The sequence below is a fragment of the Micromonospora desertarenae genome, from assembly GCF_056150265.1.
In genome coordinates, this window is sequence record NZ_JAXCFQ010000002.1 from 114837 (window position 1) to 172507 (window position 57671).

The 57671-nt window shown below is 75.3% G+C and carries 51 protein-coding genes (1 of these 51 only partly in view); 28 read left to right on the top strand and 23 right to left on the bottom strand.

Going from position 1 to position 57671, the window contains the following annotated elements; genetic code table 11:
* The 6 genes from SM577_RS03490 to SM577_RS03515 all read right to left on the bottom strand — a co-directional run.
* Positions 1-340 carry the 5' end (the start) of an acyl-CoA dehydrogenase family protein gene (locus tag SM577_RS03490; RefSeq protein ID WP_474586278.1) on the bottom strand. The gene continues 857 nt to the left of window position 1, outside the view, so 340 of the gene's 1197 nt are visible here — the first part of the coding sequence; its start codon is at positions 338-340; its stop codon lies beyond the left edge, outside the window.
* Complete coding sequence (locus tag SM577_RS03495) at positions 337-2040, bottom strand: acyclic terpene utilization AtuA family protein (protein ID WP_474586279.1); 1704 nt, start codon at positions 2038-2040, stop codon at positions 337-339. Before SM577_RS03495 ends, SM577_RS03490 begins: the two co-directional genes overlap by 4 nt.
* A 76-nt stretch (positions 2041-2116) precedes the next feature.
* On the bottom strand, positions 2117-2938 hold the full coding sequence (locus SM577_RS03500) for a TIGR03084 family metal-binding protein (protein ID WP_474586280.1): 822 nt from the start codon (positions 2936-2938) through the stop codon (positions 2117-2119).
* A 24-nt stretch (positions 2939-2962) separates the two neighbouring features.
* A complete protein-coding gene (locus SM577_RS03505; protein WP_474586281.1) occupies positions 2963-3574 on the bottom strand; it encodes a TetR/AcrR family transcriptional regulator in 612 nt (203 codons plus the stop codon).
* Positions 3575-3767: 193 nt separating this feature from the next.
* Complete coding sequence (locus tag SM577_RS03510; RefSeq protein ID WP_302920603.1) at positions 3768-4511, bottom strand: metallophosphoesterase family protein; 744 nt, start codon at positions 4509-4511, stop codon at positions 3768-3770.
* Between the two features lie 135 nt (positions 4512-4646).
* Positions 4647-5324: a Crp/Fnr family transcriptional regulator gene (locus SM577_RS03515; protein WP_007466162.1), complete on the bottom strand. Its 678-nt coding sequence runs from the start codon at positions 5322-5324 to the stop codon at positions 4647-4649.
* A gap of 219 nt (positions 5325-5543) precedes the next feature.
* Between SM577_RS03515 and SM577_RS03520 the strand changes: the two genes are divergently transcribed.
* The 6 genes from SM577_RS03520 to SM577_RS03545 all read left to right on the top strand — a co-directional run bounded on the left by SM577_RS03520 (position 5544) and on the right by SM577_RS03545 (position 10880).
* Positions 5544-6203 carry an adenosylcobinamide amidohydrolase gene (locus SM577_RS03520; RefSeq protein WP_302920604.1) on the top strand — a complete coding sequence of 220 codons (660 nt, stop codon included), beginning with the start codon at positions 5544-5546 and terminating at the stop codon, positions 6201-6203.
* 56 nt (positions 6204-6259) lie between these two features.
* Entirely contained in the window at positions 6260-7417 is a 1158-nt protein-coding gene (locus tag SM577_RS03525; protein ID WP_302920605.1) for a CapA family protein, read from the top strand.
* Between the two features lie 61 nt (positions 7418-7478).
* Complete coding sequence (nth, locus tag SM577_RS03530; RefSeq protein ID WP_302920606.1) at positions 7479-8267, top strand: endonuclease III; 789 nt, start codon at positions 7479-7481, stop codon at positions 8265-8267.
* Between the two features lie 55 nt (positions 8268-8322).
* Positions 8323-8949, top strand: coding sequence for a TlpA family protein disulfide reductase (locus SM577_RS03535; RefSeq protein WP_302920607.1), 627 nt, complete (start codon positions 8323-8325; stop codon positions 8947-8949).
* Positions 8946-9638: an NUDIX hydrolase gene (locus SM577_RS03540; protein WP_302920608.1), complete on the top strand. Its 693-nt coding sequence runs from the start codon at positions 8946-8948 to the stop codon at positions 9636-9638. The genes SM577_RS03535 and SM577_RS03540 overlap by 4 nt, the downstream gene beginning before the upstream one ends.
* 63 nt (positions 9639-9701) lie before the next feature.
* Positions 9702-10880, top strand: a complete 1179-nt coding sequence (locus SM577_RS03545; RefSeq protein WP_302920609.1) for a MarP family serine protease — start codon at positions 9702-9704, stop codon at positions 10878-10880.
* 6 nt (positions 10881-10886) lie between these two features.
* On the opposite strand, the gene SM577_RS03550 is transcribed toward SM577_RS03545, so the two are convergent.
* The 3 genes from SM577_RS03550 to eccCa all read right to left on the bottom strand — a co-directional run bounded on the left by SM577_RS03550 (position 10887) and on the right by eccCa (position 17068).
* On the bottom strand, positions 10887-11630 hold the full coding sequence (locus SM577_RS03550; protein ID WP_474586282.1) for a phosphatase PAP2 family protein: 744 nt from the start codon (positions 11628-11630) through the stop codon (positions 10887-10889).
* A 72-nt stretch (positions 11631-11702) separates the two neighbouring features.
* On the bottom strand, positions 11703-13037 hold the full coding sequence (gene mycP / locus SM577_RS03555) for a type VII secretion-associated serine protease mycosin (protein ID WP_474586283.1): 1335 nt from the start codon (positions 13035-13037) through the stop codon (positions 11703-11705).
* Between the two features lie 95 nt (positions 13038-13132).
* Positions 13133-17068 (bottom strand): type VII secretion protein EccCa, encoded by a 3936-nt coding sequence (gene eccCa, locus SM577_RS03560; protein WP_474586284.1) that lies wholly within the window; start codon positions 17066-17068, stop codon positions 13133-13135.
* A gap of 101 nt (positions 17069-17169) precedes the next feature.
* On the opposite strand from eccCa, the gene eccD reads away from it, so the two are divergent.
* The gene (gene eccD / locus SM577_RS03565; RefSeq protein ID WP_474586285.1) at positions 17170-18570 is read left to right on the top strand and encodes a type VII secretion integral membrane protein EccD; all 1401 of its coding nucleotides are present in this window, start codon (positions 17170-17172) and stop codon (positions 18568-18570) included.
* A gap of 34 nt (positions 18571-18604) precedes the next feature.
* On the opposite strand, the gene SM577_RS03570 is transcribed toward eccD, so the two are convergent.
* Positions 18605-19111: an inorganic diphosphatase gene (locus tag SM577_RS03570; protein ID WP_302920614.1), complete on the bottom strand. Its 507-nt coding sequence runs from the start codon at positions 19109-19111 to the stop codon at positions 18605-18607.
* A gap of 562 nt (positions 19112-19673) precedes the next feature.
* Here SM577_RS03570 and dacB point away from each other — a divergent pair.
* The 4 genes from dacB (at position 19674) to SM577_RS03590 (ending at position 25299) form a co-directional block, all read left to right on the top strand.
* On the top strand, positions 19674-21167 hold the full coding sequence (gene dacB, locus SM577_RS03575; RefSeq protein ID WP_474586444.1) for a D-alanyl-D-alanine carboxypeptidase/D-alanyl-D-alanine endopeptidase: 1494 nt from the start codon (positions 19674-19676) through the stop codon (positions 21165-21167).
* 161 nt (positions 21168-21328) lie between these two features.
* On the top strand, positions 21329-22399 hold the full coding sequence (locus SM577_RS03580; RefSeq protein WP_474586286.1) for a zinc-dependent metalloprotease: 1071 nt from the start codon (positions 21329-21331) through the stop codon (positions 22397-22399).
* Positions 22400-22409: 10 nt separating this feature from the next.
* Positions 22410-23399, top strand: a complete 990-nt coding sequence (tilS, locus tag SM577_RS03585) for a tRNA lysidine(34) synthetase TilS (RefSeq protein ID WP_302920617.1) — start codon at positions 22410-22412, stop codon at positions 23397-23399.
* A gap of 256 nt (positions 23400-23655) precedes the next feature.
* Positions 23656-25299 (top strand): gamma-glutamyltransferase family protein, encoded by a 1644-nt coding sequence (locus SM577_RS03590; protein ID WP_474586287.1) that lies wholly within the window; start codon positions 23656-23658, stop codon positions 25297-25299.
* Positions 25300-25305: 6 nt separating this feature from the next.
* On the opposite strand, the gene SM577_RS03595 is transcribed toward SM577_RS03590, so the two are convergent.
* Complete coding sequence (locus SM577_RS03595) at positions 25306-26268, bottom strand: GlxA family transcriptional regulator (RefSeq protein WP_302920619.1); 963 nt, start codon at positions 26266-26268, stop codon at positions 25306-25308.
* Between the two features lie 150 nt (positions 26269-26418).
* On the opposite strand from SM577_RS03595, the gene SM577_RS03600 reads away from it, so the two are divergent.
* The 4 genes from SM577_RS03600 (at position 26419) to folE (ending at position 30375) form a co-directional block, all read left to right on the top strand.
* Complete coding sequence (locus SM577_RS03600; RefSeq protein ID WP_474586288.1) at positions 26419-26556, top strand: hypothetical protein; 138 nt, start codon at positions 26419-26421, stop codon at positions 26554-26556.
* Positions 26557-26656: 100 nt separating this feature from the next.
* Positions 26657-27232 carry a hypoxanthine phosphoribosyltransferase gene (hpt, locus tag SM577_RS03605; RefSeq protein ID WP_088996427.1) on the top strand — a complete coding sequence of 192 codons (576 nt, stop codon included), beginning with the start codon at positions 26657-26659 and terminating at the stop codon, positions 27230-27232.
* Between the two features lie 429 nt (positions 27233-27661).
* Positions 27662-29674: an ATP-dependent zinc metalloprotease FtsH gene (gene ftsH / locus SM577_RS03610; protein WP_302920621.1), complete on the top strand. Its 2013-nt coding sequence runs from the start codon at positions 27662-27664 to the stop codon at positions 29672-29674.
* Between the two features lie 35 nt (positions 29675-29709).
* Positions 29710-30375 (top strand): GTP cyclohydrolase I FolE, encoded by a 666-nt coding sequence (gene folE, locus SM577_RS03615; RefSeq protein ID WP_302921010.1) that lies wholly within the window; start codon positions 29710-29712, stop codon positions 30373-30375.
* A 138-nt stretch (positions 30376-30513) separates the two neighbouring features.
* Here the strand turns inward: folE and SM577_RS03620 are convergent, their stop codons facing one another.
* A complete protein-coding gene (locus SM577_RS03620) occupies positions 30514-31245 on the bottom strand; it encodes a hypothetical protein (protein ID WP_474586289.1) in 732 nt (243 codons plus the stop codon).
* 34 nt (positions 31246-31279) lie between these two features.
* Positions 31280-33814: an FtsK/SpoIIIE domain-containing protein gene (locus tag SM577_RS03625; RefSeq protein ID WP_474586290.1), complete on the bottom strand. Its 2535-nt coding sequence runs from the start codon at positions 33812-33814 to the stop codon at positions 31280-31282.
* A 197-nt stretch (positions 33815-34011) separates the two neighbouring features.
* Here SM577_RS03625 and SM577_RS03630 point away from each other — a divergent pair, with 197 nt between their 5' ends.
* Entirely contained in the window at positions 34012-34566 is a 555-nt protein-coding gene (locus SM577_RS03630) for a hypothetical protein (protein WP_474586445.1), read from the top strand.
* 4 nt (positions 34567-34570) lie between these two features.
* Here SM577_RS03630 and SM577_RS03635 read toward each other — a convergent pair whose 3' ends face one another.
* The 7 genes from SM577_RS03635 to SM577_RS03665 are packed head-to-tail and all read right to left on the bottom strand — an operon-like array spanning position 34571 to position 42837.
* The gene (locus tag SM577_RS03635; RefSeq protein ID WP_302920624.1) at positions 34571-35167 is read right to left on the bottom strand and encodes a hypothetical protein; all 597 of its coding nucleotides are present in this window, start codon (positions 35165-35167) and stop codon (positions 34571-34573) included.
* A gap of 13 nt (positions 35168-35180) precedes the next feature.
* Positions 35181-36350 carry a M23 family metallopeptidase gene (locus SM577_RS03640; protein ID WP_302920625.1) on the bottom strand — a complete coding sequence of 390 codons (1170 nt, stop codon included), beginning with the start codon at positions 36348-36350 and terminating at the stop codon, positions 35181-35183.
* Positions 36347-36904, bottom strand: a complete 558-nt coding sequence (locus tag SM577_RS03645) for a hypothetical protein (RefSeq protein ID WP_302920626.1) — start codon at positions 36902-36904, stop codon at positions 36347-36349. The genes SM577_RS03640 and SM577_RS03645 overlap by 4 nt, the downstream gene beginning before the upstream one ends.
* Positions 36901-38853 (bottom strand): MFS transporter, encoded by a 1953-nt coding sequence (locus SM577_RS03650; protein ID WP_474586291.1) that lies wholly within the window; start codon positions 38851-38853, stop codon positions 36901-36903. The genes SM577_RS03645 and SM577_RS03650 overlap by 4 nt, the downstream gene beginning before the upstream one ends.
* A gap of 1 nt (position 38854) precedes the next feature.
* Positions 38855-42112, bottom strand: a complete 3258-nt coding sequence (locus SM577_RS03655) for an ATP-binding protein (RefSeq protein ID WP_474586292.1) — start codon at positions 42110-42112, stop codon at positions 38855-38857.
* Between the two features lie 34 nt (positions 42113-42146).
* Positions 42147-42509, bottom strand: coding sequence for a hypothetical protein (locus tag SM577_RS03660; RefSeq protein WP_088996417.1), 363 nt, complete (start codon positions 42507-42509; stop codon positions 42147-42149).
* Between the two features lie 13 nt (positions 42510-42522).
* Positions 42523-42837, bottom strand: a complete 315-nt coding sequence (locus SM577_RS03665; protein ID WP_088996416.1) for a hypothetical protein — start codon at positions 42835-42837, stop codon at positions 42523-42525.
* Between the two features lie 356 nt (positions 42838-43193).
* Here SM577_RS03665 and folP point away from each other — a divergent pair, with 356 nt between their 5' ends.
* The 7 genes from folP to SM577_RS03700 all read left to right on the top strand — a co-directional run bounded on the left by folP (position 43194) and on the right by SM577_RS03700 (position 47915).
* Entirely contained in the window at positions 43194-44066 is an 873-nt protein-coding gene (gene folP / locus SM577_RS03670) for a dihydropteroate synthase (protein WP_474586293.1), read from the top strand.
* Positions 44063-44428 carry a dihydroneopterin aldolase gene (folB, locus tag SM577_RS03675; protein ID WP_474580825.1) on the top strand — a complete coding sequence of 122 codons (366 nt, stop codon included), beginning with the start codon at positions 44063-44065 and terminating at the stop codon, positions 44426-44428. The genes folP and folB overlap by 4 nt, the downstream gene beginning before the upstream one ends.
* Positions 44425-44952, top strand: coding sequence for a 2-amino-4-hydroxy-6-hydroxymethyldihydropteridine diphosphokinase (gene folK, locus SM577_RS03680; protein WP_474580826.1), 528 nt, complete (start codon positions 44425-44427; stop codon positions 44950-44952). The genes folB and folK overlap by 4 nt, the downstream gene beginning before the upstream one ends.
* A 156-nt stretch (positions 44953-45108) precedes the next feature.
* Positions 45109-45651, top strand: a complete 543-nt coding sequence (locus SM577_RS03685; protein ID WP_302920632.1) for a DUF3180 domain-containing protein — start codon at positions 45109-45111, stop codon at positions 45649-45651.
* Between the two features lie 116 nt (positions 45652-45767).
* Complete coding sequence (locus SM577_RS03690; protein ID WP_474586294.1) at positions 45768-46982, top strand: ABC transporter permease; 1215 nt, start codon at positions 45768-45770, stop codon at positions 46980-46982.
* A 66-nt stretch (positions 46983-47048) separates the two neighbouring features.
* On the top strand, positions 47049-47363 hold the full coding sequence (locus tag SM577_RS03695; protein WP_302920634.1) for a hypothetical protein: 315 nt from the start codon (positions 47049-47051) through the stop codon (positions 47361-47363).
* 57 nt (positions 47364-47420) lie between these two features.
* Positions 47421-47915: a hypothetical protein gene (locus SM577_RS03700; RefSeq protein WP_302920635.1), complete on the top strand. Its 495-nt coding sequence runs from the start codon at positions 47421-47423 to the stop codon at positions 47913-47915.
* 33 nt (positions 47916-47948) lie between these two features.
* Here the strand turns inward: SM577_RS03700 and SM577_RS03705 are convergent, their stop codons facing one another.
* Positions 47949-48941 (bottom strand): ABC transporter ATP-binding protein, encoded by a 993-nt coding sequence (locus SM577_RS03705; protein WP_474580829.1) that lies wholly within the window; start codon positions 48939-48941, stop codon positions 47949-47951.
* 2 nt (positions 48942-48943) lie between these two features.
* Between SM577_RS03705 and SM577_RS03710 the strand changes: the two genes are divergently transcribed.
* The 4 genes from SM577_RS03710 to SM577_RS03725 all read left to right on the top strand — a co-directional run bounded on the left by SM577_RS03710 (position 48944) and on the right by SM577_RS03725 (position 53485).
* The gene (locus SM577_RS03710; RefSeq protein WP_302920637.1) at positions 48944-49633 is read left to right on the top strand and encodes an ABC transporter permease; all 690 of its coding nucleotides are present in this window, start codon (positions 48944-48946) and stop codon (positions 49631-49633) included.
* Positions 49634-49670: 37 nt separating this feature from the next.
* Entirely contained in the window at positions 49671-50393 is a 723-nt protein-coding gene (locus SM577_RS03715; RefSeq protein WP_302920638.1) for an ABC transporter permease, read from the top strand.
* Positions 50394-50588: 195 nt separating this feature from the next.
* Entirely contained in the window at positions 50589-51593 is a 1005-nt protein-coding gene (locus SM577_RS03720; RefSeq protein WP_302920639.1) for a glycine betaine ABC transporter substrate-binding protein, read from the top strand.
* 218 nt (positions 51594-51811) lie between these two features.
* Complete coding sequence (locus tag SM577_RS03725; protein ID WP_474586295.1) at positions 51812-53485, top strand: hypothetical protein; 1674 nt, start codon at positions 51812-51814, stop codon at positions 53483-53485.
* Between the two features lie 99 nt (positions 53486-53584).
* On the opposite strand, the gene SM577_RS03730 is transcribed toward SM577_RS03725, so the two are convergent.
* Together SM577_RS03730 and SM577_RS03735 are read right to left on the bottom strand one after the other, a co-directional pair.
* The gene (locus tag SM577_RS03730) at positions 53585-54772 is read right to left on the bottom strand and encodes an NADH-quinone oxidoreductase subunit D (RefSeq protein ID WP_302920641.1); all 1188 of its coding nucleotides are present in this window, start codon (positions 54770-54772) and stop codon (positions 53585-53587) included.
* Positions 54769-55698 (bottom strand): SAM-dependent methyltransferase, encoded by a 930-nt coding sequence (locus SM577_RS03735; protein ID WP_474586446.1) that lies wholly within the window; start codon positions 55696-55698, stop codon positions 54769-54771. Before SM577_RS03735 ends, SM577_RS03730 begins: the two co-directional genes overlap by 4 nt.
* A gap of 593 nt (positions 55699-56291) precedes the next feature.
* On the opposite strand from SM577_RS03735, the gene SM577_RS03740 reads away from it, so the two are divergent.
* Positions 56292-57563, top strand: coding sequence for a phytase (locus SM577_RS03740; RefSeq protein ID WP_302920642.1), 1272 nt, complete (start codon positions 56292-56294; stop codon positions 57561-57563).
* The last annotated feature ends 108 nt before the right edge of the window (positions 57564-57671 follow it).

Sequence of the window (57671 nt, forward strand, 5' to 3'; positions counted from 1 at the left end):
GGCCGCGGAGCAGACCGCCGCTCCGGCCGCCGGCCGCGGCGACCATGTGCGGCAGGGCGATGCCGTGCGTGAAGAGCGCCGCGACCAGCCCGGACGACCCGCCGGCGCGGATGATCTCCTCGGTGACCACTATCGAGTCGAGCAGGTCACCGCCGCTGCCGCCGACCGACTCGGGGAAGCCGATGCCGAGCAGGCCGATCTTGGCGGCCGTCTCGTGCAGCGACCGGGGCACCTCACCGGCCCGCTCCCAGTCGGCCAGGTGCGGCAGCACCTCCCGGGTGACGAACGACCGGGTCAGCTCGCGCAGCTGCCGTCGCTCCGGCGTGTCGACGATGGTCACGAGTCCTCCCCGGTGTTGGTGGCCGGCCTTGCCGCGAGGTCGGCGGGCAGGTCGACGATCCGGGACCGGAGCAGCTCGCCGAGCGCCTTGGCCTGCGGGTCGAACCGGGTGGACGCGGCCACCCCCTGACCGAGCAGGCCGCGGATCACGAAGTTCACCGCGCGCAGGTTCGGCAGCTCGTACCGCTCGACGGCCAGCGCCGCGGTCTCCGGAAGCAGCTCGGCCAGGCGCGCGACGGTGAGCCAGCCGCGCAGCCAGTCGTACGCCCGGTCGGAGCGGGCCCAGACGCCGAGGTTGGCGTCGCCGCCCTTGTCGCCGGAGCGCGCGCCGACCAGCTCGCCGAGCGGCCCGCGCCGGGTGGGCCCGCCGGCGACCGGCGGCGGCTCGGCCGGTGCGGGTTCCGGGGCCTCGGCGGCCGTGCGGGTCGGCGGCGGGATCGGCACCCGCTCGCCGGACGGGAGCACCGCGACGTGCGCCACCGCGTCCTGCGGCACGGTGTCGGCGGTGAACACCCCGTAGGGCGTCGCGTCGCCGGGCAGCGTGGTGAGCGTGCAGCCCGGGTAGGAGGCCAGCGCCAGCTCCACCGCGGCCGCCGAGAAGGCCCGCCCGGCCCGCGCCTTGTCGCCGTCGCGCAGGTGTACGTGCAGCAGCGCGCTGGCCGCCTCGGTGTCGGCGGCGTCCGGGTGGTCGGTGCGGGCCAGCGTGAACTCCAGCCCCTCCGTGCCGACCGCCTCCGCCAGCTGGCCCCGGACCAGGGCCGCCTTCGCCGGGATGTCCAGCCCGCACAGCACGAACGTCATGGAGTTACGGAAGCCGCCGAGGTTGTTGACGCCGACCTTGAGGGTGTCCGGCGGCGGTGTACCGCGCACCCCGCTGACCCGGACCCGGTCCGGGCCGTCGGCGCGCAGGGTCACCGTGTCCAGCCGGGTCACCACGTCCGGCCCCGGGTAGGCGGGCGCACCCACCTCGTAGAGCAGCTGGGCGGTGACCGTCTCGACGGTGACCCCGCCGCCGGTGCCCGGATGCTTGGTGAGCACGCAGGAGCCGTCCGGGTGCAGCTCGGCGATCGGGAAGCCGGGGCGGTGGCCGCCGTCCGGCAGTTCGGTGAAGAAGCTGAAGTTGCCGCCGGTCACCTGGGCGCCGCACTCCACCAGGTGGCCGGCGACCGTCGCCCCGGCCAGCGCGTCGAGGTCGTCGCGGCCCCAGCCGAACCGGGCGATCGCCGGGCCCACCACCAGGGACGCGTCGGTGACCCGGCCGGTGACCACCACGTCGGCGCCGCCGTCCAGGCAGGCCGCGATGCCGAACGCGCCGAGGTAGGCGTTCGCGGTGAGCGCGTCCGCGCGGTCCAGCGCGTCGCCCTCGACGTAGCCCACTCGGACCGGCAGGCCGAGCCGCTCGGCGAGCCCGCCGATCGCGGCGGCCAGCCCGGCCGGGTTCAGGCCACCGGCGTTGGTCACGATCCGTACGCCCCGGTCCAGCGCGGTGCCGAGACAGCCCTCCAGTTGGCGCAGGAAGGTCTTGGCGTAGCCCAGCGCCGAGTCGCGCAGCCGGTCCCGGCCGAGGATCAGCATGGTCAGCTCGGCCAGGTAGTCGCCGGTCAGCACGTCCAGGTCGCCGCCGTCGAGCATCTCCCGCCAGGCGCTGAACCGGTCCCCGTAGAAACCGGAGGCGTTGCCCACCCGCAGCACCTCGCTCATGCCGGCACTCCGCTTCGCTCCGTGCCGTCATGAGGCTCTCTCGCCCCGAACCCGATGATTCGCTCGCTTCGCTCGCTCATGCCGGCACTCCGCTCCCGACGCTGGCGTCCGGGGTCGGGCCGTCGGCCGGTGGGCGGCCCGCGCCCGGTGGGCCGGCGAACGCCTGCGCCACGTCGAGCCACTCGTCGGCGACCGGGCCGGTGGCCGTCAGGGCCAGGTCGGCGCGGTGCCGGCGCTGGGTGACCAGCAGGCAGAAGTCGAGCGCCGGGCCGGTCACCCGGTCGGTGGCGTCGGCCGGGCCGTAGGTCCAGGTCGTCCCGTCGGGCGCGGCCAGCTCGACCCGTACCGGCGCCGTCGGCACCGGCCGGCCGTGGGCGGCGAAGCTGTGCCCGAGGGTACGGAACCCGAGGTACGCGACGTGCCGGAGCCGTTCGCTGGCGGGACGGGTGACGCCGAGCGCGTCGGCCACGTCCGCGCCGTGCGCCCAGGTCTCCATGATCCGGGCGGTGGCCATCGAGGCCGGCGACATCCGGGTGCCGTACCAGGGCAGCTTCCCACCCGGCGGGGCGGCGGCCAGGGCGTCGGCGAGCGCGGAGCGGCCGGCCCGCCAGCGGGCCAGCAGCTCGGCCGGCGGGGCGAGGAACTCCTCGGCGCCGTCGTCGACCAACCGAGCCGGATCGGGGGCCGCGGTGACCGAGGCGAAGAAGGCGGTGGCGTCGGTGGCGGCGAGCAGTGCCACGTGGTCGGTCCAGGCGAGGTGGGCGATCTGGTGCCCGATCGTCCAGCCCGGTGCCGGGGTCGGTCGGGCCCAGTCGGCCGGCGCCAGGGGACTCACCAGGGCGTCCAGCTGCTCGGACTCGGTGGCCAGATCCGCGAGCAGGTCTGCGAGGTCGACCATGGTGCCTCCGGTCGGGACGGGCGGTCAGGGCGTGGGCGTGAGCACGGTGGCGAGCTGGCGCTTCCAGGTGGCGAGCAGGGCGGTGCGGCGGTTCGAGTCGTCGTTGAGCAGGTTGGCCACCCCGAGGCCGCGGAGCAGGTCGAGGGTGGCCTGGACGGCCTCGCGGACGCCCGGGCGGCGTTCGTCGACGCCGAGCAGGGCGACGGTGAGCCGGTGCATCTCCCGGCCGACCCGGGCCTCCAGCGGCACCAGGGCCTCGCGCAGCTCCCGGTCGGTGCGGGCGGCGACCCAGAGTTCCAGGGCGGCGACGAAGAGCGGGCCGGTGAAGGCGGCGCCGAGCAGGTCGATCACCCGGTCGAGCCGCTGCGGACCGGCCGGCAGGGCCTCCGCCTCGGTGCGCAGCTCGACCGCCCGGCGCTCGGCGAGGTGGTCGACGGCGGCGATGACCAGGGCGGCCTTGGTGGGGTAGTGGTGCAGCTGCGCGCCCCGGGAGACGCCGGCCCGGGCCGCGACCAGCGTGGTGGTGGTGCCGGCCCAGCCGTGCTCGACCAGGCACTCGACGGTCGCCTCCAGCAGCCGGGTGCGGGTGGCGCGGCTGCGTTCCTGTTGAGGGACGCGGATCGATGCGGCGGGCACGGGGACAGCGTGCCGGCCTCGAAACAAACAGTCAAGCCTGACTTTTTCTGGTGGGAGCCGGTCCGCGGCCCGCCTGCTGGGGCGGAGACCGTGGCGCTGATGTCACAAACGATTCATCACTACCGCCGATGCCGTCCGGCGGCGGTGGAGACGGAACGGGGTGCCGGCCGGGCCGGGCTGGGACCGGTCGGGGTCAGCGGCCGTCACGCGGGGCGAAGACGGCCAGCGCGTCCGCGTCGCTGTGCCGGGAGCGCAGGTACTCGTCGGCCCACTCGGCGGCGTCCGGGAAGGTCGACTCGGCGGCCACCCGGGCGCAGGCGGCGTCCACGTCGAAGGCGGTCCGGCGCAGCTGCACGCCGGGACCGAGCAGCGCCCAGTCCGCCCCCGGGCCCCCGTACGGCATGCCGATGCTGCCCGCGTTGACCACCAGGCGCCGGTCGACCAGCCGGGTGAACGGCATGTGGGTGTGCCCGCAGACCACCGTGCGCACCTCGGCCGGTACGTCGGCGAACACCTCGGCCCAACGTGCCATCCGGGTGTCGACCAGCACGACCTCCTCGTCGTCGCGCGGCGTGGCGTGGCAGAAGAGCACCGGCCCGAGACCGGCGACCTCCAGCGTGACCGTCAGCGGCAGCGCGGCCAGCCGGGCCAGCTGGTCGTCCCGGAGTTGCTCGGCGGCCCAGTTCGAGACGTCGATCGGGGACTTCCGGCCGGCGCGCGCCTCGACCAGTTCCCGGTCGGCGTTGCCGCGTACCCAGCAGACCCGGTCGCCCAGCCCGGCGAGCAGGTCGAGCACCTCGACCGGCTGCGGGCCGGCGGCGATGTCGCCGGTGAGCACGATCAGGTCGGCGGCGGCGACGTCCGGCTCGGCCAGCACGGCCTCCAGCGCGGGCAGCGCCCCGTGGATGTCGGAGAGTACGGCGACCCGGTTCAGCATCGGTCCAGCGTGCGGGACCGGCGTCGCCAGGTCCAGGAATTCTGCGCCGGGCAGACGAGGTGCCGAACCGGCCCGGACCGACGACGCGGTCCGGGCCGGGTTTGTCACGGCGGCCGGGGGCGGGCCCCGGTCGGGTCAGACGCGGGCGCGGCGGGCCAGGCGCTCCGGGTCGAGGATGATGATGCTCTTGCCGTCCAGCCGCAGCCAGCCCCGGGAGGCGAAGTCGGCCAGCGCCTTGTTGACCGTCTCCCGGGAGGCGCCGACCAGCTGGGCGATCTCCTCCTGGGTGAGGTCGTGGGTCACCCGCAGCACGCCGCCGTCGCGGGTGCCGAACCGGCCGGCCATCTGGAGCAGGTTCTTCGCCACCCGGCCGGGCACGTCCGTGAAGATCAGGTCGGCCAGCGAGTCGTTGGTCCGGCGGAGCCGGCGGGCCAGCACGCGGAGCAGCTGCTCGGCGATCTCGGGCCGGTTGTTCAGCCACGGCCGCAGCGCCTGCTTACGCAGCCGCACCAGCCGGGTGTCGGTCACCGCGGTGGCGGTCGCCGTACGCGGACCGGGATCGAAGAGCGACAGCTCGCCGACCATGTCCGACGGGCCCATCACCGCGATCAGGTTCTGCCGACCGTCCGCCGCCCGGCGGCCGACCTTGATCTTGCCAGACAGCAGGATGTAGAGACTGTCGCCGGGCTCGCCCTCGTTGAAGACGATCTCGCCCTTGCGGACCTCGATCGTCTCCATCTCCTTGGCGAGCGCCTCGGCAGCCTCCGGGTCGACCCCCTGGAAGATCCCGCTGCGGGCCAGTACCTCGTCCATCGCGCACCTCCGGTTGCGCGTGCCGTCTGCTCGGCCGGGTCCGCCGTCCGCTGATCCCTCGCGCGCCGCCAAGTCTAGGCACAACAGCGCGCGAATCAGAGGTGCACCCCTGGAATCTTGATCCCCGGGCGTAACCCACCCGACCCGTGCGACCAGTAGGATCACGCGATTTTCCGGACCGGGGCGGGCCGGATACGGACCGGGTCGTAGGGTCACGGCGTGCTGAGCGACCCCCTGCTGACCACCCGCCACGAGAGCGGGCGGGACGTGCCGCTGCTGGTCTGGCGGGCCGACCGCCCGCTGCGCGCGGTCAGCTCCGCGCCGCTGGGCGGCGGCATCGGGGAGCGGCGGTGGGTGGTCAACGCGACAGTCCCGATGTCGTACGACCGGGACGACCCGGCCGACCACCTGGCCGGCCTGGCCGCCCAGCTCGGCCTGGACGGGCCGGGGGTGGGCCTGCTGACCGGCGTCGACGTGGCGGAGGTGGTGGCCCGGACCGACACCGGCGTGCGGGCCTGGGCGACGGTCGGGCTCGGCACCCCGGTCTGGGCCGCCGCGCCCGCGATGGCCCCCGGCCAGCGGGTCGGCACTGTCAACATCGTCCTGTACGTGCCGGCGCGGCTCGGCGACGCCGCGCTGGTCAACGCGGTGGCCACGGCCACCGAGGCGAAGGCGCAGGCGATCGGCGAGCTGGGGATGCCGGGCACCGGCACCCCGACCGACGCGGTCACCGTGCTCTGCCCGGCCGACGGCCCGGTCGCCGAGTACGGCGGCCCGCGCTCGGTCTGGGGCGCCCCGCTGGCCCGGGCGGTGCACGCCGCCGTGCTGGCCGGTGGGGCCGGCCCGGTGGTCCCCTGGTCGGATCGGCTGGCGGGCTGAATTCCTGGCCGATCGGCCCTCGTCGGCCCGTTTGCCGGCCGGTAGGGTCGCGGGCGATGTACGCTGCCGCCCCCGCCCCGTCCCGCCCGCGCCGCCGCCCGGCGTTGGCGCTCGTCGTGCTGCTCGGCGCCCTGCTCGCGGCCGGGTGCGGCGGCGAATCGGGGGACGGCCCGGTCTGGCAGCCCGGCGCGGGCGGCGGCGGCACCGGCGCCCCGGTCGGCTCGGCCCCCGCGACGCCGGCCGAGAAGTCCATCTCGCTCTCCGCCACCGGCGACATCATCATGGGCAACGCGCCGAACCGGCTGCCGGCCAACGGCGGCAAGGGCTTCTTCGACTCGGTCGAGAAGGCGCTCGAGGCCGACCTGGTGATGGGCAACCTGGAGGAGCCGCTCACCGTCGACACCGGCACCGGCAAGTGCGGCGCGAACTCCACCCGCTGCTTCCAGTTCCGGGCCCCGCCGGAGTACGCCGCACACCTGCGCGACGCCGGCTTCGACCTGCTCAACCAGGCCAACAACCACGGCTACGACTACGGCCCGAAGGGCTACGAGAACACCCAGAAGGCGCTGGAGCGCTACGACCTCGCGCACACCGGCGCGCCCGACCAGATCACCGTGGTCGAGGTGGCGGGGGTCAAGGTCGCCGTCGCCGGCTTCTCGTCGTACGTCTGGTCCAACAGCCTGGTCGACATCGCCGCGGCGAAGCGGGTGGTCACCAGGGCTGCCGGGATGGCCGACCTGGTGGTGGTGCAGGTGCACATGGGCGCCGAGGGGTCGGACAAGACCCGGGTGCGGCCCGGCACCGAGCTGTTCCTCGGCGAGAACCGGGGCGATCCGGTCAGGTTCTCCAAGGCGATGATCGACGCGGGCGCCGACCTGATCGTCGGGCACGGCCCGCACGTGCTGCGCGGCATGGAGTTCTACAAGGGCCGGCTGATCGCGTACAGCCTCGGCAACTTCGCCGGTGGCGGCAACTCGCTGAGCAACGCCGGCCGGCTCGGCTGGGGCGGGGTGCTCAAGGTGTCGCTGAAGCCGGACGGCAGCTGGGCCGGCGGCTCGTTCGTCTCGACGTACATGAACTCGGCCGGCAAGCCGACCATGGACCGTGACGACCGGGGCCTCGGCCTGGTGCGGCAGCTGACCCGCAGCGACTTCCCGAAGACCGGCGCCCGGTTCGACGACTCCGGCAAGATCAGCCCGCCGACCGAGGGCTGACCCGCCGGCCGGGCGCGTGGGCCCCGGCGGTTCGTCGGACGGGCGACGTAGGCTGGCCGGCGTGACCACCAGCTCTCCCGGTGCCACCGAGACCGACCTCGGGCGCAAGCGGCGCGCCCGGAAGATCGGCCGGGTGCTGACCGAGACCCATCCCGACGCGCACTGTGAGCTCGACCACTCCAACCCGCTGGAGCTGGCCGTGGCGACCATCCTCTCCGCCCAGTGCACCGACAAGAAGGTCAACGAGGTCACCCCGAAGCTCTTCGCCCGCTACCCGACCGCCGCCGACTACGCGGGTGCCCAGCGGGCCGAGCTGGAGGAGCTGATCCGCCCCACCGGCTTCTACCGGAACAAGACCGACTCGTTGATCAAGCTCGGCCAGGCGCTGGTGGAGCGCTACGACGGCCGGGTCCCCGGCAAGCTGGCCGACCTGGTGACGCTGCCCGGCATCGGCCGCAAGACCGCGAACGTCATCCTCGGCAACGCCTTCGACGTCCCCGGCATCACCGTCGACACCCACTTCCACCGGCTGGTGGGGCGCTGGCGGCTCACCGGGGAGACCGACCCGGTCAAGGTGGAGCACGCCATCGGGGCGCTCATCGAGCGGCGCGACTGGACGATGTTCTCGCACCGGGTGATCTTCCACGGCCGGCGGGTGTGCCACGCCCGCAAGCCGGCCTGCGGCGCCTGCACCCTGGCGAAGCTCTGCCCCTCCTACGGCACCGGCCCGACCGAGCCGGCCGCCGCCGCCAAGCTGCTCAAGGGCCCCCGGGCGCGCGACCTCGCGGTGGCCGCCGGGGTCGACCCGGAGCTGGTGCCGGTCCAGGCGGTCGTGGCGGAGGCACCGTGAGCGCGTGGAGCGAGCCGGTCCCGCGGACCGCGCGGTCCCGAAGCGTGGTGCGCCGATGAAGCGGCGCGCCGCCGCCCTGCTCGTCCCGCTGCTGCTGGCGGTCGCGGGCTGCACCGGCACCGCAGGGCAGGAGGAGGCACCGACCCGGCAGGGGGCGGCGGCCAGCCGGCCGTCGCCGTTCCAGGACTGCGCCGCGCTGACCACCGCCCCGGGCGGCACCCCCGCGCCGACCGCGTCGCCGGCCGGCTCCGGCGGGGGCGACCCGCTGCCCGAGGTGACCTTGAACTGCTTCACCGGTGGGGCGCCGGTCGCCCTGCGGGACGTCCGCGGCCCGGCCGTGGTCAACGTCTGGGCCTCCTGGTGCGCGCCCTGCCGCACCGAGCTGCCCGCGTTCCAGCGGCTCAGCGAGCGGGCCGACGGCCAGCTCCGGGTGCTCGGGGTGAACAGCCGCGACAGCCGCGCCGGCGCGCAGTCCATCGGCGAGGACTTCGGCGTACGCTTCCCCGTCCTGGTCGACCAGGGCGAGGCGCTGCAACGGGCGCTGGGCCGCAACGCCATCCCGCTCACCCTCTTCGTCGACGGGCAGGGCCGGGTGCGGCACGTCGACGCCTCCGGCGCGCTCGATGACGCCCGCCTCGCCGCCCTGGTCCGGCAGCACCTGGGCCTGGCGGTGCCGGCGTGACCCGGCGACCACCGGGCTGGATGGAGCCCCTGCTGCACCGGCTCGGCACCGCCCGCACCGAGGACTTCACCCGGCTGGCCACCCCGGACGACGGCGGCCGGGAGAGCGCGGTGCTGGTGCTGCTCGGCGAGGAGCCCGGCGCCGGCCCGGACGTGCTGATCCTGCAGCGGGCCGCCACCCTGCGCAACCACGCCGGTCAGCCGGCCTTTCCGGGCGGCGCGGCCGACCCGGAGGACGCCGACGCCCCGGCGACCGCGCTGCGCGAGGCGAACGAGGAGGTCGGCCTCGACCCGGCCAGCGTCACCGTGCTGGCCGAGCTGCCCCGGCTCTGGATCCCGGTCAGCGACTTCGTGGTGACCCCGGTGCTCGGCTGGTGGCACGCGCCGCACCCGGTGCATCCCCGGGAGCCCGCCGAGGTGGCGCACGTGGCCCGGCTGCCGATCGCCGAGCTGGTCGACCCGGAGAACCGGATGCGGGTACGGCACCCGAGCGGCTGGATCGGGCCGGCGTTCTCCGCCCGCGGCATGCTGGTCTGGGGCTTCACCGCCGGGGTGCTGGACGCCCTGCTGACGATGGGTGGCTGGGCGCGGCCGTGGCCACGGAGCCGGGTGGTCGACCTGCCGCCCACCGCCGCCACCCCGGCGCCGTCGGCCGGTACGGACGAGGTGGACGAGAGCGCCCTGCGCTGATCGGGCGGTCACCTTCGGCAAGCGATGGTCATCCCGCGAGCACTCTGCCCGTACGCTTGACCCGTGTCCGCCGTGGATCTCGTCCTGCTGCTGCTCATGCTCGTGTTCGCGATCAGCGGATACCGCCAGGGGTTCGTCATCGGGCTGCTGTCGTTCTCCGGCTTCTTCCTGGGCGCCCTGCTCGGCCTCCAGATCGGCCCGTTGCTGGCCCAGCAGTTCGTGGACAGCGGCACCCGGGTGCTGGTCTCCCTGGTGGCGGTCTTCGGGCTGGCCGTGATCGGTCAGGCGCTCGCCGGCTGGCTCGGTTCCCACCTGCGCAAGACGATCACCAGCGACGTGGGCAAGCAGGTCGACGACATCGGCGGGGCGTTCGTCTCGATCTTCGCGGTGCTGCTGGTCGCCTGGCTGGTAGCGGTCCCGCTCGGGTCGTCCTCGCTGCCCTGGCTGGCCGCCTCGGTGAAGAACAGCGCGCTGCTCACCGTGGTCGACCGGGTGCTGCCGGACCAGGCGCAGCAGCTCTCCACCGCGCTGCGCGACACGGTGGACACCAACGGCTTCCCGGACGTCTTCGAGGGGTTGGGGCGTACCCAGGCCCGGCAGGTCTCACCGCCCGATCCGGCGCTCGCCGGCTCGCAGGTGGTGGTCAACGGCCAGCGCTCGGTGGTCAAGGTGCTCGGCTCCGCGCCGAGCTGCTCCCGCCGGATCGAGGGCTCCGGGTTCGTCTACGCCGACGACCGGGTGATGACCAACGCGCACGTGGTGGCCGGCACCCGCTCGGTGGCGGTGGAGCTGAACGGCGACCGGTACGACGGTGAGGTGGTCGTCTACGACCCCGACCGCGACCTGGCCGTGCTCTACGTGCCGGGGCTGCCCGGCCCGTCGATGCGGTTCGCCGCCGGCAACGCGGGCAGCGGCGCGGACGCCATCGTGCTCGGCTTCCCGCTCGACGGGCCGTACAACGCGCAGTCCGCCCGGGTACGCGACGTCGACCGGATCACCGGGCCGGACATCTATTCCTCCGGCGACGTGACCCGGGAGATCTACACCATCCGGGCGCTGGTCCGCAGCGGCAACTCGGGCGGGCCGCTGGTCTCCGCCAACGGGCTGGTACTCGGGGTGATCTTCGCGGCGGCCGCCGACGACCCGAACACCGGCTTCGCGGTGACCGCCGCCGAGGCCCGTCCGGTCGCGCTGGCCGGCGCCGAGCGCACCCGCGGCGTGGCCACCGGCAAGTGCACCTGAGCTGCCTCAGGGGTGCGGGGCGGCGGGTGGGGTCTGGTGCTGCCAGACGGTGAAGGCGGCGGACGTCGCGGCCACCACGGCCGTGCCGAGCAGCCAACCGGCCAGCACGTCGGTGCTCCAGTGCACGCCGAGCGCCACCCGGCTGAACCCGGTCACCCCGGCCAGCAGCACGGCGGCCGCCCACACCGCCCACCGGGCGACCCGCTCCCGCGCGTACGGCAGGAAGACCACCAGCAGGATCCCGGCGGCCAGCGCGGCGTTCAGCGCGTGCCCGGACGGGAAGGCGAGCCCGGCGGCCTGCGCCACCGGCTCGGGCAGGTCCGGCCGGGCCCGCCCGAAGAGCAGCTTGAGCAGCGGGCCGAGCAGCCCGCCCAGCAGCATGGTGGCGGCCACCCAGATCGCGAGCTGCCGGGCGCCGCGGCGGACCAGCCAGATCACCAGCACCAGCGCGCCGAACCGGAGCGACATCGGCGCGAACACGTCGGTCCACAGGCTCATCAGCCGGACCCAGGCCGGATGGTCCACGGCGAAGCCGTGCAACGCGCCGGCCACCGTGGTGTCCAGCTCGCGCAGCGGCGGCCAGCCGGCCAGGACCAGGAGCGCGAGCAGGGCGAACGGCACCAGCACCAGGAACGCCGCGGCGACGGCGAGGGTGAGCCGGAGGCCGCGCGAGTCGTCCGGGTGCAGCCGGCGGCGTCGCCACGACGGCCGGGTCGGCGTCGGGAGGGTGCGCTGGCCGGGTGAGTTCATGGTCTCCGTTCTACCCAGCGCGGGGCGTGGTCAGGCGTTCCGTCCCGGACCGGTGCGGCCGGAGCGGGCCGGTCAGCGGCTGCCCCACTGCCGGAACCGGCGCACCATCAGCGCCGCGCCGGTGAGCAGGGCGACGAAGAGCGCGGCCCCGGTCCAGAGCCGCTCGGGCGTGGAGTCGTGCTCGGAGCCGGCCGGCCGGGCCGTCCACTGGCTCTGCTGGCGGGGCGCGGTCCAGCCGCCCAGCGGATCCGTCCCGGCGCCGGCCGCCTCGGCCTCGGCCGAACCGGGTGCCGGGCCGAACCCGACGACGCCCGGCGAGGTCTGGTCGTCCAGCGGGTTGCGGCCCGTCGGGGCCACCTCGGCGTCCACCGCCGCGACCGGGTCGACCAGGCCGTACCCGAAACGGTCGTCCCGGCCGGTGGGGCCGATGTCGCGGGCGGTGGCCAGCAGCCGGTTGACCACGTCGCCGGCGGGCATCTGCGGGTAGCGGGCCCGGACCAGCGCGGCGGTGGCGGCCACCAGCGGCGCGGCGAAACTGGTGCCCTGCACCCGCCAGTAGCCGTCGCCGGGGCGGGCGCCGACCAGCCCGGTGGCCGGGGCGGTGAGCACGGTGGCGCGGCCGGTGATCGCGCCGGACCAGAGGTTCTCGCTGTCCCGCTCCAGGCCGGACACCGCTATCACGCCCGGCTCCCGCGCCGGGTACCAGACCTTCGAGTCGGTGGAGGTGGCCACGTTGCCGGTGCAGGCGACCACCACCACGTCGCGGGCGAAGGCGTAGTCGAGCGCGGCGGCCAGGGCCGGACTGTCGCCGCTGCCGCCGAGCGACAGGTTGATGACCCGGGCGCCGTTGTCCACCGCCCAGCGCACGCCCTTGGCGACGATCAGCGCGTCGTCGTAGCGGTTCTCGTCGTCGAGCACGCGGACCGGGAGGATCTTGGCGTCCGGGGCGAGGCCGACCACGCCGCGGCTGTCGTCCCGGCGCCCGGCGATCAACCCGGCCACCGTGGTGCCGTGCCCGACCGGATCCGGGTCGCCGCCGAGCGGGGCGACCAGGTCGAGGCCGGGCAGCACCTGGCCGGCCAGGTCGGGGTGGCTGGCGTCCACACCGGAGTCGATGACCGCGACGGTGACCCCGCGCCCGGTCGAGCTGCGCCAGGCGGTCTCCGCCCGCAGCTCGTCGAGCTGCCACTGCTCGTCGCGGACCTGGTCGGGGCGGGTCTGGCTGTCCGGCACGGGGGCGGCCAGCGGGAACGCCGCCGACGCGACGGCGGCCGAGGCGACCGGCCGGGCGGTGGCCGCGGCGTGGGCGGGCGGCACCGGAGCGGCGAGCGGCACGGCCGCGGCCGCGACAGCGAGCAGCGTCCGACCGGCGACCCGTCGCGCCGTCGGCGGACCGCTCTGCCGCACCCTGGTCACATTCTCAGCCGTTCCTCGGTTCGGAAAGACGACGATCGGAGATTACCGGTTCCACCCCCTCTTCCGGAGCCATCCGGCCGGACCGGTCACGGTGGCGGCAGGTGAGCCAGCTGCACGAGGCGTACGCCCTCGCGCCGGGTCACCAGCCGACCGCGCCCGGGTGGCAACGGTCCAGGTCGGACCGGACCGACCAGCGCCCCCTCGTCCGGGCTGCCGGCCATCACCAGCCCGGCGGTGGAGAGTTCCCGCAGCCGTTGCGCGATCGGCTCGTACTGGGCCCGGCCGGCGCCGCCCGAGCGGCGGGCGAGCACCAGGTGCAGCCCGACGTCCCGGGCGTGCGGCAGGTGCTCCTCCAGCGCCCGCAGCGGGTTGGCCGGCCCGCTGGCGACCAGGTCGTAGTCGTCCACCAACACGAACAGCTCCGGGCCCGACCACCAGGACCGCTCCCGCAACTGGGCCGGGGTGATCTCCGGGCCGGGCAGCCGGGCCTGCAGGTAGCCGGCGGCCGACTCGACCAGCTCGGCGGTGTGCGCGGCGGCGGTGCCGTAGCCGATCAGGTGCGGTGTCTCGATCGCGCCGAGCAGGCTGCGCCGGTAGTCGACCAGGATCACCCGCGCCTGCTCCGGGGTGAACCGGGTGATGATCGAGGTGGCCAGCGCGCGCAGGAACGACGACTTGCCGCACTCGGCGTCGCCGAAGACCACGAAGTGCGGCTCGGTGGCGAAGTCCAGCACCACCGGGCGCAGGTCCGCCTCGGCCACCCCGATCGGGAAGCGCAGCCCGGTCGTCGCGGCCAGGTCCAGTTCGGCGTACGGGAGCACCGGCGGGAGCAGCCGCACCGCGGGCGCGGCCGGGCCGGGCCAGCCGGCGGCCACCCGCTTGACCAGGTCGGCGGTGTCCGTACCGGCGGTGAGCTGCGGCAGCGCGGTGAGGAAGTGCAGGCTCTCCGCGGTGACGCCCCGGCCGGGGCTCTGCTCCGGCACGTTCGCCGCGGCCCGCCGGGCCAGCAGCGAGTCGGCCGGGTCACCGAGGCGCAGCTCCAGCCGGGAACCGAAGAGGTCCCGGATGGCCGGCCGGAAGTCCAGCCAGCGCAGCGCGGTCGCCACCACGTGCACCCCGTACGACAGCCCGCGGGTGGCCAGGTCGGTGACCAGCGGCTCCAGGTCGTCGTACTCGCCGCGCACGGTGGCCCAGCCGTCGACCACCAGGAAGACGTCGCCGAACGGGTCGGCGGTCGGCTGGCCGGTGCCGGCCGCCGCGGCCCGGCGATGCCGCCAGGCGGCCATCGACTCCACGCCCAGCTCCGCGAAGCGGCGTTCGCGCTCCGCCAGCAGGGTGGCGATCTCGCCGACCGTACGCCGGACGGCCGTCGGGTCGGTGCGCCCGGCGACGCCGCCGACGTGCGGCAGGTCGCGGAGCGTGCCCAGCCCGCCGCCGCCGAAGTCGAGGCAGTAGACCTGCACCTCGGCCGGGGTGTGGGTGAGCGCCAGCGCGCAGATCAGCGTGCGCAGCGCCGTCGACTTGCCGCTCTGCGGCGCACCGACCACCGCCACGTGCCCGGCGGCCCCGTCCAGCGCCAGCCAGAGCAGGTCGCGCCGCTGCTCGAACGGCTTGTCGACCACCGCGACCGGCACCTGGAGCGCGCCCTGGAGCTCCGGGTTGCCGACGCCGAGCCCGCGCGCCGGATCGACGGTGGCCGGGCCGAGCAGCTCGTCCAGCGCCGGTGGGCGGCCCAGCGGCGGGAGCCAGACCTGGTGCGCCGGCGGGCCCTGCCCGGCCAGCCGGCCGACCAGCAGGTCGAGCAGGCTCTCCGCGCCGTCCTCCGCGGCGGCGGGCGGGGTGGCCGGCCCGGTCGGCTCGGGCGCCGGCAGGTAGTGGGTGGAGAAGGCGAGCAGGCGCGGGGCACCGGAGCCGCCGGCGCCGGCGGCGACCGCCCGGCGCACCGCCCCGGAGACGTACGCGGCCTTGAACCGGACCAGCGGTTCGGTGCCGAAGCGCAGGTAGCCGTGGCCGGGCGAGCGGGGCAGCTCGTGCGCGTCCGGCACCCCGAGCACCGTCCGGGACTCCAGCGCGGAGAAGGTCCGCAACCCGATCCGGTACGACAGGTGGGTGTCGAGTCCGCGTAGCCGCCCCTCCTCCAACCGCTGGCTCGCCAGCAGCAGGTGCACGCCGAGCGACCGGCCCAGCCGGCCGATCTGCACGAACAGGTCGATGAAGTCCGGCTTGGCCGAGAGCAGCTCGGAGAACTCGTCACAGATCAGCAGCAGCGAGGGCAGCGGGGCGAGCGGGGTGCCGGCGGCCCGGGCCCGTTCGTAGTCGCGCAGGCTGGCGAAGTTGCCGGCCCGGCGGAGCAGCTCCTGGCGGCGGACCAGCTCGCCGTTGATGGCGTCGACCATCCGGTCGACCAGCGGCAGCGCGTCGGCCAGGTTGGTGATCACCGCGGCGGTGTGCGGCAACCGGTCGAAGGAGGCGAAGGTCGCCCCGCCCTTGAAGTCGACCAGGACGAAGTTGAGCTGCTCCGAGCTGTGCGTGGCGGCCAGCCCGAGCACCAGGGTGCGCAGCAGCTCGGACTTGCCCGAGCCGGTGGCCCCGATCAGCAGGCCGTGCGGGCCCATCCCGTCCTGGGCGGACTCCTTGAGGTCGAGTTCGATCGCGCCGCCGTCGGTGCCCACCCCGATCGGCACCCGCAGCCGTTCGCGCGCCGACCGGGGCGCCCAGCCCTGCTCGGCGGTGAAGCTCTCCGGGTCGCCGAGCCCGAGCAGCTCGGGCAGCCCGGGCTCGGCGCCGGGCGGGGCGTCCGGGCCGCGCGGGGTGCCGGCCAGCCGCAGCGGCGCCAGCCGGCGGGCGACCGCCTCGGCGTCGGCCGGCTCCAGCCGGTCGGCGGTGCCCACCTCGACGTGCCCGTCCGCCGAGTGCGAGTGCAGCCGGCCGTCGCGCAGTTCGAGCAGCAGCGCGAACCGGTCCAGCAGTCGGGGCGGCGCGGTGTCCAGGTCGATGACGGTCACCGCGTCGATGCCGCCGTCGCCGGTCAGGTCGGTGGCCCCGGTGAGGTCGCCGCCGTCGAGCAGCACCACCACGTGCGGCCCGTCGGTGGCCGGCCCGGCCGGGCTGAACCGGGACCGGCTGGCCAGTACGTCGTCGAGCAGCCGTTCCAACTCGGCGGCGGCGCTGGTGACCAGCCGCACCGGGCCGAGCGCGTCGGTGCGGGCGGGGTGGTGGGCGTGCGGCAGCCACTTCACCCACTCCCAGGCGGCCCGCCGCTCGGGCCCGGCGCAGACCGCGACGAGCAGCTCGTCGGGGGCGTGGAAGACGGCGAGCTGGGTGAGCATCGCGCGGGCCAGCGCCCGGCCGTCGGCGGTCGGGACGGCCTTGACGTACACCCGGGCGAAGCTGCGCAGCGACAGTGCCACCGGCAGGTCGGGCACCACCGAGTACGCGTCCAGGAAGCGGCGCAGCGCCCCGGCGGTCATCGGCTCCAGCTCCTCCAGCGGCCGGGTGACCGGCGGCACCAGCGGGGTGGCCAGGGTCTGCGGCCCGACCGCGACCCGGACCACCGCGAAGTCCGGGTCGGCGGGCCGGCGTTCCCAGACCCGGTGGCTCTCCACTGTCGACCAGAGCCGGCCCGGGTCCGGGTGCCGGTAGTAGAGCCCGGCGCGCTGCTGGCCGGCGGTCTGCCGGACCCGGCGCCGCAGCGTGGTCAGGTGCCGCAGGTACTCCCGGCGGGCGGCCATCATCTCCGACTTCTTCGGGGTGCCGGCGGCGCTGCCCCAGGAGGTCACCAGCATGGCCAGCGAGGAGAGGCCGAACATGCCGCCGACCACGTACGAGTAGGCCCCACCGCCGCGGCCGAACATCATCGCCATGGCCACCGTGCCGCCGAGCATCGGCAGCACCATCAGCAGCTGCTGCCAGCGCCCGCCGGTGACCGGAGGGATCTCCGGCGGCGCCTCCACCGGCAGCTCGCCGACCGGGATCTCCGGCGCCGGGCGGCGGGGTGGCCGCTTGATGACGACAGTGGACACCCGACCTCCTGACTGCGCACGGTGACCCGAGCCTGGCTCATGGTAGGTAAAGTCCTGTCGTCCGCGCAGCCACCAACCCCGCTCGATATGGAGATCGGTCGATGACAATCGGGTTGGCCCGGGTCACCATCAGCGCCCCGCAACGGCGGGTGGACGTCGCGCTGCCCGAGCAGGTTCCCCTGGCCGAGCTGCTGCCCGAGGTGCTGCGGCACGCCGGCGAGGGGCTGGCCGACGACGGGGAACGGCACGGCGGCTGGGTGCTGCGGCGTACCGACGGGGCGGTGCTGGCGACCGCGCAGGCGCTGCTGCCGCAGGGCGTCCGGGACGGCGAGGTGCTGCACCTGGTGCCGGCCCGGGCCGAGTGGCCCGAGCTGGAGTACGACGACGTGGTGGAGGCGATCGCGGACGGCGCCCGGCGGCGGGGCGGGGCCTGGTCGCCCGGTGCCACCCGGGCCACCGTGCTGGCCGGCGCGGCGGTGCCGCTGGCGGTGGGGCTGCTCGCCGTGCTCGCCGGCGGTCCGGCGCGCGGGGCCGGCTGGCCCGCCGCGGCCGTGGTGGCGCTGCTGCTCACCCTGGCCGGCACCGTGGCGTCCCGGGCGCACGGGGACGGCCCGGTCGGGGCCACCCTGGGCGGCTACGCGCTGCCGTACGCGGCGGCGGCCGGCGCCCTCGCGGTCAGCACCGGCGACCCGGTCGGCCCGCTCGCCCCGGTGCGCTGGCTGGGCGCGCCGGAACTGCTGGCCGGCTCGGTGGCGCTGCTGCTGGTGTCGGTGCTCGGGCTGGTCGGCGTCGCCACCCGGCTGCGGGTCTTCGTGGCCGGCGCGGCGGTCGGGGTGGCCGGCGCGCTGGCCGCGCTCGGCGGGCTGCTGCTCGACCCGGCCGGCACCGCCGCCGTGCTGCTCTGCGTCCTGGTCTTCGCCGTCGGGGCGGTGCCGCTGCTGGCCATCCGGCTGGGCAAGGTGCCGCTGCCGCCGATCACCCTGCCCACCGACGCCCCCGGCGGCGCCGAGCGGGTCCGGGACCTGCCCGACCGGGGCCGGGTCTACGCGGCGGTGGCCCGCACCGAGGAGATGCTGACCGGGATGCTGCTCGGGCACGCGGTGCTGGCGGCGGCCGCCGCGCTGGTGCTCGGGGTGGCCGGCGGGACCGCCGGGCGGGTGCTCGTCGCGGTCGCCGGGGCCGTGCTGCTGCTGCGCTCCCGGCTCTTCGTGGCGCTGCGGCACCGGGTGCCGACGGTGGTCGCCGGGCTCGCCGGGTACGCCGTGCTGGGCGCCGTGCTCGCCGCGCGGTCCGGGCCGGCGGGCCGGCTGGTGCTGGTCGCCGGCGGCCTGGCCCTGGCCCTGCTCGCCGTGGCCGCGGGCAGCACGTACGCGCGCCGGCCGGTCTCGCCGTACCTCGGCCGGATCGCCGACCTGACCGACACCGCGCTGGTGGTCTCGGTGGTGCCGGTCGCCTGCGCGGTGCTCGGCCTGTACGAACGGGCCCGGGGGCTGCTCGGCTGAGCGGCCCCCGGGCCCGGTTCGACGTCGTGGTGGGTCAGTGCCCGGTCTCGCCGCGCTCCTCGGCCTCCTTGGCGCGCTGGTACGACGCCCGGATCTCGGCCTCGGCCTCGGTCCGCCCGACCCAGGTGGCGCCTTCGACCGACTTGCCCGGTTCGAGGTCCTTGTACACCTCGAAGAAGTGCTGGATCTCCAGCCGGTCGAACTCGCCCAGGTGGTGGATGTCGCGCAGGTGCTCCTGGCGCGGGTCCTCGTAGGGGACGCAGAGGACCTTGTCGTCGCCGCCCTTCTCGTCCGTCATCCGGAACATGCCGATGGTGCGGCAGCGGATCAGGCAGCCGGGGAAAGTCGGCTCGGGGACCAGCACCAGCGCGTCCAGCGGGTCGCCGTCCTCGCCGAGGGTGCCCTCGATGAAGCCGTAGTCCGCCGGGTACTGCGTGGAGGTGAAGAGGGTACGGTCCAGCCGGATCCGGCCGGTCGCGTGGTCGACCTCGTACTTGTTGCGGTGACCCTTCGGGATCTCAACCGTCACGTCGAAATCCATCTGCACGCTCCCTCGTTTGCCCACGCTGGCTAACGGAAACCACCCGGCGCCGGCCGGGTGCGGGCGAATGCCCACCCACCGGCTCCGGCCACCGCATAGTGTTCGGACCGAAGTAGTGTCACCCAGACCGGATTTCGTGGGGGAGGAGGGGGTCGTGGGGAGGGAAGATTCACACTACCGCCCGGAGTCAGGTGCTGGACGTGGTACGGGCGGATCTGCTCCGGGCCCCGCCACCGGGCGGTTCCGGGTGCCCGACGCGCACCCGCCGCAGGCACCCGCCGGCCCCGCCGGTCACCCCGCGGAGCGGCCCGCGCCGCCGCCCTGGCGTCCCGGCGCCGGCGCGCCGCCCGCCGGCGCCGCGCCGGTGCCCCCGCACCCGGGCGTTTCCGGTACGGCCGGGGGCCGCCCGCTGAACGGCGGCGCCTTCGGTACGGCCGGCGCCCCGCCGCCGCACGCCGCCGGCTCGGCCAGCGTGCCGCCGCACGCCTCCGGCTCGGCGCGCGTGTCACCGGCCCCGGATCTCTTCGGCCCGGCGAGTGGGCCGCCGGCCGCCGCCGTACCCGTGTCGCCGCCGCCCGCCGGTGCGCCGCTGTCCGCCGCGGTGCCTTCCGCGCCGGCCCGGCGCCGGCGGCTGCTGCCGTTGCTGCTCGCCACGGTGCTGCTGATCGCGCTGGCCGCCGGGGTGGTCGTGGTCCGTCCCGGCCCGGTGGCGGAGTGGCTCGGCGACGACAAGGCCGGCGGTCCGGCGAGCGCCCAGCCGGCCGACCCGGCCCCGGTGCCGGTGCTGGCCGCGGCGGACGCGAACGCCCCGCTGCCCACCCCGGAGGGGGTCTCCGCCGCGCTCGACCCGCTGGTCGGCGCCGCCGCGCTCGGTGACCGGGTCAACGTCTCGGTGGCCGACGTGGCCACCGGCCAGCCGCTCTTCGGTGCCAACGAGGACGACGGCACCGTGCCCGCCTCGGTGACCAAGCTGGTCACCGCGGTGACCGTGCTCGCCGCGCGCGGTCCCGGCCACCGCATCCCCACCCGCGCGGTGGCCGGCGCGAGCCCCGGCGAGGTGGTGATCGTCGGCGGCGGCGACCCGACCCTGGCGGTGGACAAGAAGGGCTTCTACCCGGGCGCGGCCCGGCTGGACGACCTGGCTGCCCAGGTGAAGGCGGCGCTCGGCGGCACCGCGCCGACCCGGGTCACCGTCGACTCCTCGCTCTACTCCGGCCCGGTCCACGAGCCCGGCTGGGACGACGACATCCCCACCGGCGGCTACGGCGGCGCGATCACCGCGTTGATGACCGACGGCGCGCGCCGGGACGTGCCCCAGGCCAAGCGGGACCACGACGCCGGCGACCACGGCGCCGAGCGGGTGTCCCAGCCCGATCTGGCCGCCGGCCGCGCCTTCGCCCGGCTGCTCGGCGTGCCCGCCGACGCGGTCGGTCGCGGCAAGGCGCCGGCCGCGGGGGCCGACGCCACCGCCGGCGCGCCCGGCAGCGAGCTGGGCAAGGTGGAGTCGCTGCCGATGGTCCGGCTGGTCGACATCATGATCAGCGACAGCGACAACATCGTCGCCGAGGCGCTGGCCCGCCAGGTCGCGCTGGCCCGGAACCAGCCCGCCTCGTTCACCGGCGCCGCCGCCGCGATGGACGCCGTGGCGGGCGAGCTGGGCCTGCCCGCCGACGAACTCTCCCTCGCCGACGGCAGCGGGCTGTCCCGCACCAACCGGATCAGCCCCTCGCTGCTCACCGACCTGATCACGCTCGCCGGCAACGGCAGCCGTCCCGAGCTGGCCGCGGTCTTCGGCGGCCTGCCGGTCGCCGGCTGGTCCGGCACGCTGGGCGAGCGCTACGCGGCCGACGGGACGCGGTCCGGGGCGGGCGTGGTCCGGGCCAAGACCGGCACGCTGACCAAGGTGCACGCCATCGCCGGGCTGGTCACCACCGCCGACGGGCGGCTGCTCACCTTCGCCGTGCTCACCGACGCGGTGCCGCCGGACGGGATGGAGTCCGCCCGGGTGGCGCTGGACCGGATCGGCGCCGCGCTGGCCGGCTGCGGCTGCCGCTGACCCCGCCGGCCCGGCGGGCTGGACCGCGTCCCGAGGCCGGGCTGCGCCGACGTCACGAGGGTGCCCTCGGGCCCGCCAGGCGGGCGCCCCGCCGGCGCGACCGGCGTCGATCGCCGTCGCGAGCCCGGGCCGGGGTGTTCCGGCGCGGGTACGGTGGGTGCATGGCGCAGTTCGTGGACTGGGATCTGGCCGCCGCGACCGCGGGGGCCCTGGGCAAGTCGGGCCCTCGGGTGTCGTACGCGGAGGCCACCGACGTGGTCGCCGACCTGCGGGGGCTCACCGAGGAGGCGGCCGGGCACGTCGCCGACTACACCGGCCTGCGCCCACAGGTGTCCCACCCGCCGGTGCGGGTGGTCGACCGGCGGGACTGGGCGGCGACCAATATCGCCGGGCTGCGCGAGGTGATCAGCCCCCTGGTCAGCCGGCTCTCCGGCGACAAGCAACCCGGCCCGCTGACCGAGGCGATCGGCTCCCGGCTGACCGGCGTGCAGGCCGGCACCGTGCTGGCCTACCTCTCGGGCCGGGTGCTCGGTCAGTACGAGGTCTTCTCCGCCGACCCGGGGCAGCTGCTGCTGGTCGCGCCGAACATCGTCGAGGTGGAGCGCAAGCTCGGCGCCGACCCGCGCGACTTCCGGCTCTGGGTCTGCCTGCACGAGGTGACCCACCGCACCCAGTTCACCGCCGTGCCGTGGATGCGCGGCTACTTCCTGGGCGAGGTGCAGGCGTTCGTCGACGCCTCGTCCGGCGGCGGCGAGCACCTGCTGGAGCGGCTGCGCCGGGGCGTGGCCACGCTCTCGGAGGCGATCCGCGACCCGGAGAGCCGCACCAGCGTGCTGGACCTCGTCCAGACGCCCGCCCAGCGGGCCGTGCTGGACCGGCTCACCGCGCTGATGACCCTGCTCGAAGGGCACGCCGAGTTCGTGATGGACGGGGTGGGGCCGCAGGTGATCCCGAGCGTCGAGCGGATCCGGGCGGCGTTCAACCGGCGCCGCGAGTCCGGCAACCCGCTGGAGAAGGCGATCCGCCGGCTGCTCGGCGTCGACGTGAAGATGCGCCAGTACGCCGAGGGTCGCAAGTTCGTGCACGGCGTGGTGGAGCGGGTCGGGATGGCCGGCTTCAACAAGGTCTTCGACTCGCCGCTCACCCTGCCCCGGCTGGAGGAGCTCGGCGACCCGGACGCCTGGGTGGCCCGGGTGCACGGGCCGGTGGGCCCGGTGCCGGTCGTCGGCTGACCGTCGGGCCGTGGCCGCGCTCGCCCCGCCGGTCGCCGCGCTCCGGGTCGCGGTGCGTCGCGCGCTGGTCGGCCTGCCGCCCGGGCCGGTGCTGGTCGCCTGCTCCGGCGGTGCCGACTCGCTCGCGCTGGCCGCGGCCACCGTCTTCGTGGCGCCCCGGCTGGGCCGGCCGGCCGGTCTGGTGACCGTCGACCACGGCCTGCAGGACGGCTCCGCGCAGCGGGCCGCGGGGGTGGCGGCCTGGGCGCGGGACGTCGGATTCGCCCCGGTGGAGGCGGTCCGGGTCGAGGTGGCCGGCCGTCCCGGCGGGCCGGAGGCGGCCGCCCGGGAGGCCCGCTACCAGGCGTTGGCCGAGGTGGCCCGGCGGCACCGGGCGGCGGCGGTGCTGACCGGGCACACCCGGGACGACCAGGCCGAGACGGTGCTGCTAGCGCTCGCCCGGGGCGCCGGGCCGCGCGGGCTGGCCGGGATGCCGGCCCGCCGGGACCTGGCCGGGGTGCCGCTGCTGCGCCCGCTGCTGGAGGTGAGCCGGGAGCAGACCCGCAAGGCGTGCGCGGTGCTCGGGTTGACCCCGTGGGAGGACCCGCACAACGCCGACCCCTCGTACGCCCGGGCCCGGGTCCGCGCCGACGTGCTGCCGGCGCTGGTGCGGGCGCTCGGGCCGGGGGTGCTGGAGAACCTGGCCCGGACCGCCCGGCTGGTGGCGGCGGACAATGCCGCGCTCGACGACCTGGCCGCCACCGCGCTCGACGCGGTCCGCCACCCCGACGGCGGGCTGTCGGTCGCGGCGCTGGCCGACCTGGCGCCCGCGGTGCGCGGCCGGGTGCTGCACGCCTGGGCCCGCGAACTGGGCGCCCCGCCGGCCGCGCTGTCGCACCGGCACGTGACCGCCCTCGACACGCTGGTCACCGGCTGGCGCGGGCAGGGCGCCGCGCACCTGCCCGGCGGCCTGCGGGTGATCCGCCGCGACGGCCGGCTGGCCCGGATCGGCGGAGCCTGAGGACGGCTGCGCCACGGTGACCGCCGCGAGGCGAGCGCCGCGCCGGCTCGGTGTGCGGTCCGGGGCCCGGTCCGCCGGACCGGCGGCGACCGAGGGCGCCGGCCCGCCGACCCCACGGCCACCGGCGGCGGCGTCGGATCGACGATCAGCGAGGGCGCGGGCACTGCCGCATCGACGACCACCGCGGGCGCGGGACGCCCCCGCATCGACGATCACCGGGTGCGCGGGCCGCGCCGGGAGGCGGTAGACATGGCGCATGGCGTACCCCCGATATCCCCTCTACGCCCCGCACGGCGCGGTGGCGACCAGCCACCCGCTGGCCGCGGCGGCCGGCCTGGCCGTGCTGCGGCGCGGGGGCACCGCGGTCGACGCGGCGCTGGCCACCGCGATCACCCTGACCGTGGTGCAGCCCCCGTCCAACGACATCGGCGGTGACCTGTTCGCCCTGGTCTGGGACGGGGAGCGGCTGCACGGGCTGAACGCCTCCGGCCGGTCGCCCGCGGCGCTGACCCTGGCGGCGGTGCGGGCCGCGACCGGCGGCCGGGGCGCGGCGCCGGTGGCCGCGCTCGGCGGCGCCCAGCAGGCCGGACCGGCCCTGCCCGCCCGGGGCTGGCTGCCGGTGACCGTCCCCGGCGTGCCGGCCGGCTGGCGGGACCTGCACGACCGGTTCGGCCGGCTGCCCTTCGCCGACCTCTTCACCGACGCCGTCGGGTACGCCGAGCACGGCCACCCGGTCTCCGCCGGGGTGGCCGCGGCCTGGGCCCGCGGGGTGGCCGCGCACGCCGAGCTGACCGGGCCCGAGTACGCCGAGTTCGACCGGGTGTTCGCGCCCGGTGGCCGGGCGCCGCGGCCGGGGGAGCGGTGGCGCAACCCGGACGCGGCGCGGACCCTGCGCCGGATCGCCGAGACCGGAGCCGAGGACTTCTACCGGGGCGCGACGGCCGACGCGCTGGCCCGGCACGCTGCCCGGACCGGTGGCCTGCTCACCGGCGACGACCTGGCCGGGCACACCTCCAGCTGGGTGGACCCGGTGCCGGTGCGCTACCGGGGTCACCAGGTGTGGGAGTTGCCGCCGAACGGGCAGGGCCTGGCCGCGCTGCTCGCGCTCGGCCTGCTGGACGGGCTGGACTTGGCCGGCGTGCCGCTGGCGGAACGCGTGCACCGGCAGATCGAGGCGGTGAAGCTCGGTTTCGCCGACGCGCACGCGCACGTCGCCGACCCGGACCGGGTGCCGGTACCGACCGAGGCGCTGCTCTCGCCCGGCTACCTGGCCGCCCGCCGAGCCCTGATCACCGACCGCGCCGGCGACCCGGTGGCCGGCGAACCGGAGCGCGGCGGCACCGTCTACCTCTGCACGGCCGACGCCAACGGGATGATGGTGAGCCTCATCCAGTCGACCTACCTGGCGTTCGGCTCGCACGTGGTGCTGCCCGGGCACGGCTTCGCGTTGCAGAACCGGGGCCTCGGCTTCCGCCTGGACCCGGCGCACCCGAACGTGGTGGGCCCGGGCAAGCGGCCGTACCACACGATCATCCCGGGCTTCCTGACCCGCGACGGCGAGCCGGTCGGGCCGTTCGGCGTGATGGGCGGGCACATGCAGCCGCAGGGGCACGTCCAGCTCGTCTCGGCCACCCTCGACGCCGGGCTCGACCCGCAGGCGGCGCTGGACGCGCCGCGCTGGTACTGGCACGCCGGCCGGTCGCTGCTGGTCGAGCCGGAGCTGGTCGGCACGGCGCAGGGGCGGGCGGTGGTGGACGAGCTGCGGGCCCGCGGCCACGAGATCACCGTCGCGGCGGAGCCGGCCGTCTTCGGGTACGGGCAGGCGATCTGGCGGACCGCCGACGGCGGCTACGTGGCCGGGTCGGAGTCCCGGGTCGACGGCGGGATGGGCGGCTTCTGACCGCGCTCAGCCGGCGTGGGCGCGATCCCGGAAGGTGGTCCGGTAGCTGTGCGGGGTGGCGCCCACCCGGCGGGCGAAGTGGTGCCGGAGGGTGGCGGAGTCGCCGAACCCGGACCGGTCGGCGACGTCCTCCACGCTCAGCCGGGTCTCCTCCAGCAGGCGACGGGCCAGCAGCACCCGCTGGTTGGTCAGCCAGTCGTGCGGGGTGGTGCCGGTCTCGGCGCGGAACCGGCGGGCGAAGGTACGTGGGGCCATGCCGGCCCGGGCGGCGATCTCGTCGACCGTCACCGGCCGGTCCAGGTGCCCCATCAGCCACTCCAGCACCGGCTCCAGGGTGGGTGCCTCGGGCGCCTTGGGGATCGGGGCCTCGACGTACTGCGACTGGCCGCCGTCGCGGTGCGGCGGGACGACCATCCGGCGGGCCAGCCGGGTGGCCATGGCCGAGCCGTGCTCCTGGCGTACCAGGTGCAGGCAGGCGTCGATGCCGGCCGCGGTGCCGGCGCTGGTGAGCAGCGGGCCGTCCTGCACGTAGAGCGAGTTGCAGTGGACCCGGGCGGCCGGGTGGCGGCGCTGCAGCTCGTCGACGTACTTCCAGTGGGTGGTGCAGTCGCGGCCGTCGAGCAGGCCGGCCTCGCCGAGCAGGAACGCCCCCGAGCAGACGCTGAGCAGGTAGGCGCCCCGGTCGGCGGCCCGGCGCAGCGCGTCGAGCACCGCCGGCGGCACGTTCGTGCCGTGCCGGTGGGCGGGTACGGCGACCAGGTCGGCCTCGTCGACCGGGCCCAGGTCGGCGTGCGGCACCAGCTGGAACCCGGAGGCGGTGGAGATCGTCGCGCCGTCCGGGCTGCACACCTGGAAGCGGTAATCGGGGAAGCCGTCGGCGGTGCGGTCGGTGCCGAAGACCTCGGCCAGGACGCCCAACTCGAACGCGGCGACCCCGTCGAGGGCGAGGACGGCGACGGTACGCAGCATGTGACGAGGGTAACCCCGGAGGTGGCAGAAAATCGAGCCTGGGTGGCATTCCTGCCACTGTCCGGCCCGGACGGACGGGCGGAGACTGGGTGCAGTCCGGTGCGCACCGGCGGCGAAACCGACAGCAACCGTGTGAAAGCGAGCGCCGCCATGGAGTTCCTGTTCTTCCTCCTCTTCCTCGTCCTCCTCGCCGTGGCCTCGGCGACCGGCCTGACCGCCGACACCCGGGACTCGGCCGACTGGAAGCCCACCGACGGGGGCCGCCGCTGGCGGTCCGGTACCTGCTGAGGTGATTGGTCAACTTTGCGGGAAAAATCCTGGGCGGGACCGCGCCAAAAGGGGCGGCCCCGCCGACGGGGGCCGTCCGGCGTACGGCAGGCTAGGGGTCATGGCTGACGGCTCCTGGTACGACGCCGACATCGACCACGTGATCATCTCCGAGGCGCAGATCCGCGAGAAGACCGCGGAACTGGCCAAGCAGGTTTCGGCGGACTACGCCCACGTCGAGGACGGACTCCTGCTCGTCTGCGTGCTCAAGGGCGCGGTCATGTTCATGGCCGACTTCGCCCGGGCGCTGGGCCGGCAGGGGCCCCCCGCCGAACTCGACTTCATGGCCATCTCCTCCTACGGCCAGGGCACCACCTCCTCCGGGGTGGTCCGCATCCTCAAGGACCTGGACCGGGACATCGCCGGCCGGCACGTGGTCGTGGTAGAGGACATCGTCGACTCCGGGCTCACCCTCTCCTGGCTGCTGCGCTACCTGGAGTCGCGCTCCGCGGCCAGCGTCGAGGTGGTCGCCCTGTTCCGTAAGCCGGACGCGGTCAAGGTGCCGGTCCCGGTGAAGTACGTCGGCTTCGACATCCCGACCGAGTTCGTCGTCGGCTACGGCCTCGACTTCGCCGAGCGCTACCGCGAGCTGCCCTACGTCGGCGTGCTCAAGCCGGAGGTCTACGCCCGCTCCTGAGCGCGGCTCGTATCGGCGCGCGTCGAGCGGACGTTCAGCGGACTCCCAGCCGATGCGACTACCGTGGATGCCGGTGGCGCGGAGGCAGCTCCGCTCCCGGCCCCTCGACCGCGTGACCGGGCGATCGGGGTGGCCGGGTCGGACTCCCCGCCACGCCGGCCATCGTCCGGGCCCCGGTGGGCGTGGGACACGGGCTGGCGAGCCGCGCCGTGGGCGCTTCGTCGATCTCGATGAGGCGCGACTGCGGGGCTCGCAAGCTCACTTCTCGCGCGCACGGTGTACCGTCGAATGACCGCGGCGCGGCAGATTAGCGCCTCGGGGTCGCGGCCGGCCCGCACGGCGGCCCGGCGCCGCCCCAGGCGGCGACACCATTCAGACGGTCAGGACGTCGATCAGGAGGATGCGGGCGTCTCGGCGCTCGACAACAGCATGGAACGTACGCGTTTCTTCCGCCGACCGGTGGTCTGGATCATCCTGGTCATCCTCGGCGCCGTTGTGCTCAGCCAACTCTTCACGGCTGGTCCCAGCTACCACCGGGTGGACACCTCGGTGGCGCTCGACCAGCTCCACACCGCCAAGATCGACAAGGCGGTCTTCCAGGACAAGGAGCAGACGCTCCAGCTCGAACTGGCCGAGAAGGCCAAGTTCGGCGACACCACCACCGACCGGATCGAGGCCCAGTTCCCGTACGAGGTCGGCGACCAGGTCTGGAACGAGGTTCTGGACGCCAAGGCGAACAACCGGATCACCGGCCCGGCCGACACCAAGGTCTCGTCGGACAGCATCTGGGTCAGCCTGCTGGTCAACCTCCTGCCCATCGCGCTGCTCGTGCTCCTGCTGCTGTTCTTCATGTCGCAGATGCAGGGCGGCGGCTCCCGGGTGCTCAACTTCGGCAAGTCCAAGGCCAAGATGATCACCAAGGACACGCCGAAGACCACCTTCGCCGACGTGGCGGGCGCCGAGGAGGCCGTCGAGGAGCTGCACGAGATCAAGGACTTCCTGCAGAACCCGGCCAAGTACCAGGCACTCGGCGCGAAGATCCCGAAGGGCGTGCTGCTCTTCGGCCCGCCCGGCACCGGTAAGACGCTGCTGGCCCGCGCCGTGGCCGGCGAGGCGGGGGTGCCGTTCTACTCGATCTCCGGTTCCGACTTCGTGGAGATGTTCGTCGGTGTCGGCGCCAGCCGGGTCCGCGACCTCTTCGAGCAGGCCAAGGCGAACGCCCCGGCGATCGTCTTCGTCGACGAGATCGACGCCGTCGGCCGGCACCGCGGCGCCGGCATGGGCGGCGGCCACGACGAGCGCGAGCAGACCCTCAACCAGCTCCTCGTCGAGATGGACGGCTTCGACACCAAGGGCGGCGTCATCCTGATCGCCGCCACCAACCGGCCGGACATCCTCGATCCGGCGCTGCTGCGCCCGGGCCGGTTCGACCGGCAGATCCCGGTAGACGCCCCCGACATGGAGGGCCGCAAGGCCATCCTGCGGGTGCACGCCAAGGGCAAGCCGTTCACCCCGGACGTCGACCTGGACTCGGTGGCGCGGCGGACCCCGGGCTTCAGCGGCGCCGACCTGGCCAACGTGATCAACGAGGCCGCGCTGCTCACCGCCCGCAAGGACCAGCGGGCGATCACCAACGACTCCCTGGAGGAGTCGATCGACCGGGTGATCGCCGGTCCGCAGCGGCGGACCCGGGTGATGAGCGACCAGGAGAAGAAGATCACCGCGTACCACGAGGGTGGGCACGCGCTGGTCGCCTGGGCGCTGCCGCACGCCGCGCCGGTGCACAAGGTGACGATCCTGTCCCGCGGTCGCTCGCTGGGCCACACCCTGGTGCTGCCCACCGAGGACAAGTACACCCAGACCCGCGCGGAGATGGTCGACACGCTGGCCTACGCGCTCGGCGGCCGGGCCGCCGAGGAGCTGGTCTTCCACGAGCCGACCACCGGCGCCGGCAACGACATCGAGAAGGCCACCCAGCTGGCCCGCGCGATGATCACCCAGTACGGCATGAGCTCCAAGCTCGGTGCGATCAAGTACGGCACCAGCGGCGACGAGCCGTTCCTCGGCCGCAACATGGGCCACGAGCGGGACTACTCCGACGCCGTCGCCGCCGAGATCGACGCCGAGATGCGGGCGCTGATCGAACTCGCCCACGACGAGGCGTGGGAGATCCTGGTGGAGTACCGGGACGTGCTGGACAACATCGTCCTGGAGCTGATGGAGAAGGAGACCCTCTCCACCGCCGACATGGCCCGGATCTGCGCCCGGGTGGCCAAGCGGCCGCCGATGGCGCCGTACAACGGCTTCGGCAAGCGCCAGCCCTCCACCGAGCCGCCGGTGCTCACCCCGGCGGAGAAGGAGGCGCTCAAGGTGCAGGCCCAAGCCGACGGCGCCGAGGCGACGGTCGGCGGCACCTCGAACAACTCGGACGGTACGCACTGAGCACCGACCCTGCGGCCAGCCCCCACGACCGGGGGCTGGCCGCGTCCGCAACCGAGCCCGACGGGGACGACGCCCTCGACTACGTCGCCGCCCGGCTGATCAGTGGCAAGCTCACCGGCCGGCCGGTCGAGGACACCATGGACCTCGGCCGGATCGAGAAGGCGGTCCGGGAGATCCTGATCGCGGTCGGGGAGGACCCGGACCGCGACGGTCTCCAGCAGACCCCGGCCCGGGTCGCCCGCGCGTACGCGGAACTCTTCGCCGGCCTCCGGGTCGACCCGGCCCAGGTGCTCAGCACCACCTTCGAGGCCAACCACGAGGAGCTGGTGCTGGTCCGGGACATCGACGTGATGAGCCTCTGCGAGCACCACCTGCTGCCGTTCAGGGGCAGCGCGCACATCGGCTACATCCCCGGGCCGGACGGCCGGATCACCGGCCTGTCCAAGCTGGCCCGGCTGGTCGAGGTCTTCGCCCGCCGGCCCCAGGTGCAGGAGCGGCTCACCTCGCAGATCGCCGACCTGCTGATGAGCAAGCTGGAACCGCGCGGCGTGGTGGTGGTGCTCGAGTGCGAGCACATGTGCATGGCGATGCGCGGCATCCAGAAGTCCGGCGCCCAGACCATCACCTCGGCGGTGCGCGGCACCCTGCAGAACGACGCGAAGTCCCGCGCCGAGGCGATGGCCCTGATCATCCCCCGCTGACCCGAGCCGACCCGGCCGGCCGACCCCGCGTCCCGCGGGCGGCCGGCCGAGTGCTGTCCGGTGGCCTCGCGACCGCCAATCGGCGGCTGGACCGCCGATTGGCGGCTGGGCCGCCGGCCGGCGCGGCGGGCCAGCCGGTCAGCCGGCGAGGATCGCGAGCAGCAGCCCGGCGGTGACCAGCACCGCCGGGACCAGGCAGACCAGTGCGCCCAGCCGGGTCGTCCGGTCCGCCCGCGCGCCCGGCCGGGCCGGGAAGAGTCGCGCGGTGCCGATCCAGCCGGCCGCGAACGCCACGGCCGGCATCGGCAGCCCGCAGATCAACGCCGCGACGCTCGCCGCGCCGGGCCCGGTCGCCAGGTAGACCGCCACCTGGATCACCGGCACCAGCAGCGCCAGCGGCGCGTACACCAGCAGGTTGCGCAGCGGCGCCGGCCAGCCCGCCGGGCTGACCCGGCCCCGTGCGGCCAGCGCCAGGTCCGCGGCCTCCGCGCGGTCGTGCGCGGCCCGCAGCCCGGCCAGCACCGCCGCCGGACCGCCCGCCATCGACCGGGCCGCCTCGGTCAGCTCCGGCGGCGTGGGCACCAGCGAGATCGGCGGTACGCCCAGCTCCCGCAGCCGCGCCTCCTGGGACGCCAACCGGGTGCGTACCGCGGTCAGCTCCTCGCGCGCGGCCTGCACCGACCGGGCCTGCTCGCCCGCGGCGGTGACCGCGTCCCGCCGTACCCCGTCCAGTTGCCGGGCCGCCGCCAGGTACTCCGTCCAGGCGGTCGACACCGGGTCGCCGCCGGCCGGCTGCGCCGGCACCCGTCCGCCGTCGCGCTGCCCCGGAACGGCGGTCGCCGCCCGGCCACCCGCCCCGCCGTCGCTCACGGCCGGCCACCCGGGTTTCGCTCGCTCGGCTCGCTCATCCCACTCCCTCCGAGGCGAACGGGATCAGCACCGTGCCCCGCTCGCCCGGCCCGTCCCAGAGCACCGCCCGGCCCGGCCGGGGCCGCCAGTCGACCGGGCGGCCGAAGACCGGCGCCAGTTGGCTGCCCGGCACGTCCACCACGGCGACCGCGGCGAGCTTGTCCACCTCGCCGTCCGCGGGTTCCAGCAGCGCCGCGAACGGCGGTACGGCGCGCCACCAGCCGAGCACGTGCAGGCCCGCCGGCGGCCCCTCCCGCAGCAGCGTCCGCAGCCGGTCGGCGGGGAGCCGCTGCCCGGCATCCACCCCGAAGGCCACCAGGTAGGCCGGCTCGCCGGCGTCCGCGACGGCGAGCAGACCGGGCAGGCCGACCCGCTCGACCGGATGCCGGGCGGCCAGCTCGGCGGCGAGCGCGTCGATGGCCGGGGTCGCGTCGTCCGCCGCCAGCACGAACCGCGCGGCACCCGGCGGGTGGTGCGCGGCGGTGCTGCGGGCCGCGGTGGCCAGCAGCGCGGCGGCCTCCGGCCCCGGCCCGAGAACCGCCAGGTTGCGGCCCGCGGCCGGCCCGAGCGGCACCGCCACTGTGGTACGGGCGACCTCCACCGCCCGGCCGAGCAGGGCCGCGGGGCCGTGCGCCCGCCCGGCCAGCGCCGCCCGGTGCCGGGGATCGTTGCGCAACCGGGGGCGGGCGTAGCCGGCGAAGACCACCGGCGGCCCCGACCCATCGGGTCGGGCGGACCAGAGCCGGTGGCGCAGCCGCTCCACGGTCTCCGGGTCGTCCTGCGGGTCGGGGAAGCGGACCATCCGCTCGTGCCCGCGGATCGCGCCCCGGGGCCCGCCCAGCCCGCCGGCGGTGTTCACCACGGCGCTGCCGACCGGCAGCCCCGCCGCCGAGTCGTTGGTCGGTTCCAGCACCGCGCCACCGCCGGGCAACGCCACCCGCACCGGGAACTGCCCGAGCATCGAGTCGCGGTGCCCGCCGTCGGTACGCGAGCCCAGCCCCAGGTCGCCCTCGCCGGCGAGGACCAGGTGGATGCCGTACGACCGGCCGCCCCGGGCCAGCGCCTCCAGCCGGGCGGCGGCGTCCACCGCCAACCGGTCCCGCTCGGCGAAGAGCAGCGGGAGATTGTCCAGCACACAGACGATCCGGGGCAGCGGCTGGTGCTGCCGCAGTTCGGCGTAGCGCTGGCCGCCGGCGCGGCTCCCCGCCTCCTCGCGGCGGTGCAGTTCCGCGGTCAACCCGTCGAGCAGGTCCAGCACGTACTCCCGGTCGGCGGCCAGCGCGGCGGCACGGACCTGCGGAATCCAGGACCGGTCCCGCTCGGTCTGCAGGAACTCCACGAAGGACTCGCCGTCGCCGAGATCCACCAGGTACAGCGTCAGCTCCTCCGGGCCGTACCGGGCGGCCAGACCGAGCAGCGCCGTGGTGAGGAAGGTGGAGCGGCCCGTCCCGGACCGGCCGCTGACCAGCCAGTGCGGGGTCAGCTCGGTGAAGCCGAGGGAGACCGGACGGCCGCCCGCGTCGCCCACCGTGGTGCCGAGCCCGTCGGCCGACCCGGCCGTCCACGGCTCGGCGTCGTCGGCGGGTAGCAGGTCGGCCAGGGCCAGCCGGGAACCCGCCTCCACCTGCTCGGCCAGCCGCCGGCAGACCGCGTCGACCAGATCGGCCGGCGGATCCGTCTCGACGAAGACCGGCGAGTTCAACCCGCCCGGCGGCTCCGCGCCGGGACCGGCGAACGAGGTTCCCGGCGGATCGCCGAGCAGCGCGTACGCGGTGCGCATCGCCAGCGGGGTGGCCAGCGGCAGCGCGTCCCGGCCGGGCCGGGGCCAGCCGGCGACCAGCAGGTGCAGCCCGGCCGACGGGCCCTGCTCGGCCAGCGTCGCGATCCGGGCCAGGTCGGTCGCGCCGGTCGACTCCGGCAGCGCGGCGAGCACCAGCAGCAGCGTGCGGTCGTGCCGGCGGCGACCGCTCGCGCCCGGGGCCACCCACTGCTCCGCCTCGTTCAGCACCGCCCGCAACCCGGCCACGTCCGACACCGGCGGTGGCAGCAGGCCGGCGTCGGCGAGCGGCGCGAAGGACGCCAGCGTGCCACCGGCCGCGTCCACCGCGCGGACCAGCAGCGCGCCAGCCGGGGTCGCCGCCAGCAGCCGCAGCAGCACGGCCCGGAGCAGCCCGGCCACCCGGGGCTCGTGCGCGTCGACGTCCACGCTGAGGTGACCGGTGCCGAGCAGCGGCACCAGCGCGGGGAAACGGGCGTCGTCCAGGGGCGCCGCGGTGCCGACCCGGACGAACGGCGGCGGGCCCTCGCCGGCCGGCGCGGTCGGGGTGAGCGTCTCCAGTGGAGCGCCGGCCCAGCCGGGGGCCAGCAGCGCCGCCGCGTTCCGCAGCCGCTCGGCCAGCTCGTACTGGCGGCGCTGGTCGGCGGGGGCGGGCCGGGTCTCGTCGAGGGCGGCCGCGGCGGCGGTCGCGGTGGCGGCGGCCCGCCGGTGCAGGGCGGCGGCGCGGTTGGTACGTGCCTTCGGACCGGCCACCCGTCCACCCCCTCTGCCCGAGGCTGGCAACCCCGCCAGTGACGGTATCCCAGGTGGAGCCGCTCCTTGCGGATGCGCGGCGGCGCTGCGCCGGTGTTGTCGTGGATCTCACCGGTGGGGAGGGGTCCGTCACGATCCGCTGGATCTGGGGCATTGGGTCCGGAGCGCCCAGCCGCTAGCCTCAGGGAGTGGAATCAGTGCAGCCCCCCGCCGGTTCCCAGGTCTCCCGCGTACCGGCGCAGCGGACGCCCCCCGACCAGCTGACGCCGCCCCCGGTCCCCCCGGCGCCGGAGCGTCCGCGGCGGCGGCTGCGCACGGTGCTCACCGTGGTCGGCGGGGTGCTCGCGGTGCTCTGCGTCGCCGGGGTGGTGGCGGGGATCGTGCTGTACAACCGGGCGGCCACCCCGGACCGGAGCGCACCGGACGTGGTGGTGGCCAGCTACGTCCAGGCCTACCTGGTGGACCGGAACGATGTCCGCGCTGGCCTATTCACGTGTAACAGCAGCAACCTCAGCGCCCTCCGCGCTTTGCGCGACGACCTGGTAGCGCGCGAGAAGCGGTTCAGCATCCCCATCTCGGTCAGCTGGGGCAGCCTGCGGGTGCAGGAGCAGGGTAAAAGCGCAGACGTGCAGGTCGAGCTGATCATCTCAGCACGAGTTGACGGGGTCACTCAGAGCGAGCGGCAAGCTTGGCGGTTCGTTACTCGCCTCGACCAGCACTGGCGGGTCTGCGAAGGTATTCGTACCGGCTGACCTGTCACTCGATCCACAGTAGGTGGACCGGAACCTCCAGCGTGGTCGGTGCCTGGCCGCGCCAGGCCCAGCGGTACCAGTCCACCTCCGAGGTCACCCGGACGCAGATGTCGCCGTCGGCGCCGGAGTAGGTCTCGGTGACCGCTCGCAGGTCGCGGTGCTCCACGCCACCGACCACGTGCACGACCCGCCGGCCGCTGACCGAGTCCGCCTCGACGACCGGAGTTGGCGGGCGGTGCGTCGGGGTATCCAGGGAGACGAGCCGGATGCCGCCCTCGTGCTGCCCGGCCGACGGCCGGGGGCCCAGGGTCTCCACCCAGACCCGCTCCACCGGCATCAGCGGGGCGAAGACCTCCACCTGGTCGGCCTCCGCGCGGTACCACTCGTGCTCCGGGATGACCGGGACGTACGTCCGGCTGCCCTGCACCACGCGCTCGTCGGCGCGCAGGTCGGCGCGCCAACCCAGGCCCGGCAGACCGACCAGCACGCGCCGGCCGCGCAGCTCGACCCGGCCGGTGGCCGGCACGATCTCGACCGGCCGCGGCGGTGCCGGCGCCCAGTCCGGCTGGTCCGCGAACGGGTCGGGCAGCGGGTCCTTCATGACACCGAGCGTCTCATCCCTGGTGCTTGAGGGGCGCGCCCCGGGACCGCATGAACGGCACCGGGTCGATCGCGCTCCGGCTGCTCCGGTCGCCGTCGGTGTGCACCTCGAAGTGCAGGTGCGGACCCGAGGAGTTGCCGCTGCTGCCCACCTCGCCGATCACCTCACCGGCCTGCACCGTCTGGCCGACCCGCACCCGGGGCTTGGACACCATGTGGCAGTACCGAGTGACCACGCCGCCGGCGTGCAGGACGTCGACGAACCAGCCGCAGCCGCCCTTGCCCGGCCAGCCGTCCACGTCGCAGCTGAGCCGGCCGCCGTTGTCCGGGTCGCAGCGCGACACCAGCACCCGGCCACTGGCCGCGACGTGGATCGGGGTGCCCTTGCGGGCGGCGATGTCGACCCCGTTGTGGCCGGGCCGGCTGGCGGTGCGGAAGCCGGAGCCGACCCCACCCGGGATCGGGGCCGTCCACCCGGAGGCGGCGATCTCCGCACCGGAGGCCGCGTCGCACACCTGCTGGCCGCCGATCTCCGCCGTCCGGGCCGCCCCGCCGGCCAGCGAGTCGACGATCCGGGCGGCCAGCGCCTCGTGCTTGGCGTACGCGTCGGGGAACGCGCTGATCTGCACCTTCTGCGCCGCCCTGGTCAGCGGCATCCGCTGCCAACCGGGCACCTTGACCAACTTCTCGTAGAACTTGCGGGCGGCGTATTCGGGGGTCATCCGCTGCGCGACGGTGCCCCAGTTCGCCCGTTGCTGGAACAGACCGACCGAGTCGTGGTCGGCGCCGACCCCCTCGTTGGGCAGGTCCCGCGACTGCGCGACCGTGCGGTTGGCCAGGTTCCGCAGGCCGGACTCCTGCATCGCGGTCGCCACCGCGATCACCCAGCCGCGCGGCGGCACCTTCATCTCCTGCCCGACCTTGATGATCCGCGCCGCGTTGCGGAGTTGGCTCTCGCCGTACTCCGACATGCGAGGCATCTTGCCGGTCGCGTTGACCTGGAAGTCGTCGGTGCACTCCTGGCCGGCGAGGGTCATCCGTTCGCCGGCGTCTCCGCCCAGTTCGGTGAGGAAGAAGGCGGCGGTTCCGCCGGTGCAGCAGAGCAGCGCCAAGACCCCGGTGAGGAAGGCGGCCAGGGTGCCGATCCGGAGCCGTCGCCGGGGCGGTCGGGTCTCGTCGCTCATGCCTGCTCCCAGTCCACCGCGTCGACCAGCCACTCCCCGTCGGGGGCCACCAGTTCCAGCCGGAGCCGTCCGGTGTCCAGCGGCACCAGGGCCTCGACGAAGGTCGCGGTGCGCGGCCGGAGCGTCACCGCACCGGTCACCTGCTCGGCCGGCACACTCGCCGGCTCGGCACCGGCGAGCTTCTCGGTCAGCGCCGGGGTGGAGAGCGGCCGCAGGCCCTCGTGCCACTGGTCGGCGGTCACACCCGGCCGGCCCAGCCAGGCGGTCACGAAGCGGTCGGCCGTCTGCTCCGGCGTGCGGGCGCCCGGGCGGGTCACCGGGGAGGCCGGCGGACCGGTGGCGATCGCCCCGTCGTCACCCTCGTGCGGCTCGACGGTGGTGATCGGCTGGTTCGGCCGGTTGCTCAGGCCGGTCGTCGGGTCGCCGGCGCCGGCGACCAGCCGGGCCGCGCCGATGATGCCGAACACCACCACGGCGATCACGAGCGCGATCCCCAGCCGGGACCGCAGCGCCCGGGTGACCAGGAACTCCAGCGCCCGCCGCACCGCACTCACCGTGCCTCGGAGCGGATCCGCGGCGCGGGCCGATCGGGTGTGCGGTCGGTCGTCCCCGGACGGTAGATGACGTAGGACGGGCTCTCCTCCGGCACGTCCGGTTCGGTCCAGGTCGCCGCCGCCCGGCGTCGGGGGCGGGGCGCCACCGGCCGGCCGCCGCCCCGCTCCTCCGGGGCGGCCGCCCCGCCGGCCGGGTCCCGGCCGTCCGGACGTTGCCGGTCACCACCGGCACCGCCACCGCCGCCACCGCCACCGGCGGCGTGCGCCGGATCCTCGTGCCGTGCCTCGGGCCGCAGGCGGGTCGACTCGGCCAGGACGGGGCGGCGCCGGCCCATGGTCGGCTCGGCGGTGCCACCGGGCTCCGACACGTCCAGCCGGGCGGCGGTCCGCATGTCGCGGAAGAAGCGCCGGTGCCAGGAGCCGGCCGAGCTGACCGCCTCGCTGCTGTCCTTGCCACCGAGCTGGGTGATCCGGCGGTACGGGCGGAGCAGCAGCCAGCCGACCACACCGCAGAGCCAGACCAGCACCACCTGGAGCCAACCGGGCAGGGTGGTGGTGCTCATGATCAGGTCGACAGCGAAGAGGTAGATGGCCGCGCCGGTGCCGAAGATGGCGATGTTGAAGACCGCGGCCACCACCGCGTTGGCCAGCCGGCGCAGCCCCGCGCTGGCTGGCCGCAGCAGGCCGACAGTGCCGAGGATCGGCGCCGCGATCACCGCCCACCGGAAGATCAGGAAGCCGAGCAGCACCAGCAGCGACGCGGTCAGGTCGAACATCGCGAACAGCAGCGAGGCGAGGACGGCGATGAAGCCGGCGCCGACCCGGTCCATGTCCCGCACACCCTGGAGGTACTCGTACGCCTCCGGATCCTCCTTCTCAATCTGTGCGGCGACGGTCATCCACTGCTGTTGCTTCGCTTTGATGACCACGTCCCGAGTGGCGGGGTTTGACCGGATCGACTCCGCTTCATCCCAGGACAGCGACTTCGCGTCGTAGAGCGCTTGACCGTACTTCTTGGCGGTCTCACTGTCAGCCGAGCCGAGGACGCCACGCAGCCAGTTGCGGTAGAGCATCGCCTCGGTCGCGGTGTCGCTGGCCCGCACGGCCGGTGGTCGCTTGTCGACACAGGCATCCGGGTTGGGCAGGGCGCACCGGTCGGGCGGAATGTCCTTGGAAGCCGGACCCACCGCGTCGTGGACCACGCCGAGGGTCGTGATCAGGGTGCCGTCGGCGACGCTCGCAGACTTGACCGGCCAGGCGGCCAGGGCGGTGACCGCCACCATCACCAGCAAGGCCCAGCCCGCCGTGGTCATCGCGTTGCTCATGTCCGACTGGCGGGAGCGCCAGAGCAGGTAGAGCCCGACCACACAGAGGGTGACGATGCCGAAGACGCTGAACACCTTCTGGTAGACGGCCTTCGTGGCCTTCTCCACCAGCGGGTCCGCCCAGCCCCACATGGAACGTGGGTCCCAGGCTCGCTCACGCAAAGCGTTGGAAGCCCCGACGACCGCCGTGGCGATCATGAACTCACCGTTGGCGAGGGTGTTGGTGAACTTGTACTCCGGGTGCAGAGCCGTGGCGGCGCAGCCGCCATCGACGCGGTACGTCGTGTAGCTGTATCCGGCGTAGCCGTATTCGCTGTAGAGGCCCTTCGGGCCGGACTGCTTCGCCGATTCGGGCCGGGATGCGAACCAGCCGGCAAGGCCGGAGTCCGGCCCGGTGGGGGTCGGTGGGTTCCGGCACTCCAGTTCCGACTCGGCCACCTGCTGGAGCTTGGCGACGCAGGCGCGGAAGTCGGTCTGCCATTCCGGTGTGGTGCACAGGTCGGCCGCCGCCTGGGTGGTGACGGCCGGAGCCGCCGATGCCGGTGTCGCCCCGACCGCCGGCCAGCCGATGGTGGCCCCGGCGAGGATGCCGAGTGCGAGGAGAAGCGCCCGGGCCCTCGCCATGTCACGCCTCCAGGTCCGGCACGGTCGGCAGTACGCCGGTCGCGGCGGCGATCGCGGCGGGGGTGGTGTCGAGGTGGTCCAGCAGTCCCTCGACGTACGAGACGTCGACCCGGACCTTCTGCACCCGCCCGTCGACGTCGCGCATCACGAACTCGCGGAAGCCGAGCCGGCTGGCCGAGGTGGCGTCCGCGGTGGAGAGCGAGGCGAGGGTGGCCTCGTAGCCGTCGTTGACCGGTACCCGGAGCAGGCGCAGTGCCTCGGAGGCGATCTCGGTGTCCTCGGCGATCCGCCCGACGAACACGGTGGAGACGAGGTTCTGCACGTCGAGGCCGAGGATGTCGCGCGGGTTCTGCGAGGCGACCAGGGCGGCGAGGTTCCACTTGCGGGAGTCCCGGGCGAGCCGCACCAGGAACGAGCGCCCGGAGCGCCAGCCCTCCATGAAGTGCGCCTCGTCCAGGCCGACCAGTTTGCGCGACGACATCGACCCGCCGTAGCAGCGGCGGACGGCCAGCCGGTGCGCGGTGTGCAGCATCGGCAGGGCGAGCGCCTCCTCGGCCGACCAGTACTCCCGCTCGATCTTGAGGTCGGGCAGCCGGAGGCCGGCCATGGTGATCACGGTGAGCGCCGCGTCCGCGCCGAGCAGCCCCTCCGGCGGCTTGCCGAAGAAGAGCATGGCCAGCGGCATCTCGGCGGTGTCCAGCAGCAGGTTGGCCAGTTCCTTGCCGGCGTCGTCGTCCAACTGGCTGAGCGTGGTGACCACGTCGTCCAGGGTGGAGGTCTCCTCGGCCGGCACCTGGCGTACGGCGTGCCGGAACAGGGTGGCGGTCGACGCCTCCCGGGCCACCTGCGGCGGCACCAGCATCATGCAGATGTCCTGCACCAGCATCCGCCGCTCGGCGCGGGCGTTGGAGACGGCGATCTCGAACTCCCGGTCGCCGGCCGCGCCGGGGCCGAACTCGCTGCGCAGCGGGGTCGGGATGAGCGAGTACGGCGCCAGGGTGCCGTGCTCCGAGCCGGTCAGGTTGAGCACCCGCGAGTACGGGCGCAGCTCCGGCATCGCGCAGAGCCGGGCCAGCGGGCCGGACGGGTCGAGCAGGGTCACCTGCACGCCGCGCCGGGCGGCGAGGTAGCCCAGCGCGCCGAGCAGGGTGGACTTGCCACCGCCCGGCTCGGCCACGAAGACGGCGAGCCCGGAGCGCTCGCGGACCTCCATCGGGTAGTGCAGGTCGAGGAAGACCGGGCGGCGGCAGGTGCCGGCGGTCCGGCCGATCAGGTCGCCGCGCCGGTCGCCGACGGTCGACGCGGCCTGGGGCAGCGCGGCGGCGAGCAGGTTGACCGGCATCCGCCGTACGTAGCCGGTGTTGGCGATCGGCTCGCCGGGGATGAACTCGCGGGCCAGCCAGTCCTGGTTCTTCGGGTGCTGGAGCGAGATGCGCAGCTCGCGCGAGTAGAGCTGGACCAGCCGCCGGGCCCGCTCCAGGCACTCCTCGCGGGTGCGGCCGCCGACCGCGATGCGGTGCCAGCCGTGTGCGCGGGCGGAGTCGACCGGCAGCCCGGTGGTCATCTCGTCGCCGATCACCAGCGCCCGCTTGGCCAGCCGCTCCAGCTCGGGCGGGGCGTCGATGCCGTGCTCGGCGTAGTCGAGCTGCTGGGAGCGGATCATCCGCAGCCGGTGTTCGAGGTTACGGAAGGAGTCGCCGGGACCGAGGATGTCGACCCGGGTGGAGAGCTCCATCGGCCAGGGCAGCCGCTCGTGGAAGTGCAGCCAGGGCTCGTGCCGCTCGGGGATCTCCAGCGGTTCCATCCGGCCCACCGCCAGCACGGCGACGTGCCGCTCCTCGCCGGTGACCCGGTTGACCAGCTTGACCGTCGAGCCGTACGGCGTGCGGTAGCGCTCCACCTGCTCGGTGAGGGCGAGCAGGTCGCCGCGTTCCCACCGGCCGTCGGTGACCGGGGAGAGCGCGCCGGGTGGCGCCATGCAGAGCGCCACCGAGCGGTAGAGCAGCCACTCCAACTCCTGCGGGGTGACCCGCCGCCCGCGCATGCCGAACGCGCCCAGCACCTCGTCGAACTGCTCGACCGTCCGGCCCAGCCGGCGGCGTTCGCCCTCGGCCACCCCCCGGCCGAAGGTGCGCAGCAGCCGTTCGGTGAGCGAGTCGCCGAGCGACCGCCGGGCGAAGGTGACCCCCAGGTAGGTCTGGCCCTCGGCGTGGTTGACCGAGAGCAGGTGCCGCTGCGCGGCCACCAGGTGGTCGCCCCACCCCGGCGTGCCCGGTACGTCGGGCAGCGGCGCCGGGGTGTTCGCGTCGATGGTGCGGGCCCACTCGTCGGCCGGGAAGGGACGGGTGGTGCGGCGCAGGTGCAGCCGGAAGCCGGCGAGGCCCGCGTACTGCTCGGAGATCGCCGAGAGCAGCGCCTCCCGCTCGGCGTCCGGCCGGAACGCCCAGCGCACCTCGGGCAGCCAGTACCAGGCGGTGACGGTGTTCGGGGTGAAGGTGAGGTGGCCGGCGATCTCGGTGATGGCCAGCTCCACGGCCGGGTCCCGGTCGCCGAACTTGATCTTCGGCGGCTTGACCCGGACCGGCTTTGCCGGCTGCTTGCGCCGCTCGGGGGAGCGCTGCCGGGGCGCAGCGACCTCCCGGCCGGCGGGCCGCTCGGGCAGCTGCGCCGCCGGCCGGCGGGCCGGGCGGTCGGGCGGGTCGGGACGCTCGCCCGCACCGGCCCGCGCGCCGACCGGATCAGCCGGCGCCGGCTCCGCCGGCGGGCGCACCACGGGCAGCCGGTCGCCGGGCTGCTGCGGCACCCGGGGGCGGGCCGGCCGGGCCGGTGGCTGGTGCGTCGCCGGGGCCTCCTCGACCGGCAGGGGTGGCGCCGCGGCGACCCGGGGCGGGGCGGGCAGCGGCGCGGCGGCCGGCTGCTGCGGGATCGCCGGCTGTTCGCGCTCGGGGTCGCGGCGGGGCGGAGCCGGACGGGCCGCTCCCGGGTGCGCGCCGCCGAACAGGTCCAGGAAGGGGGAGTCGATGTCGGCGTTGTCGCTGGTGGACGGTGTCGGGGCGGGCTCGGCGGCGGCCCGGCGCTGCACCGGTCGGGGCGCCTGGAAGACGCCGACCCCGCCGTGCCCCGGGGCGGGCACCAGCGCGGGATCCAGGGTGGCCTCGTCCAACTCGGAGGCGTCGGTGTAGTCGAACGATCGCGCACGGTTACCGTGCGGGGCGGCCGGACGCCCGGCCGGGGAACCCGGCGTGGAAGAGCGGCTCATGCGATCGCCTCACCCGCGTCGTACGACTGCCCGGTCATGCCAGTTCCTCCCGGATCCTGATCCGGCTGCCGACCAGGCGGGGATCGCGCTGCTCGGTGGCCGGCTCCCGGGTGCGCCGCCAGTCGGTCAGCGCGGTGCGGATCACCATCCGCGCCGGCCGGTCCGGGTCGACGTACCGGAAGACGAACGAGGTGGTCACGATGGCGAGCGCGATCTCCCAGGCCGGGAAGAGCTCCACCTTCAGCGTGAACAGCCAGTGGATGAACATGTAGAGGGGGACGAGCAGCATGAACAGCCCGTACTGGGCGTACGGGAGGTGGACCGGAAGGGTGTAGCCGGGCGGCCCGAGGTAGACCAGGCGAGCCCGGTAGATGTCGTCGTCGGTGCGCAGCCGCATGTCGAGCCCGCGCCTATTCGAAGATCAGGTCGATCAGGTAGTCGCCGATGAAGAACAGTGTGGCCGCCCCGGCGATGAACGCCAGACCGACGATGGCGATGGCGGAACTGGTCAGCACCTTGGAGATCTCGCCGCGGCTGGCCCGGCCGATGAAGATGACGCCCAGGACGGCGAGCAGGATCGGCGCGATCTTGCTGGCGAAGAAGGTGACGACACCCTCGGTGTCGATGCCCTTCGGCGCCGGCTCGGCGAGTGGAGTCGACGCCAGGGTGGAGAGCAGGTGGGCGGCGGTAGAGGACGCCGTCTCCATCAGCTCGATGGCGATCACTGGAACCTCCCCAAATCGCGGCCGGCGGCGCCGCGGCGGTGCAGTAGACGTGCCTGGGCGGGAACGGTGCTCACTGTGCGCAGCGTGCGGGACCCTGCGTTCGTTACCCACCACGGAGAGTGGTGAGCTTTGGCCGGATTCTTCCCGCTTCGGCCCTCCCTCCAGGCTTCGCCATCTCGATGCTGGGCAATTCCAAAGCGTACGGGCCGCCCCCCTTTGCGACAAGCCGCGAAGAGGCTGCCCGATCCGACCCGGACGACCGATCGTACACCTGTTCCAATGCCCATGTCAGGGGTGTCGTACGGACGGCCAACCCGGGCCCGCCGGGGCCCGCCGGCGACCGGTACCGTCAAGCCGTGACCGATCTGGTACGGGCCCCGGCCCCGGTGGTGATGGGCGTCCTCAACGTCACGCCCGACTCCTTCTCCGACGGCGGACGGTACGCGGACCTGGACGCCGCCGTCGGACACGGCGTGCGGCTGCACGCCGACGGCGCCCACCTGGTCGACGTCGGTGGCGAGTCGACCCGTCCGGGCGCCGACCGGGTGGACGCGGAGACCGAGGCGGCCCGGGTGCTCCCGGTGATCCGGGAACTGGCCGCGGCGGGCGTGCCGACCAGCATCGACACCAGCCGGGCCCGGGTGGCCGAGGCGGCGCTCGCGGCCGGCGCGGCGGTGGTCAACGACGTCTCCGGCGGTCTCGCCGACCCGGACATGGCCCGGGTGGTCCGGGATGCCGGCTGTCCCTGGGTGCTGATGCACTGGCGCGGCCACTCCCGCGGGATGACCGAGCTGGCCAGCTACACCGACGTGGTCGCGGACGTCCGCGCCGAGCTGGGGCGGCGGGTCGACGAGGCGCTGCGTGCCGGCGTCGCCGCCGACCGGATCGTGATCGACCCGGGGCTGGGCTTCGCCAAGACCGCCAGCCACAACTGGGAACTCAGCGCCCGCCTGCCCGAGCTGCTCGAACTGGGCTTCCCGCTGCTGTTCGGGGCGAGTCGCAAGTCGTACCTCGGCCGGCTGCTGGCCGGCCCGGACGGCACCCCGCGGCCGACCGACGGCCGGGAGGCGGCCACCGTCGCCACCAGCGTGCTCGCGGTGGCGGCCGGCGCCTGGGGGGTACGGGTGCACGACGTCCGGGGCACGGTGGACGCGCTGGCGGTCTGGCAGGCCACCGGCCGGCCCCGGCTCGCCGCCGGGCGGGTGCCGAGCGGAGGAGGGGACCGGTGACCGACCGGATCGAGCTGACCGGCCTGCGGGCCCACGGCCGGCACGGGGTGTACGACTTCGAGCGCGAGCAGGGCCAGGACTTCGTCGTCGACGCCGTGCTGGAGCTGGACCTGGCCCCCGCCGCCCGCTCCGACGAGGTGACCGACACCGTCCACTACGGCGAGCTGGCCGAGCGGCTGGTCGCGGTGGTGACCGGAGAGCCGGTCAACCTGATCGAGACGCTGGCCGACCGGCTGCTGGCGGTCTGCCTGGCCGACCCCCGGGTGGTCACCGCGACGGTCACCGTGCACAAGCCCGAGGCGCCGGTGCCGCACGCGTTCACCGACGTGGCGGTCACCATGACCCGGAGCCGGGCCCGGTGACCCGGGCCGTGCTCTCGCTGGGCAGCAACCTCGGCGACCGGCTCGACCACCTGCGGTCGGCCGTCCGCGCGCTCGGCGACAGCGTGCTGGTGGTGTCCGGGGTGTACGAGACGCCGCCGTGGGGCGACGCCGACCAGCCCGCGTACCTCAACGCGGTGCTGCTGGCCGCCGACCCGGCGGCGAGCCCGCGGGACTGGCTGGAGCGGGCCCGCGCCGCCGAGCGGGCCGCCGGGCGCACCCGCGACCCGGCCCGCCGGTTCGGCCCGCGCACCCTCGACGTCGACGTCATCGCCGTCTGGACCGACGACGACGAGCCGGTGCTCAGCGACGATCCCGAGCTGACCCTGCCGCACCCCCGGGCGCACCTGCGGGCGTTCGTGCTGCGCCCGTGGATCGACATCCAGCCGTACGGCCGGCTGCCCGGCCACGGCTGGCTGACCGACCTGCTCACCACCGGGCCGGCCGCCGCCGACGCCCTGGATCTGCGTCCCCGGCCGGAACTGGCGATAGAGTCGACGGCATGAGCGAGCGCCAGCGAGCGAATCATCGGCTCGGCGCGGTGGTGCCTCATGGCGGCACGCAGCGAAGCGGAGTGCCGGCATGAGCGAGCGCCAGCGAGCGAATCATCAGCTCGGCGCGGTGGTGCCTCATGGCGGCACGCAGCGAAGCGGAGTGCCGGCATGAGCCGGGCGCAGTCCCGACCACCCGGCGGGCCCGGTCCCGGCCGGTCGCGGATGGGTCCGACCCGGATCTCCACCCTGGTGGTGGCCGCCCTCGCCGCCGCCGCCGCGGCCTGGCTGCTGATCAGCGGCCTCTACTACAGCGGCCTGCCCCGGCTGCCCTGGCTGCCGGTGGTCACCCTGGCCGGGCTCGCCGTGCTCGAGGCGTACGCGGCGATCAACACCCGGGGCCGGATCGAGCGCCGCCCGGGCCGCGATCCGGTCAACCCGCTGATGGTCGCCCGGTTCGTGGTGCTGGCCAAGGCGTCCTCGCTGGCCGGCGCCATCTTCGCCGGCGGCTACGCCGGGTTGACCGGCTGGCTCTTCGTGGAGACCACCCGGGCCGCCACCGAGGACCGACCGGCCGCCGGCGCCGGGCTGCTCGCCTCGCTCGCCCTGGTCGCCGCCGCGCTCTGGCTGGAACGCTCCTGCCGGGTTCCCGAGCAGCAGGACGACGAGGACCGCGAGCCCGGCGACCGGGACACCCGCCCCGGCCCGCGCTGATCGAGGGGTTACGCGGGACTCCCTGCGCAGGTACCGTGCCTGGCGACCGGAGAGCAACGGCCGCCCCGGTCCGCCCCCGCGTCGGACCTGGACGACCGGCCAGGTGGGAGGCGTTGATGGGGTACGACGAACCGGGGCGCGACGGGCCGGTCGAACCCTCGTCCGGGGTACCGGCATCCGTCCTGGAGAACGTCTTCGACGACCCCGCCCACGGCGAGCCCGGCCGCGACCGGATCGCCGTGCACCTGGCCTGGGAGGCGCTGCTGCTGGTCGCCGTGGGCGTGCTGGGTTACCTGCTCTGGCGGGAGAGCCCCGAAGCGCTGCGCGGCGGCGGACTGCGGTCCCTGCTGGTCGCCGTGGTCACCCTCGGCCTGCTGGCGCTGGCCGCCGGGCTGAGCCTGCGTACCGCCGTGGCCAACCTGGCCATCGGCCCGGTGGCGGTGGCCGCCGCGCTGCACGTGGCCGAGCAGGGCGACCGGGGCGTGGTGAACGCCGTCGCCCCGGCCCTCGCGGTGGCCGCGGCCGGCGGGCTGGCGCTGGCGCTGGTCGTGGTGGTGCTGCACGTGCCGGCCTGGGCGGCCAGCCTCGCCGGCGCCGCCGGGGTGGTCGTGTACATCGAACAACGCTCCGCCCCCGTGCTGGTGCAGGGCGACTACGACCCGAGCGGCGTGGCCGCCCAGCTCTTCGCCGGGTTCGTCGCGGTCGCCGTGCTCGGCGGCCTGCTCGGGGCGGTGCGACCGGTCCGCCGCCTGCTCGGCCGGTTCCGTCCGGTAGCGGACCCGGCCCGGCGCCGGGGCGCGGTGGCCGCGTTCGTCGCCGCCGCGGCGCTGGTCGGCTCCACCGTGCTGGCCACGCTGGCCGGGGTGCTGGTGGCCGCCGGGGACACCGGTCCGGTGGCGCCCACCCCCGGGCTGGACTGGACGGTGCTCGCGGTGGGCGCCGCGCTGCTCGCCGGCACCAGCGGGTACGGCCGCCGGGGCGGGATCCTCGGCACCCTGCTGGCGGTCTGCCTGGTGGCGCTCGTCCTGGCCTACGCGCAGGCCCGCGGCTGGACGGTGAGCCGGTGGGCGGTCGGCGGCGCGGCGCTCGGCGTCGGGCTGGTGGTCACCCGGCTGGTCGAGGCGTACGGGCGGCCCGGGGCGGGCCCGGCGGTGGAGTCGTCGCCGAGCGGGGACGGCCGGATCAGCACCGGCTGGACGGTGACCCGGTCGGACCCCGCCGACACCTGGCCGCCCACGCTGCCCACGCAGACCACCGAGAGCCCGGCCGACCCGTGGAGCTCCCCGCAGTGGGACACCGGCCCCCGCCGGTGGGACGACGGCGACCGGTGAGGACCGGCCGGTGGGCCTGCGCCGTCCACCGGGCCCCGGCTGATCTCTGCGGTTAGGCTCGGCGGCATGACCGACACACCATCGACCCCCGGGGCCGGCCCGTCGTTCGCCGCGCTCGACGCCCTGTCCACTGAGGAGTTGCGGGAGCGCGCGTTCGAGGTCGCCCGGGAACGCCGGGACGTGGGGTTCTTCTGGTCGGTGCTGCGACACCTGCCCAACGCGGACGAGGCCGCCGCGCTGGACGGGGCGCCGAACTCGATCGGGCCGATCATCGACGAGGCCAACGCGCTGTGGCGCGAGCTGACCGGCCACGGCTACGAGGAGGCGGAGCCGCTGCTGCGGGCCGCGTTCATCGACTACCTGATGAAGCACCCGCAGTGACACCGGCACCGGCCGGGCGGGCCCGCCCCGAGCGGCCCACCGGGAGCTGACCCACCGATGGCCCTCACCAACCGGCCGCGGCGCATCGGCCAGTACGGCACCGCGGCGGGCACCGGCGGGCTGGCCGCGTTCGTGCTGGTCGCGCTCTGCGGCAGTCCGGCGTACGTGGGCTGGGCGCAGGACCACACCGACCCGAACTCGGCGGGCGGCTGGTTCCTGCGGCTGCTGAGCTGGCCGGCCTGGCGGTTCTCCGGCGAGGACGGCGGACTGCTCGCCGGCAACCTGCGCGCGGTGCTGCTGGTGGTGCTCGCCGCCACCTTCCTCTACCTGCTGCCCGCCGCCCAGGTGGCCCGGGTGCAGGGCTCGGTCAGCCAGTTCTTCTCCGGCTGGGCCGCGTACGTCCTGGCCGGCGGCCTGGCGTCACTGCTCGCCGCGTTCCTCGGGCCGGACCCGACGCTGCTCGCCGCGCTCCAGGCCGCCGGCACCGGCGCCTCGTACGGCTTCCTCGCCGGCTGGGTCGTGGGCACGGCCAGCCTGGGCGGACGGGCCTGAACCGGGCCGGCGCCCGGGCGGCCCGGCGGCGGCTCAGCGAGCCGGCAGGCCGGCGTCGAGCAGGTCGGCCCGGGTGAGCACGCCGACCGGCCGCCCGTCGTCGGTGACCAGCACCCGGTCGGCGGCGGCGGTGAGCATCACCGCGAGCGCGTCGTACGCAGGGCCGCCGAGCGGGACCGCCGGCAGGTCGGCGGGCGCGTCGGCCAGCGGCGCCAGCATCTCCCGGGTGACCGGCGTGACCACCAGCCGGCGGATCCCCCGGTCGGCGCCGACGAACTCCCGGACGAACGGCGTGGCGGGCGCGCCGAGCAGGGCCGCCGGGGTGTCGTACTGCTCCAGGTGACCGCCCTGGGAGAGCACGGCGATCCGGTCGCCGAGCCGGACCGCCTCGTCCAGGTCGTGGGTGACCAGCACGATCGTCTTGCGCACCTCGGCCTGCAACCGCAGGAACTCCTCCTGCAACCGGCTCCGCACGATCGGGTCGACGGCCGAGAACGGCTCGTCCATCAGCAGCACCACCGGGTCGGCGGCCAGCGCCCGGGCCACCCCGACCCGCTGCCGCTGCCCGCCGGAGAGCTCGTGCGGATAGCGCCGGCCGAACTGCCCCGGATCGAGCCCGACCAGCTCCAGCAGCTCGTCGACCCGGCGGCGGCTGCGCTCCCGGGGCCAGCCCAGCAGCCGGGGCACGGTGGCGACGTTGGCGCTGACCGTCTGGTGTGGAAAAAGGCCGACGTTCTGGATGACGTAGCCGATCCGCCGGCGCAGCCGGACCGCGTCGGCGCGGGTCACGTCCTCGTCGCCGAGCAGGATCCGGCCGCCGGTCGGCTCGACCAGTCGGTTGATCATGCGCAGCACGGTGGACTTGCCGCACCCGGACGGGCCGATCAGCACCACCAGTTCGCCGGCCTTGATCTCCAGGCTGAGTTCCCGGACCGCCTCGGTGCCGTCCGGGTAGCGCTTGCGGATGCCCTCCAGGGTGATCGACGCCGCGCGCGGCTCGCCGGTGCTCTCCGGGGTAACGTCCACGTATGTCCTTCCGCCTGAGCTACCGGGCCGACCCGGGTAACCCGTGGTTCTCCTGGCAGTACGTGCGGGACAACTCTGACACGATCCTCGCCGCGGTGCGGGAGCACGCCTCGCTGACCGTCCGCGCGGTGCTGATCGCCGCCCTGGTGGCGTTGCCGCTGGCGGTGGCCGCGTACTGGTTCCGCCGGCTCGCCGGCCCGATTCTCGCACTCACCGGCGTGCTCTACACCATCCCGTCGCTGGCGCTCTTCGCCTTCCTCGCGCCGTACCTGGGCATCGGCGCGATCACCGTGCTCAGCGTGGTGGTGCTGTACGCGCTGCTGGTGATCGTGCGCAACGCGATCGCCGGGCTCAACCAGGTGCCGCCCGAGGTCCGGGAGGCCGCCGAGGGGATGGGCTACGGCCGGTGGGGCCGGCTGTTCCGGATCGAGCTGCCGCTGGCCCTGCCCGGCATCCTCACCGGGCTGCGGCTGGCCACGGTCTCCACGGTGGCCCTGGTCACCGTCGGCGTGGTGATCGGCCGCGGCGGCCTCGGGCAGCTCATCTTCGCCGGCTTCCAGAACAACTTCTACAAGGCGCAGATCATGACCGGGACGCTGCTCTGCGTCCTGCTCGCGCTGGTGCTGGACCTGCTGATCGCCGGGGTGGGGCGGCTGGTCGCCCCCTGGCTGCGGCGCGGGCGGGCCGCGTGACCGCGCGGTCCGGCCCGGCCGGCGGACGGGGGCGGCGGTGAACCCCGTCGAGGCGGCCCTGGTCTGGCTCAACGACCCGCTGAACTGGACGAACCCCGGCGGCATCCTGGACCGGCTCGGCGAGCACCTGTCGATGTCCGCCGCCGCCGTGGCGCTGGGCTGCCTGGTCGCCTGGCCGATCGGGCTCTGGCTGGGGCACACCGGCCGGGGCGGCGGCCTCGTCGTGCTGGTGGCCAACATCACGCTGGCCGTGCCGACGCTCGCCCTGCTGACCATCCTGCCGCTGACCTTCCTCGGTTTCGGCCGCCCGGCAGTGGTGGTGGCGCTGGCCGTCTTCGCGGTGCCGCCGCTGCTGGCCAACGCGTACACCGGGGTGCGGCAGGCCGACCCGGAGGCCCGGGACGCGGCGCGCGGGATGGGTTTCTCCGGCTGGCAGTTGCTGCGCCGGGTCGAGCTGCCGCTGGCCGTGCCCTACCTCGCGGCCGGCTTCCGGACCGCCTCGGTGCAGGTGGTGGCCACCGCGGCGCTGGCCTCCTTCGTCAACGGGGGCGGGCTGGGCCAGATCATCCGGGCCGGGTTCGGGCTGGACATCGCCGCCGGCGGCGGGCAGATCCTGGCCGGGGGCGTCCTGGTGGCCGGGCTGGCGGTGCTGGTGGAGCTGGTGCTGGCCCTGGTCGAACGGCTGGTGACCCCGCGGCCGCTGCGCCCGGTCCGGCGCCGGGCGGCCCGGCGGGCGGCCGACGCGGTGGCCGGCGGCTGACCGCACGGGCCCCGTCCCGGGTCGCGCGGCGCCGGGTGGACCGGGCGGTGACGATCCGGTGACAAAGGTCGCTCGAAGTTGTCGGACCCCCGCGGAAGATGTTGGGTGGAAACGCGGGCGATCAACGAAGCAGTCGCCCGTCGGACACGCGGCCGGCCCGTCCAGGGTCGCGCCGGGACACGGAAGGCGGGCATCATGCGCGCACGTACACGCCTGGCGGTGGGGGCAGTCGGTGCCCTCACGGCGGCCGGGCTGCTGACCGGATGCGGCGACGCGGGCTCCTCCGGCACCGACGCGCCCCAGCAGGGCGCCACCGGGGCCGGCTGCGCCCCCGTCGCCGGCGACCAGCTCGTCGTCCTCGACGACGACAAGAAGCTCCAGAACACCGACAACGTCATCCCGGCGGTCAACGCCGACGTGGCCACGCCGCAGCTGGTGGCGGCGCTCGACAAGGTCTCCACCGCGCTCGACACGCCGAAGCTGATCCAGCTCAACAAGGCCGTCGACGTCGACCGCAAGACGCCCGAGGTGGCGGCCAAGGAGTTCGCCACCGCGAACGACCTCACCGCCGGCATCGCCAAGGGCCCGGGCGGGCAGATCGTGGTGGGCGCCGGCAACTTCAGCGAGAGCCAGACCCTGGCCGAGCTTTACAAGATCACGCTGACCGCCGCCGGCTACCAGGTCCGGGTGCAGCAGATCGGCAGCCGCGAGCTCTACGAGCCGGCCCTGGAGAAGGGCGAGATCCAGGTCGTCCCGGAGTACGCGGCGACCATGGCCGAGTTCCTCAACACCAAGGCCAACGGGCAGAACGCCCAGCCGGTCTCCTCGCCCGAGCTGGAGAAGACCGTCACCGCGCTGAAGGCCGCCGGTGACAAGGTGGGCATCGCCTTCGGCGCGCCGTCGGCCGCGCAGGACCAGAACGCCTTCGCGGTCACCAAGGCGTTCGCCGACAAGTACGGCGTGAGCACCCTGTCCGACCTGGCCGCGAAGTGCTCCGGTCAGGCCACCGTGCTGGCCGGCCCGCCGGAGTGCCCGCAGCGGCCGAAGTGCCAGGCCGGGCTGGTCGAGGTCTACGACTTCAAGGCCGGCTCGTTCAGCTCGCTCGACGCGGGTGGCCCGCAGACCAAGAACGCGCTGAAGACGGGCGCCGCCAGCGTCGGGCTGGTCTTCTCCTCCGACGGGGCACTGGCCACTGGCTGAGCCGCCGACCCGGAGCGCGGCGGCAGCCTCGCCGCGCTCCGGGCGCTGGGCGCCCCACCGGCACCACCCGGACCGACAAGCCGCGACGCCACCGGCGCACCGCGCCCGGCGGCCGATCGCCGCTCCGTGTCAACCACGGGTCGAACTCCCGGTAAAGCCCGCTCGCGGATGCCGCGGGCCGTTCACAGGCACGGCAACTCTCGGTAGGCTGCACACCCATGCCAGCCCCGGTCGCCCCCGCCGACAAGCGCAATCCGCCGCTGCTCACCGCCCTGTTCTGGATCGGCGTGGCGCTGGCACCGGTGGCGGCGTTGATCCTGCTGGTCGCCGACGGCAACGGGCCGCTGCGGTTCGCCGCCGTGCTGGCCATCCTGGCCGTGGTGCTGATCGGCCTGTCGATCGCGCTGCGCGCCGACGGTGGCGGCCACGGCGGCACCGAGGAACTGCTGGACGAGATCGAGCAGCTGCGCCGCGAGCTGCGCGGCGAGATCGTGGCCGCGGCCCAGCGCGGCAACCAGGCGCTCGACCAGGCGCAGCGGGCTCAGGAGGCGGTCGCCGGGTTGCGCCGGCGACTAGACGCCAGCAGCGCCGCGCTGGCCGGTGACGATCCGACCGGGGCGGGTCGCGCCCGGGTGCCCGCCGCGGAGCCGGCGGACGAGCCGGCCGCCGGCCGGGGCCGTGTCCCGGACGAGGCCGCCGCCGGCCGGGGTCGCGTCCCGGAGGAGCCGGCGCCCCGCTGGGGCCAGCCGGAACGCGACGACGAGGAGGCCCGCCGGCCGCAGCCGGCCTCCCGGTACGGCTCCCCGGGCGGGGTCTACGGCGGCGGTGAGCGGCCGAGCGCCGGCGTGTACGGCGCGTCCCGACCGGCGGAACCGGACCCCCGCGCCGAGGCCGGGGCCCGCCCGCTCGGGGTGGTCCGGCACACCGAGACCGTGCACGTCACCACCCGGCACACCATCGTGGACGGCGCCGCCGGGGTCCCCGGCGACTCCGGCACCCGCTACGGCGGCGGGTACGCCGGCCGGTGGGCCCCGGGTGGCGAGGAGCGGTCCTGGGGCGGCGCCGAACCGGACAGCCGCTCCTGGTCCGGCTACGGCGACCGCGACGACGACCGCGGCTGGTCGGCCCAACGGGACGAGCGGGACCGGTCCGGCCAGCGGGAGGACCGGGGCTGGTCCGACCGGCGCGACGAGCCGGGCTGGTCCGACCAGCGGGACGACCGCGGCTGGGCCGGCGGGCACGCGCGGGGTGGCTCGGCTGCGGATGGCGGTGCGGAACCGGGCTGGCGGGAGCCGGCCGGGCGTGGCCGGTCACCGCAGCCGGTCGAGGACGTGGAGGGTGGCGAGTACTGGTCGCAGCTGCGCGCCGGTGACCGCTGGGCCGCGGTGCGCGACGACGAGCACGGCCGTGAGGTGCGGGTCGGGGAGCGGCGCGCGGAGGTGCTCGCCGACGCGGGCGGCACCGAGTACCGGGTGGCGGATCGCTGGGCGAGCGCCCGGCGGGGTCACGACCGGGACGACGCGGAGGGGTGGCGCGAGGGCTGGTCCGAGCCCGAGGACCGGCCGGCGTTGCCGGTCGGCGGGGTGCCGGTGCCGGACGAGTGGCGCCCGCCGCGGCAACGCGGCCCCCAAGCCGAGCCGTCGCGCGGCTACCAGTCCGAGCCGTCGCGCGGCTACCAGTCCGAGCCGTCGCGCGGCTACCAGTCCGAGCCGTCGCGCGGCTACCAGTCCGAGCCGTCGCGCGGCTACCAGCCCGAACCGCAGCGCGGCTACCAGCCCGAGCCCGAGCCGGAGCGGTGGCGCCCGCGCGCCGAGGAGCAGCGCTACGGCTACCCGCCGCAGGACGACGCGCCCCGCGCCGGTGGCGCCCGCTCCGCCGACCGCTGGCGCTGACCCGCCACACCGGCCGCTGGCGCTGACCCCCCACAACGACCGCTCACACCGGCCGCGAGCGCAGGCCGCTGGCGGTGACCGCCGCGGCCGGTCGGCCGGTCACTTGTCGATGTCGCCCACCACGAAGAACATCGAGCCGAGGATGGCGATCAGGTCGGGCACCAGGCAGCCCGGCAGCAGGGTGGCCAGTGCCTGCACGTTCGCGTACGAGGCGGTGCGCAGCTTGAGTCGCCACGGCGTCTTCTCGCCCCGGGAGACCAGGTAGTAGCCGTTGATCCCGAGCGGGTTCTCGGTCCAGGCGTAGGTGTGCCCCTCGGGCGCCTTGAGCACCTTGGGCAGCCGGGTGTTCACCGGCCCGGTCAGCCGGTCCACCCGGTCCAGGCACTGTTCGGCCAGGTCGAGCGAGACGTAGACCTGGTCGAGCAGCACCTCGAAGCGGGCGTGGCAGTCCCCGGCGGTCTTGGTCACCACCGGCACGTCGAGCTGGTCGTAGGCCAGGTAGGGCTCGTCGCGACGCAGGTCCAGGTCGAGCCCGGAGGCGCGGGCGACCGGGCCGGACGCGCCGAACGCGGCGGCGTCCGCGGCCGACAGCACGCCGACGCCGACGGTACGGGCCAGGAAGATGTCGTTGCGCCGGATCAGGTTGTCCAGATCGGGCAGCCGCCGGCGTACCTCGCCGATCGCGGCGCGGGCCCGGCCGGTCCAGCCGGACGGCACCTCCTCCTTCAGGCCGCCGACCCGGTTGAACATGTAGTGGATCCGGCCGCCGGAGACCTCTTCCATCACCGCCTGGAGGGTCTCCCGCTCCCGGAAGGCGTAGAACATCGGGGTGATCGCGCCGATCTCCAGTGGGTACGAGCCGAGGAACATCAGGTGGTTGAGCACCCGGTTCAGCTCGGCCAGCGCCATCCGCAGCCAGGTCGCCCGCTCCGGCACCTCCATGCCCATCAGCCGCTCGACCGCGAGCACCACGCCCAGCTCGTTGGCGAACGCCGAGAGCCAGTCGTGCCGGTTGGCCAGCACGATGATCTGCCGGTAGTCGCGTACCTCGAAGAGCTTCTCGGCGCCCCGGTGCATGTAGCCGACGATCGGCTCGGCCGAGACCACCCGTTCGCCGTCGAGCACCAGCCGCAGCCGGAGCACCCCGTGCGTGGAGGGGTGCTGCGGCCCGATGTTGAGCACCATGTCGGTGCCGAGCTGCTCCCCGCCGGTGCCCGCCACCAGGCCGGCCCCGGTGCCGACGGTCAGCTCGCGGAGGTCGCCGGCGTCCGTGGTCATGCCCGTCATCGTGCCATGAACGGCGCCGGGTCGATGCCGACCGGTTGCCGCAGCCACCAGTGCCCGCCGAGCCCGGCCGGGTCGGTCAACTCGGCCACCGCCGACGCGGCGGCCAGCGCCCGCACGTATCCGGCCGGGTCGCTGGCGGCCAGGCTCAGCGGCGGTCGGCCGCCGTCGGCCCCGAGCGCCCGCAACCCCTCCCGCTGCGACCCCAGGGCGTACGCACACCCGGCGACCCGCTCACCGGCGGAGGCGACCGAGTCCATGGCGACGTGTGCGGTCACGTCACACGACCCGTCCGGCACCGGCGGCACCTGCCGCCCACCCCGGTACCCGGTCACCGTCCCGTCCACCGGCCTGCTCTCCCGCAGGTGCCCGTAGTCCACCGCCAACGCCAGCCCCCGGTCGACTCTTCCGACCGCCTCGGCCCAGGCCGCGTCCCTGCTCCGGCCGACCTCGGCCCGCGTGCCGATCTCGTGGTCACCGTGGGGGATTTCCGGGCAGCCCGGTCCGCTCCGGGCGGTCCGGCTTGATCCCTCCGCCGGCCGGGCTACCCGGAAACCCGACCCGGCCGAGCTGCGAGAGTCCGTCACGCTCGTCGGGAGAGCCGAGTCGCGGCCGGCGGGGGAGTCCGGCTCCGGGTCGGGGACCGGCCACCAGGTCGCGAGCCACTCGGCGTCCTCCGGGCCGACCGGACCACCCACGCTCTCCGCGCCGGTCAGCGGATCGACCAGCAGATAGCGCCAACCGTCGCCGGTGTGCACCGCCACGTCCAGCGGCACGTTGTCGAGCCACTCGGTGGCCACTAGCAGCCCGACGATCCCGGTGGGAATCTCATCGGACCAGGCGATCTCGACCGGCAGGTCGTCGGGTCGGGGGGCGAGCTCGACAGCGGTGAGCCGCAACCGCCGAGCGAGCGGCTCCCGGCCGGCGATCCCGCCGGACGGCGATCCGAGCGATGCATCGGCGGAGGCAGCGGAAGACCCCGCATCGACGGCAGTGCCGGACTCGGAGAACCGTGCCGAACCCGCGGGTGCCGGCGGAGGAGAGCATGTCGGACCGACGGCGGGCGCAGGTTCAGCGGAGCGTGCCGGGCGGACGGCGGCCGGAGGAGTCGGGGTTTCCGGGGAGCCCGCCCGCGGAGGGATCAAGCCTGACCGCCCGGAGCGGGTGGGCTCCCCGGAAACCCCCACCACGCCCCACCCGCCACCGGAGGCGGCGGACCCGGCGGCGGCCAGCGTGGCGAGGGCCCGCAGCAGCTCACCGCGCCCCGCGCCGACGTCGACCACGTCCAGCCGGTCCGGGTGACCGAGGGCGGCGTCGACCTGGGCGACCAGGCGCAGCAGCGCGGCGGCGAACGCGGGCGAGGCGTGCACGCTGGTGCGGAAGTGGCCGGCCGGGCCGGGGCCGGAGACGAAGAAGCCGCCCGGCCCGTACAGCGCCCGGCTCATCGCGGCCCGCCACGGTATCGACATCAGTTCATCCCACGTTCAGCGTGCGTCACCGTGCCGACCCTACGGTCACCGGCATGAGACGACTCCTCATCCCCGCCCTGGCGGTCGTACCGCTGCTGCTGGCCGGCGCCCCCGCGGCCGCCGCGCCGGAAGCGCCGCGCCCGGTGCGGGCGGCGACCGAGACCCCCTCGCTCTACGACGACGAGGCCGGCGGGGACGCCGACGCCGACGACCCGGCGATCTGGGTCCACCCGACCGACCGGGCCGGGAGTCTGGTCATCGCCACCGCCAAGAACGGCGGCCTGCGGGTGTACGACCTGCGGGCCCGGGAGCGACAGGTGATCGCCACCCCGCCGCCACCCGGCCCGGGCGACGAGGCCGGCCGGTTCAACAACGTCGACCTGGTCACCGGGTTCCGGCTCGGCGGGCGGCGGGTCGACCTGGCGGTGGTCACCGACCGGGGCCGGGACCACCTGCGGTTCTACCGGATCGACCCGGCCACCCGCCGGCTGACCGACGTCACCGCGCCGGACGTGCCGTACGCGTTCAGCCGCGACCAGGCCGAGGTCAACGCGCAGCGGACCGCGTACGGGCTGGGCACCTTCACCGACCGCGACGGTGCCGCGTACGCCGTGGTGAGCCGCCGCAGCACCCCGGAGGTGGGGGTGTTCCGGTTGGTCGAGCGGGCCGGCCGGGTCTCCTACCGGCCGGTGGACCGGCTCACCCTGCCCGCGACGTTCACCCTGCCGGACGGCAGCCGCTGGTCGCCGTGTACCGACCCGGGCGACGGGCCGCAGGTGGAGGGGACCGTGGTGGACCCGGACACCGGCGTGGTGCACCTGGCTCAGGAGAAGGTCGGGCTCTGGCGTACCCGGCTGGTGGGTGGCCGGTTCGCCGGCGCGCCGGTCCCGGTCGAGCGGGTCCGCGAGTACGGCGTGCCGGCGGCGTACGACGCCGAGGAGGAGGACTGCGTGACCGACTACCCGGCCGATCCCGGGTTCGGTGGCCGGATCGCCCAGGACGTGGAGGGGCTCACCATCTACCGGACCGGCCGGTCGACCGGCACCCTGGTGGTGTCCAGCCAGGGCGACGACACCTTCTACACGTACGACCGGCGCACCGGCCGGCCGACCGGGCGGTTCGCCGTCGTCGACGGCCGGGTCGACGGCTCGCAGGAATGCGACGGCGCGGCCGTGGTGGCCACCCCGCTGCCCGGCTTCCCCGGTGGCCTGCTGGTGGTGCACGACGGCCGGAACACCCCGGCGACCCCGGGTGAGGACGGCGAGGCCCGGACCGACACGAACTTCAAGTTCCTGGACGCCGGTTTCCTGCGCCCGACCCGCTGAATCCCGGCGCACACCGGGCCGCTCCGCGCCACCGGAGCGGCCCGGTCGCCCGCTTGGTGAAGGTTTTCACACATCCTGTTTCGGCATCGTTGCCCCGGCGCATACTTG

Coding starts and splice junctions, on each gene's coding strand:
- SM577_RS03495 (WP_474586279.1), bottom strand. CDS start 2,040: ATGAGCGAGGTGCTGCGGGTGGGCAACGCCTCCGGTTTCTACGGGGAC.
- SM577_RS03500 (WP_474586280.1), bottom strand. CDS start 2,938: ATGGTCGACCTCGCAGACCTGCTCGCGGATCTGGCCACCGAGTCCGAG.
- SM577_RS03510 (WP_302920603.1), bottom strand. CDS start 4,511: ATGCTGAACCGGGTCGCCGTACTCTCCGACATCCACGGGGCGCTGCCC.
- SM577_RS03515 (WP_007466162.1), bottom strand. CDS start 5,324: ATGGACGAGGTACTGGCCCGCAGCGGGATCTTCCAGGGGGTCGACCCG.
- SM577_RS03525 (WP_302920605.1), top strand. CDS start 6,260: ATGTACGCTGCCGCCCCCGCCCCGTCCCGCCCGCGCCGCCGCCCGGCG.
- SM577_RS03535 (WP_302920607.1), top strand. CDS start 8,323: ATGAAGCGGCGCGCCGCCGCCCTGCTCGTCCCGCTGCTGCTGGCGGTC.
- SM577_RS03550 (WP_474586282.1), bottom strand. CDS start 11,630: ATGAACTCACCCGGCCAGCGCACCCTCCCGACGCCGACCCGGCCGTCG.
- eccD (WP_474586285.1), top strand. CDS start 17,170: ATGACAATCGGGTTGGCCCGGGTCACCATCAGCGCCCCGCAACGGCGG.
- SM577_RS03570 (WP_302920614.1), bottom strand. CDS start 19,111: ATGGATTTCGACGTGACGGTTGAGATCCCGAAGGGTCACCGCAACAAG.
- SM577_RS03580 (WP_474586286.1), top strand. CDS start 21,329: ATGGCGCAGTTCGTGGACTGGGATCTGGCCGCCGCGACCGCGGGGGCC.
- SM577_RS03590 (WP_474586287.1), top strand. CDS start 23,656: ATGGCGTACCCCCGATATCCCCTCTACGCCCCGCACGGCGCGGTGGCG.
- SM577_RS03595 (WP_302920619.1), bottom strand. CDS start 26,268: ATGCTGCGTACCGTCGCCGTCCTCGCCCTCGACGGGGTCGCCGCGTTC.
- SM577_RS03600 (WP_474586288.1), top strand. CDS start 26,419: ATGGAGTTCCTGTTCTTCCTCCTCTTCCTCGTCCTCCTCGCCGTGGCC.
- hpt (WP_088996427.1), top strand. CDS start 26,657: ATGGCTGACGGCTCCTGGTACGACGCCGACATCGACCACGTGATCATC.
- ftsH (WP_302920621.1), top strand. CDS start 27,662: ATGGAACGTACGCGTTTCTTCCGCCGACCGGTGGTCTGGATCATCCTG.
- SM577_RS03635 (WP_302920624.1), bottom strand. CDS start 35,167: ATGAAGGACCCGCTGCCCGACCCGTTCGCGGACCAGCCGGACTGGGCG.
- SM577_RS03640 (WP_302920625.1), bottom strand. CDS start 36,350: ATGAGCGACGAGACCCGACCGCCCCGGCGACGGCTCCGGATCGGCACC.
- SM577_RS03650 (WP_474586291.1), bottom strand. CDS start 38,853: ATGGCGAGGGCCCGGGCGCTTCTCCTCGCACTCGGCATCCTCGCCGGG.
- SM577_RS03655 (WP_474586292.1), bottom strand. CDS start 42,112: ATGAGCCGCTCTTCCACGCCGGGTTCCCCGGCCGGGCGTCCGGCCGCC.
- SM577_RS03660 (WP_088996417.1), bottom strand. CDS start 42,509: ATGCGGCTGCGCACCGACGACGACATCTACCGGGCTCGCCTGGTCTAC.
- SM577_RS03685 (WP_302920632.1), top strand. CDS start 45,109: ATGAGCCGGGCGCAGTCCCGACCACCCGGCGGGCCCGGTCCCGGCCGG.
- SM577_RS03690 (WP_474586294.1), top strand. CDS start 45,768: ATGGGGTACGACGAACCGGGGCGCGACGGGCCGGTCGAACCCTCGTCC.
- SM577_RS03695 (WP_302920634.1), top strand. CDS start 47,049: ATGACCGACACACCATCGACCCCCGGGGCCGGCCCGTCGTTCGCCGCG.
- SM577_RS03700 (WP_302920635.1), top strand. CDS start 47,421: ATGGCCCTCACCAACCGGCCGCGGCGCATCGGCCAGTACGGCACCGCG.
- SM577_RS03710 (WP_302920637.1), top strand. CDS start 48,944: ATGTCCTTCCGCCTGAGCTACCGGGCCGACCCGGGTAACCCGTGGTTC.
- SM577_RS03720 (WP_302920639.1), top strand. CDS start 50,589: ATGCGCGCACGTACACGCCTGGCGGTGGGGGCAGTCGGTGCCCTCACG.
- SM577_RS03725 (WP_474586295.1), top strand. CDS start 51,812: ATGCCAGCCCCGGTCGCCCCCGCCGACAAGCGCAATCCGCCGCTGCTC.
- SM577_RS03730 (WP_302920641.1), bottom strand. CDS start 54,772: ATGACGGGCATGACCACGGACGCCGGCGACCTCCGCGAGCTGACCGTC.
- SM577_RS03740 (WP_302920642.1), top strand. CDS start 56,292: ATGAGACGACTCCTCATCCCCGCCCTGGCGGTCGTACCGCTGCTGCTG.